49 protein-coding genes, 1 pseudogene and 1 riboswitch (1 of these 51 cut by a window edge) are annotated in these 56915 nt (G+C 63.1%); of the genes and pseudogenes, 24 read left to right on the plus strand and 26 right to left on the minus strand.

The genetic code is table 11. The annotated features are described in order from the left end of the window. Nucleotides 1–145 precede the first annotated feature (145 nt). Together ACTJKE_RS00905 and ACTJKE_RS00910 are read right to left on the minus strand one after the other, a co-directional pair. Nucleotides 146–793, minus strand: a complete 648-nt coding sequence (locus ACTJKE_RS00905) for a ribonuclease HII (protein ID WP_057250811.1) — start codon at nt 791–793, stop codon at nt 146–148. Nucleotides 794–1040: 247 nt separating this feature from the next. Beyond that, complete coding sequence (locus ACTJKE_RS00910; RefSeq protein ID WP_057250809.1) at nt 1041–2198, minus strand: PA0069 family radical SAM protein; 1158 nt, start codon at nt 2196–2198, stop codon at nt 1041–1043. Between the two features lie 187 nt (nt 2199–2385). Here ACTJKE_RS00910 and ACTJKE_RS00915 point away from each other — a divergent pair, with 187 nt between their 5' ends. Continuing rightward, nucleotides 2386–2922 carry a hypothetical protein gene (locus ACTJKE_RS00915; protein ID WP_058320419.1) on the plus strand — a complete coding sequence of 179 codons (537 nt, stop codon included), beginning with the start codon at nt 2386–2388 and terminating at the stop codon, nt 2920–2922. Between the two features lie 291 nt (nt 2923–3213). Here the strand turns inward: ACTJKE_RS00915 and moaB are convergent, their stop codons facing one another. The 4 genes from moaB to ACTJKE_RS00935 all read right to left on the minus strand — a co-directional run bounded on the left by moaB (nt 3214) and on the right by ACTJKE_RS00935 (nt 7700). Continuing rightward, entirely contained in the window at nt 3214–3756 is a 543-nt protein-coding gene (gene moaB, locus ACTJKE_RS00920; protein WP_057250805.1) for a molybdenum cofactor biosynthesis protein B, read from the minus strand. A gap of 1 nt (nt 3757) precedes the next feature. Beyond that, nucleotides 3758–4672: a 4-(cytidine 5'-diphospho)-2-C-methyl-D-erythritol kinase gene (locus tag ACTJKE_RS00925; protein WP_440659867.1), complete on the minus strand. Its 915-nt coding sequence runs from the start codon at nt 4670–4672 to the stop codon at nt 3758–3760. Nucleotides 4673–4679: 7 nt separating this feature from the next. Continuing rightward, nucleotides 4680–6521, minus strand: a complete 1842-nt coding sequence (locus ACTJKE_RS00930; protein WP_057250800.1) for a tetratricopeptide repeat protein — start codon at nt 6519–6521, stop codon at nt 4680–4682. Nucleotides 6522–6683: 162 nt separating this feature from the next. After that, nucleotides 6684–7700 (minus strand): polyprenyl synthetase family protein, encoded by a 1017-nt coding sequence (locus tag ACTJKE_RS00935; RefSeq protein WP_058320418.1) that lies wholly within the window; start codon nt 7698–7700, stop codon nt 6684–6686. Nucleotides 7701–7807: 107 nt separating this feature from the next. On the opposite strand from ACTJKE_RS00935, the gene ACTJKE_RS00940 reads away from it, so the two are divergent. The 6 genes from ACTJKE_RS00940 to ACTJKE_RS00965 all read left to right on the plus strand — a co-directional run bounded on the left by ACTJKE_RS00940 (nt 7808) and on the right by ACTJKE_RS00965 (nt 11783). After that, nucleotides 7808–8029: a putative signal transducing protein gene (locus ACTJKE_RS00940; RefSeq protein WP_057250796.1), complete on the plus strand. Its 222-nt coding sequence runs from the start codon at nt 7808–7810 to the stop codon at nt 8027–8029. Beyond that, on the plus strand, nt 8026–8814 hold the full coding sequence (locus ACTJKE_RS00945; protein ID WP_057250794.1) for a tRNA1(Val) (adenine(37)-N6)-methyltransferase: 789 nt from the start codon (nt 8026–8028) through the stop codon (nt 8812–8814). Before ACTJKE_RS00940 ends, ACTJKE_RS00945 begins: the two co-directional genes overlap by 4 nt. 147 nt (nt 8815–8961) lie before the next feature. Continuing rightward, a complete protein-coding gene (locus tag ACTJKE_RS00950; protein WP_057250793.1) occupies nt 8962–9828 on the plus strand; it encodes a S49 family peptidase in 867 nt (288 codons plus the stop codon). A 131-nt stretch (nt 9829–9959) separates the two neighbouring features. Beyond that, the gene (locus tag ACTJKE_RS00955) at nt 9960–10151 is read left to right on the plus strand and encodes a hypothetical protein (protein ID WP_113131948.1); all 192 of its coding nucleotides are present in this window, start codon (nt 9960–9962) and stop codon (nt 10149–10151) included. Nucleotides 10152–10278: 127 nt separating this feature from the next. Further along, the gene (locus ACTJKE_RS00960; protein WP_058320416.1) at nt 10279–11235 is read left to right on the plus strand and encodes a glycine--tRNA ligase subunit alpha; all 957 of its coding nucleotides are present in this window, start codon (nt 10279–10281) and stop codon (nt 11233–11235) included. After that, nucleotides 11232–11783 (plus strand): AAA family ATPase, encoded by a 552-nt coding sequence (locus ACTJKE_RS00965; protein WP_440659864.1) that lies wholly within the window; start codon nt 11232–11234, stop codon nt 11781–11783. Before ACTJKE_RS00960 ends, ACTJKE_RS00965 begins: the two co-directional genes overlap by 4 nt. On the opposite strand, the gene ACTJKE_RS00970 is transcribed toward ACTJKE_RS00965, so the two are convergent. Beyond that, on the minus strand, nt 11784–11981 hold the full coding sequence (locus ACTJKE_RS00970) for a hypothetical protein (RefSeq protein WP_440659862.1): 198 nt from the start codon (nt 11979–11981) through the stop codon (nt 11784–11786). Between the two features lie 252 nt (nt 11982–12233). On the opposite strand from ACTJKE_RS00970, the gene ACTJKE_RS00975 reads away from it, so the two are divergent. The 6 genes from ACTJKE_RS00975 to ACTJKE_RS01000 all read left to right on the plus strand — a co-directional run bounded on the left by ACTJKE_RS00975 (nt 12234) and on the right by ACTJKE_RS01000 (nt 19613). After that, on the plus strand, nt 12234–12782 hold the full coding sequence (locus ACTJKE_RS00975; protein ID WP_440691042.1) for a LemA family protein: 549 nt from the start codon (nt 12234–12236) through the stop codon (nt 12780–12782). Between the two features lie 86 nt (nt 12783–12868). Continuing rightward, nucleotides 12869–14140, plus strand: coding sequence for a 3-phosphoshikimate 1-carboxyvinyltransferase (locus tag ACTJKE_RS00980; protein WP_057250780.1), 1272 nt, complete (start codon nt 12869–12871; stop codon nt 14138–14140). A 123-nt stretch (nt 14141–14263) separates the two neighbouring features. Continuing rightward, the gene (locus tag ACTJKE_RS00985; protein WP_440691107.1) at nt 14264–16204 is read left to right on the plus strand and encodes a DUF2207 domain-containing protein; all 1941 of its coding nucleotides are present in this window, start codon (nt 14264–14266) and stop codon (nt 16202–16204) included. 111 nt (nt 16205–16315) lie between these two features. After that, nucleotides 16316–18481: a glycine--tRNA ligase subunit beta gene (gene glyS / locus ACTJKE_RS00990; RefSeq protein WP_440659859.1), complete on the plus strand. Its 2166-nt coding sequence runs from the start codon at nt 16316–16318 to the stop codon at nt 18479–18481. A 120-nt stretch (nt 18482–18601) separates the two neighbouring features. After that, nucleotides 18602–18982 (plus strand): cupin domain-containing protein, encoded by a 381-nt coding sequence (locus tag ACTJKE_RS00995; protein WP_440659857.1) that lies wholly within the window; start codon nt 18602–18604, stop codon nt 18980–18982. Between the two features lie 127 nt (nt 18983–19109). Next, nucleotides 19110–19613, plus strand: a complete 504-nt coding sequence (locus ACTJKE_RS01000; RefSeq protein WP_440659855.1) for a DUF523 domain-containing protein — start codon at nt 19110–19112, stop codon at nt 19611–19613. A 115-nt stretch (nt 19614–19728) separates the two neighbouring features. Here ACTJKE_RS01000 and ACTJKE_RS01005 read toward each other — a convergent pair whose 3' ends face one another. The 5 genes from ACTJKE_RS01005 to ACTJKE_RS01025 form a co-directional block, all read right to left on the minus strand. Next, nucleotides 19729–20256 carry a plant virulence effector HPE1-like domain-containing protein gene (locus ACTJKE_RS01005; protein WP_440659854.1) on the minus strand — a complete coding sequence of 176 codons (528 nt, stop codon included), beginning with the start codon at nt 20254–20256 and terminating at the stop codon, nt 19729–19731. Nucleotides 20257–20363: 107 nt separating this feature from the next. Next, nucleotides 20364–21635, minus strand: a complete 1272-nt coding sequence (gene purD / locus ACTJKE_RS01010; protein ID WP_440659852.1) for a phosphoribosylamine--glycine ligase — start codon at nt 21633–21635, stop codon at nt 20364–20366. 106 nt (nt 21636–21741) lie between these two features. After that, entirely contained in the window at nt 21742–24111 is a 2370-nt protein-coding gene (locus ACTJKE_RS01015) for a putative bifunctional diguanylate cyclase/phosphodiesterase (protein WP_440691044.1), read from the minus strand. After that, nucleotides 24108–25148, minus strand: coding sequence for a polyamine ABC transporter substrate-binding protein (locus tag ACTJKE_RS01020; protein WP_112996383.1), 1041 nt, complete (start codon nt 25146–25148; stop codon nt 24108–24110). Before ACTJKE_RS01020 ends, ACTJKE_RS01015 begins: the two co-directional genes overlap by 4 nt. 172 nt (nt 25149–25320) lie before the next feature. Continuing rightward, nucleotides 25321–26517, minus strand: a complete 1197-nt coding sequence (locus tag ACTJKE_RS01025) for an MFS transporter (protein WP_112996382.1) — start codon at nt 26515–26517, stop codon at nt 25321–25323. A gap of 109 nt (nt 26518–26626) precedes the next feature. On the opposite strand from ACTJKE_RS01025, the gene ACTJKE_RS01030 reads away from it, so the two are divergent. From ACTJKE_RS01030 to ubiA, 3 genes are all read left to right on the plus strand, one after another. Then, nucleotides 26627–27442 (plus strand): AraC family transcriptional regulator, encoded by an 816-nt coding sequence (locus ACTJKE_RS01030; protein ID WP_440659849.1) that lies wholly within the window; start codon nt 26627–26629, stop codon nt 27440–27442. 180 nt (nt 27443–27622) lie between these two features. Next, nucleotides 27623–28429 carry a MipA/OmpV family protein gene (locus ACTJKE_RS01035; RefSeq protein WP_440659847.1) on the plus strand — a complete coding sequence of 269 codons (807 nt, stop codon included), beginning with the start codon at nt 27623–27625 and terminating at the stop codon, nt 28427–28429. A 69-nt stretch (nt 28430–28498) separates the two neighbouring features. Beyond that, nucleotides 28499–29458 (plus strand): 4-hydroxybenzoate octaprenyltransferase, encoded by a 960-nt coding sequence (gene ubiA, locus ACTJKE_RS01040; protein ID WP_057250759.1) that lies wholly within the window; start codon nt 28499–28501, stop codon nt 29456–29458. A 513-nt stretch (nt 29459–29971) separates the two neighbouring features. On the opposite strand, the gene ACTJKE_RS01045 is transcribed toward ubiA, so the two are convergent. Beyond that, a complete protein-coding gene (locus ACTJKE_RS01045) occupies nt 29972–30538 on the minus strand; it encodes a DUF6101 family protein (protein ID WP_057250756.1) in 567 nt (188 codons plus the stop codon). A 334-nt stretch (nt 30539–30872) separates the two neighbouring features. On the opposite strand from ACTJKE_RS01045, the gene ACTJKE_RS01050 reads away from it, so the two are divergent. Beyond that, a complete protein-coding gene (locus tag ACTJKE_RS01050) occupies nt 30873–33347 on the plus strand; it encodes a DUF1217 domain-containing protein (protein ID WP_058325467.1) in 2475 nt (824 codons plus the stop codon). 70 nt (nt 33348–33417) lie between these two features. On the opposite strand, the gene ACTJKE_RS01055 is transcribed toward ACTJKE_RS01050, so the two are convergent. The 3 genes from ACTJKE_RS01055 to ACTJKE_RS01065 all read right to left on the minus strand — a co-directional run bounded on the left by ACTJKE_RS01055 (nt 33418) and on the right by ACTJKE_RS01065 (nt 36649). Continuing rightward, nucleotides 33418–34851: an FAD-binding oxidoreductase gene (locus tag ACTJKE_RS01055; protein ID WP_440659846.1), complete on the minus strand. Its 1434-nt coding sequence runs from the start codon at nt 34849–34851 to the stop codon at nt 33418–33420. Nucleotides 34852–34995: 144 nt separating this feature from the next. Then, a complete protein-coding gene (locus ACTJKE_RS01060; RefSeq protein WP_440691046.1) occupies nt 34996–35970 on the minus strand; it encodes an L-threonylcarbamoyladenylate synthase in 975 nt (324 codons plus the stop codon). A gap of 79 nt (nt 35971–36049) precedes the next feature. Then, nucleotides 36050–36649 carry a DUF6656 family protein gene (locus ACTJKE_RS01065; protein ID WP_057251094.1) on the minus strand — a complete coding sequence of 200 codons (600 nt, stop codon included), beginning with the start codon at nt 36647–36649 and terminating at the stop codon, nt 36050–36052. 313 nt (nt 36650–36962) lie between these two features. Beyond that, nucleotides 36963–37171, plus strand: a riboswitch (cobalamin riboswitch). A 104-nt stretch (nt 37172–37275) separates the two neighbouring features. Here ACTJKE_RS01065 and ACTJKE_RS01070 point away from each other — a divergent pair. Together ACTJKE_RS01070 and ACTJKE_RS01075 are read left to right on the plus strand one after the other, a co-directional pair. Then, the gene (locus ACTJKE_RS01070; RefSeq protein WP_057250748.1) at nt 37276–38520 is read left to right on the plus strand and encodes an aromatic ring-hydroxylating oxygenase subunit alpha; all 1245 of its coding nucleotides are present in this window, start codon (nt 37276–37278) and stop codon (nt 38518–38520) included. Between the two features lies 1 nt (nt 38521). Next, nucleotides 38522–39616 carry a hybrid-cluster NAD(P)-dependent oxidoreductase gene (locus ACTJKE_RS01075; protein WP_057250745.1) on the plus strand — a complete coding sequence of 365 codons (1095 nt, stop codon included), beginning with the start codon at nt 38522–38524 and terminating at the stop codon, nt 39614–39616. Nucleotides 39617–39761: 145 nt separating this feature from the next. Here the strand turns inward: ACTJKE_RS01075 and ACTJKE_RS01080 are convergent. After that, nucleotides 39762–40772: pseudogene (locus tag ACTJKE_RS01080) on the minus strand (glycoside hydrolase family 25 protein); the annotation flags it as partial. Between the two features lie 407 nt (nt 40773–41179). On the opposite strand from ACTJKE_RS01080, the gene ACTJKE_RS01085 reads away from it, so the two are divergent. Continuing rightward, nucleotides 41180–41632, plus strand: a complete 453-nt coding sequence (locus ACTJKE_RS01085; protein WP_110878063.1) for a BA14K family protein — start codon at nt 41180–41182, stop codon at nt 41630–41632. Between the two features lie 48 nt (nt 41633–41680). Here the strand turns inward: ACTJKE_RS01085 and ACTJKE_RS01090 are convergent, their stop codons facing one another. After that, nucleotides 41681–42670 carry a transporter gene (locus tag ACTJKE_RS01090; RefSeq protein ID WP_110878064.1) on the minus strand — a complete coding sequence of 330 codons (990 nt, stop codon included), beginning with the start codon at nt 42668–42670 and terminating at the stop codon, nt 41681–41683. 187 nt (nt 42671–42857) lie between these two features. Here ACTJKE_RS01090 and ACTJKE_RS01095 point away from each other — a divergent pair, with 187 nt between their 5' ends. From ACTJKE_RS01095 to mcpU, 3 genes are all read left to right on the plus strand, one after another. Next, entirely contained in the window at nt 42858–44639 is a 1782-nt protein-coding gene (locus ACTJKE_RS01095) for an acyl-CoA dehydrogenase (protein WP_057250739.1), read from the plus strand. Between the two features lie 11 nt (nt 44640–44650). Next, nucleotides 44651–45403 carry a crotonase/enoyl-CoA hydratase family protein gene (locus ACTJKE_RS01100; RefSeq protein ID WP_057250737.1) on the plus strand — a complete coding sequence of 251 codons (753 nt, stop codon included), beginning with the start codon at nt 44651–44653 and terminating at the stop codon, nt 45401–45403. 360 nt (nt 45404–45763) lie between these two features. Further along, complete coding sequence (gene mcpU, locus ACTJKE_RS01105; RefSeq protein WP_440659843.1) at nt 45764–47851, plus strand: methyl-accepting chemotaxis protein McpU; 2088 nt, start codon at nt 45764–45766, stop codon at nt 47849–47851. A gap of 169 nt (nt 47852–48020) precedes the next feature. Here mcpU and ACTJKE_RS01110 read toward each other — a convergent pair whose 3' ends face one another. The 7 genes from ACTJKE_RS01110 to ACTJKE_RS01140 all read right to left on the minus strand — a co-directional run bounded on the left by ACTJKE_RS01110 (nt 48021) and on the right by ACTJKE_RS01140 (nt 55720). Next, a complete protein-coding gene (locus tag ACTJKE_RS01110; RefSeq protein WP_440691048.1) occupies nt 48021–49271 on the minus strand; it encodes a class I SAM-dependent RNA methyltransferase in 1251 nt (416 codons plus the stop codon). Next, a complete protein-coding gene (locus ACTJKE_RS01115) occupies nt 49268–50038 on the minus strand; it encodes a TlyA family RNA methyltransferase (protein WP_440691050.1) in 771 nt (256 codons plus the stop codon). Before ACTJKE_RS01115 ends, ACTJKE_RS01110 begins: the two co-directional genes overlap by 4 nt. A gap of 283 nt (nt 50039–50321) precedes the next feature. After that, nucleotides 50322–52235: a 1-deoxy-D-xylulose-5-phosphate synthase gene (gene dxs / locus ACTJKE_RS01120; protein WP_057250732.1), complete on the minus strand. Its 1914-nt coding sequence runs from the start codon at nt 52233–52235 to the stop codon at nt 50322–50324. A gap of 244 nt (nt 52236–52479) precedes the next feature. Beyond that, a complete protein-coding gene (locus ACTJKE_RS01125; RefSeq protein WP_057250730.1) occupies nt 52480–53403 on the minus strand; it encodes a pirin family protein in 924 nt (307 codons plus the stop codon). 98 nt (nt 53404–53501) lie between these two features. Then, nucleotides 53502–53753: an exodeoxyribonuclease VII small subunit gene (locus tag ACTJKE_RS01130; RefSeq protein ID WP_057250728.1), complete on the minus strand. Its 252-nt coding sequence runs from the start codon at nt 53751–53753 to the stop codon at nt 53502–53504. A gap of 2 nt (nt 53754–53755) precedes the next feature. Further along, a complete protein-coding gene (locus ACTJKE_RS01135; protein ID WP_058325476.1) occupies nt 53756–54685 on the minus strand; it encodes a histone deacetylase family protein in 930 nt (309 codons plus the stop codon). A gap of 63 nt (nt 54686–54748) precedes the next feature. Beyond that, the gene (locus tag ACTJKE_RS01140) at nt 54749–55720 is read right to left on the minus strand and encodes a zinc-dependent alcohol dehydrogenase family protein (RefSeq protein WP_440659842.1); all 972 of its coding nucleotides are present in this window, start codon (nt 55718–55720) and stop codon (nt 54749–54751) included. Between the two features lie 16 nt (nt 55721–55736). Here ACTJKE_RS01140 and ACTJKE_RS01145 point away from each other — a divergent pair, with 16 nt between their 5' ends. Then, nucleotides 55737–56138 carry an acyl-CoA thioesterase gene (locus ACTJKE_RS01145; protein ID WP_440691052.1) on the plus strand — a complete coding sequence of 134 codons (402 nt, stop codon included), beginning with the start codon at nt 55737–55739 and terminating at the stop codon, nt 56136–56138. Nucleotides 56139–56194: 56 nt separating this feature from the next. Here the strand turns inward: ACTJKE_RS01145 and ACTJKE_RS01150 are convergent, their stop codons facing one another. Continuing rightward, on the minus strand, nt 56195–56915 hold the 3' portion of the coding sequence (locus ACTJKE_RS01150) for a thiolase family protein (protein ID WP_440659897.1). Its footprint extends 461 nt past the window's final position; 721 of the gene's 1182 nt are visible here — the last part of the coding sequence; the start codon falls outside the window, past its right edge; it ends in the stop codon at nt 56195–56197.

Below are 56915 nucleotides of genomic sequence, written 5' to 3' on the forward strand. Positions count from 1 at the left end.
CGAGGCGCCGGTGACGCCGATAAAACTTTACGCGCGCATATTCATCGGCGCGTGGCCCTATGGGCACGCGCTGTTGTGTCAGACAAGATTTCTTCTGCAAGCTGGCGAGCTAGAATCGGCGCTCCCAAGAACCGTTCAGCCGCCATTAATCCTGCCGCAGGGGCCGGAAGCTCATGCGGTGCAGGGCGCAGGGACCTTGCGTTTCTATGGCGCGCCGGTGGGTTACGGTCGCGTAGCCGGCATGGAGCGCGAAGCCGTAGCCGGGATGCGCGAGGTCGGCGCGAGCCATCATGCGATCGCGCGTAACCTTGGCGACGATCGAAGCGGCGGCAATCGATAGCGACCGTGCGTCGCCCTTTACGACTGCCTTGGCATGGCATGAAAGCCCGGGCGGCACGTCGCGGCCGTCGACGAGTACGAAGCGTACGGTCGAGGGAAGACCCGCCACTGCGCGTCGCATCGCCTCCAGGCTTGCCTTGCGGATATCCGTGGCATCAATCGTGCCGGCCGAGGCCGAGGCGATCGATACCTCCGATGTCGCGAGGATTTCGTCGAACAGCTTCTCGCGCGCCTGCGCGCTGAGCTTCTTGCTGTCATCGAGGCCCTCGGGAATGGCGTCGGGATTGAGAATGACCGCAGCCGCTACGACCGGTCCTGCGAGCGGGCCGCGACCAGCTTCATCGGCGCCGGCGACCGGCCAGAATCCATCACCTCTTGCCGAGAGTTCAAAACTGAAATCGGGTGCTTCGATGATATCGGGAAAAAGGGGAGAATCGGACGACCTGCGAGACATAAGTCTAATTCGCATGATCGACCGATTCTCTTCAAGCCCCCAGGTCCGAGTGCGGCGGCGGACGGGGGGATGGCCGATGCCCCAGGCGGGGGCGGGGCACCGGAACTGTTTTGCGACCTTCTAGCGTTCACACCGGGTTGCCTGAGGGGCGGTAACGAAAACTCCCCCATTGCCCCCGGGCATCCTCGGTGCCTATCGCTGGCCACAAACCCGGAACAGCCATCACGCAGGCCATTCCGGAAAACCTTCAAAGAAGCGAGAGCTGCACCCCCGTTCCGAGCGGCGGCACGAACAGATCGTCGCGAAGCTGGCGGCGTGTCGGGTTGAAGCCGAGGCGCTTGGTGGCGAGATCGAAGCGGCGGCCGATCTGCCAGGCATAGGGGCCGGCGCCTTTCATGCGCTTGCCGAACTCGGCGTCATAGTCCTTGCCGCCACGCATGGAGCGGACGAGCGACATGACGTGGCGGTAGCGGTCCGGATAGTTGCGCAGAAGCCAGTCACGAAACAGCGGGCTGACTTCGAGCGGCAAGCGCAACAGCACATAGCTCGCCTCCGTCGCACCGGCCGTCCTTGCCGCTTCGAGAACCCGCTCGATCTCATGGTCGTTGAGCGCCGGGATGATCGGAGAGACGAGAACCCCGGCGGGGATGCCGGCCTCGGCAATGGCACGCATCGCCTCCAACCGCTTGGGCGGCGTTGCGGCGCGGGGCTCCATTGTCCTCGCCAGCTTGCGCTCGAGCGTGGTGACTGAAATGCCGACCCGCGCCAGTCCCTTCTCGGCCATTGGCGCGAGGATGTCGATGTCACGGGTGACCATCGCCGATTTGGTGACGATCATGACCGGGTGGTTGGCGTCCCTCAGCACTTCGAGGATCTGGCGCATGATGCGCCATTCCTTTTCGATCGGCTGATAGGGATCGGTGTTGGTGCCGATGGCGATTGGCCTGACCTTGTAATCCGGTCGCGCCAGTTCGCGCTCCAGGAGCCGCGCGGCATCCGGCTTGGCGAAGAGCTTCGCCTCGAAATCCAGACCCGCCGACAGGCCCATGAAGGCGTGTGTGGGGCGGGCGAAACAATAGATGCAGCCGTGCTCGCATCCGCGATAGGGGTTGATCGAACGGTCAAAGGAGATATCGGGAGATTCATTTCGGGTGATCACCGTCCGCGGCTTCTCGACCTGGACTTCGGTCTTGAAGGGGGGCAGATCTTCCAGGCTTTCCCAGCCGTCGTCGAAGCTTTCCCGCGCCTGCGGCTCGAAGCGGCCGGACGTGTTGAGCCCGGCGCCGCGTCCGCGGCGGCGGTCGATATCGATCCGCAAGCCTGTTGCGCTCATCATCGCTTCGGCGACATCTGCCGTATTGGCGGGCGCAAGCGCACCCTGCCTGATCTGAGACAGCTCGTTCATTGGAATCTCCCCGGAATCAGATCTTTGATCCCGTTTTGTTCTGATTATTTTCCTATCGCGAATACGAGAACAATTCAAGAACAAAAAGCGGGAGCAGTACGTTTGGAGTTTCGTGCTCCCCGGTTTGGTTTTCAGCCAAGCCAGCAGTGCATGTAGCAATTGTGAGTGTGATGCGGTAGGACGGGCTATGCTGACGATCATCATGGAAACGCGGGACAACGAAGCCGAGCTGGTGCAGACGCTGTCGGTGCTCGTCGCCGGCGCCGTGGAGGGCCTCGTCAGTGATGTGATTGTCCTCGATCACGGCTCCAAGGACGGCTCGTCGCGTGTGGCGGAAGCGGCCGGCTGCCGCTTTCACGTCGATTGGAATCTCGGCGACGTCGTGCGTTCGGCGCGCGGCGAATGGCTGATGCTGCTCGAACCCGGTGCCCGTCCGATCGGCCGGTGGATCGACGAGCTTGCCGAATACGTCTCGCTCAACAGGGCGCCCGCGCGCTTCTCCGATTCCAGAATGCACCGCAAACCGTTCTTCCGCCGCCTGATCCGGCGAAGAAAGCCGCTGGAAACGGGTTTCCTGGTGAACAAACATGATGCGCTCGCAGCGGCCGATGGCAATCGATGCCTCGGCGACATGACGAATGTCCGGGCGGTCCGCAAACTCTCGACGGAGCTCGTTCCGGCCTGGGTCGTCACCGAAAGCAAGCCGACGCCGGGACGCTCCTGACCACCGTGCACTAAAAAGGTGCCAGTCCCAGGGGACGGCACCTCAAGGTGGCTCTCAAATGACCTTGTCTGGTAAATTTCTTGCCGGGCAGCATTCTGGCTGCACGTCGTATCCCCTTGTTCTCCCCGCCCGGGGATATCGGCGGGGAGGCGTCTTTGCAGCCTGAAGAGAAACGTGCGGCGTCCGATCTTCGGTGGGCTGATGATCGGACGCTAAAGGCACGAAAAATGGCTGTCAGTTCCAAAGGTAACAGACGGGCCGAAAGTGCGATGGGACGTGGAGGATCCGGGCTTAACCGCGTTTGAGGTGCTCGTCGAGCCGGGGCATGATCTCGACGAAATTGCAGGGCATGTGCCGGTAATCGAGCTGCTGCTTCAATATGCCGTCCCACGCATCGCGGCAGGCGCCGGGTGAGCCGGGCAGAACGAAAATGAAGGTGGCGTTGGCAACGCCGCCAGTTGCGCGTGACTGGATCGTCGAGGTGCCGATCTTCTCGTAGGAGATCCGATGGAAAACCTCGGAGAAGCCGTCCATGCGCTTTTCGAACAGCGGCTCCAGCGCCTCCGGCGTCACGTCCCGGCCGGTGAAGCCCGTGCCACCGGTCGTGATCACCACGTCGATCGTCGGTTCGAGCGTCCAGGCCTTCACCTGGTCGTAAATCTGCGCCCGATCGTCCGGCACGATCGCGCGCGCTTCCAGGCGATGACCTGCGTCGCGCACCCGCGCCTCCAGCGTGTCGCCCGATTTGTCGTCGGCGAGCGTGCGGGTGTCGGACACCGTGAGGACAGCAATTCCGACGGGAACGAAGGGGCGTTTTTCGTCGATGCCAGCCATTCTACTTGCCTCTTCCTATCGTGTTGCAGGCGAGAACGTACCAGCCGGGCTGCGCCTCCGAAAGAGTACGCGCTGTCGCAGCCGCACGCTCACCGTTGTCGAAAATGCCGAAGCAAGTGGCGCCTGAGCCCGACATCCGAACCAGCAGGGCCCCGGCCTCCATCAGCGACTGGCAGACGTCGCCGATGACGGGCTGCAGCTGCTGCGCCGGCGGCTGCAGATCGTTGCGCATCGTTGCCATTGCCGCCAGCCACGCGTCGAGCGTTCCCGAAGCCTGAGGCAAAACGAGCGGCGCATTGGTCTTGTTCGGGAGCGTCCGGAACACCACCGGCGTCGAAACGGCAACGAGCGGATTGACCAGTACGAGGGGCAGGGATGGAAGGTCGGCAAGCGGCGTGATGTCCTCACCGATGCCTTTCGCCACGAGAGGAATGCCGGCGAGGCACATCGGTACGTCGGCGCCGAGCGCCAATGCCATTGCATCGAGGCGGGAGGGTTCGATCGCGGCGTGCCAAAGTTGGAGAAGCCCAAGAAGCGTCGCCGCCGCGTCGGCGGAGCCGCCGCCGATGCCAGAGGCGAGGGGCAAATTCTTTTCGAGATGCAGATGAACAGGGCCGGTAGCGGCGAGGTTGCGGGACCGCAGTTCCTCACGCAGGACGTCTCGCGCCTTTAGGACCAGATTGCCGCCCTGGGCGCTGGCATCCATGGGCAGTTCTGCGGCAAAGGGCCCCGATACGGTAAAGAGGTCGGCGTCTGCCGATGCAAAGCCGATCCTGTCGCCGCGATCGGCAAAGGTGACGAGGCTTTCGAGAAGGTGGTGGCCGTCGGCCCGCTGGCCGACGACGTGGAGCGCCAGATTGATCTTTGCGGGCGCCGCGCGCGTCAGCGTGAAGCCCGCGATGCCGTCATCAATCATGGATCGATCAGGACTTCTTGTCCGGCGCCGGCGCTTCCGCTTCCGGGGTCACCTTCTTCGGCGCGGTTTCCTTGGCATCGGCGGAGGCCGGAACCTCTTCCTTCAGCGGCGGCAGGCCGTTTTCGATCTTCGCCTTGATCTTCGGGATCTCGGCTTCCTCGGGCTTCAGCTCAAGCGTCTGCGTCCATTGGAACACCGCTTCGAGCTTGCGGCCGACGCGCCAGTATGCGTCACCGAGGTGATCGTTGATCGTCGGGTCGCCGGCCATCAGTTCAGCCGCTTTTTCCAGTTCCACCACCGCATCGTCGAAGCGGTTCATGCGGAAATAGGCCCAGCCGAGCGAATCGACGATGTAGCCGTCGTCGGGCTTCAGTTCGACCGCCTTGCGGATCATCTCGAGGCCTTCGTCGAGATTGATGTTCATGTCGACCCAGGAATAGCCGAGATAGTTCAAAACCTGCGGCTGGTCCGGGTTGAGTTCCAGCGCTTTCTTGAAGCTCGGTTCGGCCTTGTCCCAAAGCTTCTGGCGCTCGTAGGCAATGCCGCGCTGGAAGAACACGGTCCAGTCGCTGCGCTTCGGCACCGGTCCGATCTGTTCGACGGCCTGGTCGTAGAGCGTGCCCATCTCCTTGTAGTCCTTGGCGTCGGAGAGCACGCTGCCATAGGCGAGATAGTTGCGGATGTTCTTCGGATCGACGTCGATCAGCGCTTTCAGGTGCTTCTTCGCTTCGTCGACTTTCCCGATGCTGGCCAGGCTCAGGCCGAGTTGCAGTTCAGAGACGCGCCGCATCGGCGAGGTCTCCGGGATAGCCTTGTAAAGCTCGATCGCCTCGTTCGGCTTCTTCAGGTTTTCGGCGATGCCGCCGAGCATCACGAGGATGTCGGCGCTGTCGGGGTCGAGCCGGCGGGCGGTCTGCAGATAGAGCGAAACGATATCCTCGGCGCCGTCGCGATTGAGCGCAGCACCAATCGAGAAGAGCACGGCCGCAGCACCCTGGCTGGCATTCTTGACCTGCTGTTCCTGCGGAACACCGTTCTCTATGTCGGTCCTCAGCGCCTGCAGCGGCGTGTAGTTGTTGACCATGTTCTCGCCGACGGCGACGGTATCGAGCGCCTTCTGCTTGTTGCCTTCGCGCGCCTCGAAACGAGCGAGCGCTTCGACCGCCCGCATGAAGGTGTCAGGCGCAGCACTTCCGCCTTCCCGATCCAGAATGGCATCGTTGAGCCTGGTCCGTGCGGTCTGCTTGTCGCCCGCGGCAACCGCGATCGCGCCTGCATGATAGTTCTTGAACACGCGGAACCAGTCGGGGCCCTCCAGGCCGTTGATCTGTGCCAGCGCTTCCTTCGGCTTGCCCTGGCCGAACTTCGCCCAGGCGGAAAGCAGGCCGTTCATCAGCCGGTCGAGATCGTTGGGGCCTTGGTAGTTGAGGAGCTTCTGCGCATTGCGATACTCGCGCTTGCGGATCGCTTCGATCGCGCGGATCACGGTGGTGATGCGCTCGACGGCCGGGTCTGACTTCAGCTGCTCGGCAATCTTGGCGCCTTCATCGAACTGGCCGGCCATCAGCAGGGTGATCATCAGCCGCTGCTTGACGTCGTTGTTGTTTGGTTCGAACTGCAGCGCGATCTTGTAGAGCTCGGTGGCGGACGCGAAGTCGCGGTCCGTATCGGCGGTACGGGCAGCGAGGAAGGCGCCGGCGAAAGTATTCACCGTCTTGATGTCAAAGGGTTCGCTTTCCTCGACAGCGGCGACCTTGTCTTCCGCGAAGGCCTGGTGGCTGCCGCTGACTGCGGCGAGAGCCAGCAGTGCTGCGCCGCTAAGGAGGCGGAGGATCGTCATTTGCCGCATGTCAAACCTTTCGTGCCGATTGCTCGGTCTTGCGCACCACTGAGGGTTGTTTCCGGAGTCAGCCACATATAGCCCAGCGCAACTCTTGAGGAACAGAATGGCTTTTTTGGCGCAATGCGGCAAGAAAATCCTGTCGGTCGTCCCGGTAGGGTTGAGGTCCCGTCAGCTTACCCGGTCGATGCAGAAGTCGATCACTTCCGTGAGCGCCGACTTCCAGGGGGACGCCGGCAGCGGTGCCAGCGCATCGCGGGCAATCGTGCCGTAGTGCTGGGCGCGCGCGATGGTGTCGCTCAAGCCGCCGTAGCGCTTGATCAGGCCGAGCGCCTTTTCGAGGTTCTGATCGCTGCTGTCGCCGCCTTCGATCGCCTCGCGCCAGAAGGCCCGGTCTTCTGCCGTTCCGCGGCGGTAGGACAGGATCACCGGAAGCGTGATCTTTCCTTCGCGGAAGTCGTCGCCGACATTCTTGCCGAGGTCGCTCGACGAGCCGCCATAGTCGAGCACGTCGTCGACGAGCTGGAAGGCGAGGCCAAGGTTCATGCCGTAGGATTTCAGCGCATTGCGGTCGGATTTGCTCGTCTGGGCGACGATCGGTCCAACTTCGGCGGCAGCGGCAAAGAGTGCCGCGGTCTTCGCGCGAATGACCTGGAGATAATCGTCCTCGGTCGTTTCCATGTTCTTGGCGACGGAAAGCTGGAGAACTTCGCCTTCGGCGATGACGGAAGCAGCCGTCGAGAGCACGTCGAGCGCGTCGAGCGAGCCGACATCGACCATCATGCGGAAGGCCTGGCCGAGCAGGAAGTCGCCGACAAGAACACTCGCCTGGTTGCCCCAGATCGTGCGCGCGGTGGACTTGCCGCGGCGAAGGTCGCTTTCGTCGACGACATCGTCGTGCAGCAGCGTCGCCGTATGCATGAATTCGACGCTGGTGGCGAGCTTGACGTGGGCGTCGCCCTCATAGCCGAACATCGAGGCGGAGGCGAGCGTCAGCATCGGGCGCAGGCGCTTGCCGCCGGAAGAAATCAGGTGGTTGGCGACTTCGGGAATCATCTGAACGTCGGAACCGGCCTTCGACAGGATGAGCTGGTTGACGCGCTCCATGTCCGGCGCTGTCAGGTCGACGAGCGGCTTAACGGACGCCTGTTTGTTTTTGCTGTCTTCCAGCGGTATCACTACGCCCACACCGGGACTCCTGTTTTCATTGTCGCTTTCGACAATAGGAAGGGGTGTCCCGTGCGGCAAGAGGCGAATTGTCCCGCTTGCTGAAATAGGACAGGAAAAACCGCCGGATGAAGGAATTGATCCGTACCAACGATGCCGTCGTGCTCTCCTTTGCCGAGAGCCTGATGAAGGATGCCGGCATCGCAAGTCTCATCGCCGATCAGGGGATGAGCATTCTGGAAGGCTCGCTCGGCCTGCTGCCCCGCCGTTTTCTGGTCGCGGACGAGGACGCGGAAGCCGCGCGGCGGATATTGATCGACGCCGGGCTCGAGGCGGAGTTGCGGTCGTGAACTCGGACCCAGTGCTGGCGGCCGCAACCGAAACCGTCGATGCCTTCCATCGCGGCAAGTTCCATGTCGTTCAGCCGCTGGGGCAGGGACATCGCTCGGGCATGGACGCGATGCTGCTGGCATCGCTCGTTTCCTCGGATCATCCCTGCCGCATCGCCGATCTTGGCGCCGGTGCGGGCGCCGCCGGCATGGCCGTCGCTTCGCGGATCGCAGCTGCGGAGGTGGTGCTGGTGGAGCGCTCACCGATCATGGCGGAGTATGCCCGTCGCAGCCTGCTGCTGGCTGAGAATGCCCGCTTTGCTTCGCGGGTCTCGGTGCTGGAGGCCGATGTCTCGCTTGCCGGCAAGGCGCGTGTCGCGGCGGGTCTGGCGGATGACAGCTTCGACCACGTGATCATGAATCCGCCCTTCAACGACGCTTCCGATCGCAAGACGCCGGACAGCCTCAAGGCTGAGGCCCATGCGATGAGCGACGGGCTCTTCGAGGTCTGGGTGAAGACGGCTGGCGCGATCATGAAGCCGGGCGGGCAACTGTCGTTGATTGCCCGGCCGGAATCGATCGCCGAGATCATCGCCGCCTGCGGCCGCCGCTTCGGCGGCATCGAGATCACGGCGCTGCATCCGCGCGTCGGCGAAAACGCCGTGCGCATCCTGGTGACGGCGATCAAGCAGAGCCGCAAGCGGCTGGTGTTGCGCGCGCCACTCGTCATGCATGAGGAGGGGCATCGCTTCGCTGATCATGTCGACGATCTCAACAACGGTCGTGCCGCCTATCGCCGCCGCTGATTTACCGTATGCGGCATTGCGTTTGTCGTGGCAGTGCATACATGCCATGGATGGGCCAATACATTTGGCCATCGGAGCGGCATGAGGAAAGGTGCCATGCCGTTTTCCTCACGCTGCTCCAAAGCGATCCAGTAGGCAGGAGTTGAAATGAAGGCGTTCCTGAGACGGTTGTTGCCGAGGCGATTTCGCAGGGAAGGCGTGACGATCCCCGTTGTCCGGCTTCACGGTGCGATCATGGCTGGCGGCGGGCAATTCCGGCCGGCGCTCAACCTGGCAACGGCGGCACCGCTTCTGGAAAAGGCCTTTGCAATCAAGGAAGCGCCTGCGGTTACGATCTCCGTCAATTCGCCCGGCGGCTCCCCGGTGCAGTCGCGCCTGATCTATCAGCGTATCCGGGACCTCGCCCAGGAGAAGAAGAAGCGCGTCCTGATCTTCGTCGAGGACGTTGCAGCGTCCGGCGGCTACATGATCGCACTCGCCGGCGATGAGATCATCGCCGATCCGACCTCGATCGTCGGCTCGATCGGCGTCGTTTCCGGCGGTTTCGGCTTTCCGGAGCTGCTGAAGAAGATCGGCGTCGAACGACGCGTCTATACCGCCGGCGAAAACAAGGTGATGCTCGACCCGTTCCAGCCGGAAAAGGAGCAGGACATCGCGTTTCTGAAGAACCTGCAGCTCGACATCCATGATACCTTCATCCAGATGGTGAAGGCGCGTCGCGGACAGATGCTCGCCGATGATCCGGATATCTTCTCCGGCCTTTTCTGGACTGGCCGGCGCGGGCTGGAGCTGGGGCTAATCGACGGTCTTGGCGATCTGCGCGGCGAGGTGAAGAAGCGTTACGGCGACAAGGCGCGGCTAGAACTCATCCAGCCGGTGCGCAGCCTTTTCGGCCGACGGCAGACCGGCACGGCCGTTGCCGGCGCCCTTGTCGAGCCCTTGGCGGCGTCGGCGGCAGCGGGTCTTGCCGAAGCAATCGAGGAAAGGGCATTGTGGGCGCGGTTCGGGCTTTGAGCCCAAGCAATTCCAGCGAAATTGTAAGACGGTTTCGCACCCGGAATCGCGTAGAAACAATGAGATAGGGCGTTCACCGGCTCCTTTGATCGGAAACGCCCTAGCCCGCGCGCCATGGCCTTGGAGGAAAAATGCCGCAACTCATCCTGCTCCTGATCGCAGGTTTCATCTTCTGGCTCGGTTATCGCAAGTTCGTGGCCGACGCGCAGAAATTGACGCGCCAGCGTGAACAGACCCGCCGCGAGGAGCGGACCGGGGCGCAGGGCACGCTGGTCCAGGATCCGGAGACCGGTGAGTACAGGCTGAAACGCGACGACGAGTAGCGAGATCAAAGGGCGCGGAGGCTCCGGCGCGTCTAATTGGCGGGCCGGCGCTGTAGTTGCTTGACCCTTCTCATCAGGCGTGGCACCTGTCCGGCTCAATTTTTATGAAGAAATCCGGACGCGATCCATGACCACTCTGCCCGATCATATGAACCCGAAGCGCTCGTTTCAGGCCCTGATCCTGACTTTGCACAACTACTGGGCCGACAAGGGTTGCGCCGTCCTGCAGCCCTACGACATGGAAGTGGGCGCCGGTACCTTCCATCCGGCAACGACCCTGCGCGCGCTTGGTCCGCGCCCCTGGCGTGCCGCCTATGTGCAGCCGTCGCGTCGCCCGACCGACGGCCGCTACGGCGAAAACCCGAACCGCCTGCAGCACTACTATCAGTACCAGGTGCTCCTGAAGCCGAACCCGTCCAACCTGCAGGAGCTCTATCTCGGCTCGTTGGAGGCGATCGGCCTCGATCCGCTGCTGCACGATATCCGCTTTGTCGAGGACGACTGGGAAAGCCCGACGCTCGGCGCCTGGGGCCTCGGCTGGGAATGCTGGTGCGACGGCATGGAAGTGTCGCAGTTCACTTACTTTCAGCAGGTCTGCGGCATCGAATGCTCGCCGGTCTCCGGTGAACTGACCTACGGTCTCGAGCGCCTGGCCATGTATGTCCAGGGTGTCGACAACGTCTACGACCTGAATTTCAACGGCCGCGAAGGCGCCGAGAAGATCAGCTATGGCGACGTTTTCCTGCAGGCCGAACAGGAATATTCGCGCTACAATTTCGAATACGCCAACACCGCCATGCTGCATCAGCACTTCATCGATGCCGAAGCGGAGTGCCAGGCGTTGCTGGCGGCCGGCGCACCCGGCGATCACAGCAACAATCAGCTGCACAAATGCGTCTTCCCCGCCTATGACCAGTGCATCAAGGCGAGCCATGTCTTCAACCTGCTCGATGCCCGTGGCGTCATCTCGGTCACCGAACGCCAGAGCTACATCCTGCGCGTCCGTACGCTGGCCAAGGCCTGCGGCGAAGCCTTCCTGCTGACCGACGCTGGTGGCGCGAACTTCAACCGGGACGCGGCTTGACCACGCAACGGTCCGGCCTCGTCGTTCACATCAACGGCTGGCCCGGAACTGGCAAACTGACGATCGCGCGCCATCTGGCCGAAAGGCTGGGCGCGCGGCTTGCCGACAACCACACGCTGATCAATCCGGCCGAGGCGCTGTTTGCGCGCGGCACACCGCTCTATCGATCTCTGCGCGCGGCGATCCGTGAGAGTGTGTTGGACCATTTGGCGAGGGCGCCGGCAGAACAATTCGTCGTTTTTACCGATGCGCTCTCGGATGACGCCTCCGACACCCGCGCCTTCGAAGACTACGCCGAGCTTGCGCGCCTGCGCGGCGCCCGCTTCGTGGCGGTGGTCATCGATTGCGATGTCGAGGAAAATCTCAAGAGGCTGACACGGGCCGGGCGGTCAAAGCAAAACAAGCTGACCGATCCCGCGATCCTTTTGGACCTTAGGGCCAAACACAGATTGCTGCGGGGCAATGGTCACGCGGTAGTCGAGATCGATGTAACGACGCTTGGCGCCAATGAGGCCGCCGAGCATATCGCTGGCCGTATCCTTGCTTGATCAAACAACTTTGACGATGGCGGCGGCCTTGCTCGCCTGGTCCAGCGTGGGGTAGGCGCCGGTGTAGATCTGACCCGCATAGGTCTGTAAGGCGCGACGAACACCGACCGGCTTTTCCTCTGCGATGGACACGTTCGCATAGGCAACGAAAAGCGCCGTGAAGGCGATTGCGTTGATGAGGGGTGCGAACGTTTTCATGACCTTAGCTTCGTTTTCCAGGAGTTGCTCTCTGGATTGGAATATGGCTGAAGGTCAGCAATGCTGCCGTTCCCGCAGGAACAGGGATTGGACGCCGCACGCGAACACTGTGTTCACGAGGGGTATGCGCAATGCCTCCGTTCGCAGCGACAGTTGGGGAGGAATGCGTTTCTCCGCGCAATTGCGGTAGAAAGGCCTTTGCAGCTTGAAAGCCGGTGCTAATCTCGGCCGGGCAATTTTGGAGGGCACCCTATGATCGGTCTGGCAATCGCCGTCGTCGTGATCCTGTATCTGGTTTTCGTCTATAACGGTCTCGTCAAGGCGCGGCAGATCGCCGAGGAGGCCTGGTCCGGCATCGATGTGCAGTTGAAGCGTCGTGCCGATCTCATCCCCAACCTGATCGAAACCGTGAAGGGCTACGCGGCGCACGAGAAGTCGACGCTGGAAGAGGTGATCGCCACGCGCAACCGGGCGCAAGCCGTGCCATCAGGCGATGTCGAGGGGCGGGCTCAGGCCGAAGGCGCGCTGTCCCAAGCGCTCGGCAAGCTGTTCGCGCTTGCCGAAGCCTATCCGGATCTGAAGGCCAACGAGAATTTCGCCGAACTGCAGCGCTCACTGGAGACGATCGAGGGCGAGATCCAGATGTCGCGCCGCTATTACAACGGCGCTGCCCGCGATCTCAACGTCAAGGTCGAGAGCTTCCCGTCGAACCTGATCGCCAACGCCTTCCGTTTCGTCAAAGCCGGCTATTTCGAGATCACCAACGAAGCCGATCGCGCGGTGCCGCAGGTCAAGTTCTGAGCTTTTCCCATCCGCGGTTCCGATCGCCACGAACATCCCGGCCGCGGGCTCCCGCCGCAGCTCATTCGCATCAAGAGACCTATTCGATGACCACCGATACCATGAAGAAGCTGACCATCCTGCCGACCGACCATCCGCTTCGCGGCCATGTGCGCCCGCCGGGCTCGAAGTCGATCACCAACCGCGCGCTTTTGCTGGCCGGCCTTGCGAAAGGCACGAGCCGATTGACGGGTGCCTTGAAGAGCGACGACACCCGCTACATGGCGGATGCACTCAGGGCGATGGGTGTCGAGGTCAGCGAGCCGGATGAAACCACATTCGTCGTGACCAGCACGGGCAAGCTGCTCCCGCCGGCTGCACCGCTGTTCCTCGGCAATGCCGGAACGGCGACGCGCTTCCTGACGGCGGCGGCCGCTCTCGTCGATGGCACAGTCGTCGTCGACGGCGACCAGCATATGCGCAAGCGCCCGATCAAGCCGCTGGTCGAAGCACTCGGCGCCCTCGGCGTCGAGGTTACCTCCGAGACCGGCTGCCCGCCGGTCACCGTCAAGGGCACCGGCGGCTTTCCGGCCGGCCGCGTCGTCATCGATGCCGGCCTTTCCAGCCAGTATGTCTCTGCCTTGCTGATGGCGGCTCCGGGCGCCAAGGGGCCTGTCAGCATCGAGCTTGCCGGCGACGAGATCGGCGCGCGTGGTTACATCGACCTGACGGTTGCCGCCATGCGCGCCTTCGGGGCCGAAGTCGAGCAGGTGAGCCCGTCCGTCTGGCAGGTCGCCCCGACCGGCTATCGTGCGGCGGACTATGTCATCGAGCCTGACGCGTCGGCTGCAACCTATCTCTGGGCGGCGGAAGTGCTGACCGGCGGCGCCATCGATCTCGGCGTCCCGGCAACAGCCTTCTCCCAGCCAGATGCGCGCGCTCATGCAGTGATCTCAAGCTTCCCGAACCTGCCTGCTGTCATCGACGGTTCGCAGATGCAAGACGCGATCCCGACGATTGCGGTGCTCGCCGCCTTCAACAACACGCCGGTACGCTTCGTCGGTCTCGCCAATCTGCGCGTCAAGGAATGCGACCGCGTGCGCGCGCTGTCGCTGGGCCTGACAGCGATCCGGCCGGGTCTTGCGCATGAGGAAGGCGACGACCTCATCGTCTCGTCCGACCCGGGTCTTGCCGGCCAGACCCTGCCGGCATCGATCGACACCTTTGCCGATCATCGCATCGCCATGAGCTTCGCGCTTGCCGGCCTGAAGATCCGCGGCATCACCATCGAGGACCCTGGCTGCGTCGCCAAGACCTATCCGGCCTATTGGGACGCGCTCGCATCCCTCGGCGTCGAATTCACCGGCGACCGGCCGTGATCGAGAGCGGATGAGGAAAAGTGTATGCGGTTTTCCGCCCGCATCCCGCTCTAACTTATCAAATCGCCGCGCCTTGACCCCCAACCGGAACTTGACCCTCAACCGGAAGAAAGCTTGATCCGCATGGCCCGTCTCGCTGCCGCATTCGCCATTCTGGTTCTTTTGCTGGCGACGGCGGGCATCGGGCGGGCGGAGGAGGTCTTCTCCGCCTATCGCTCCGTCATCGACCTCGCCAAGGACGGCACGATGACCGTGACGGAGACGATCACGGCGACGGTCGAGGGCAACAAGATCCGCCGCGGCATCTATCGCGACCTGCCTTTGACCTTCACCGATGCGAAGGGCAAGCGCAGCAAGGTCGACTTCGAGCTGCTATCGGTCGAGCGCGATGGCGAGGAGGAGCCCTACCGCACGGAGTCGATCAGCGGCGGCGTCCGCATCTACACCGGTTCTGCCGAGGTGTTTCTGGACCCGGGTGAGCATACCTTCCAGTTCACCTACGAGACCGGCCGGCAGATCCGTTTCTTCGACGATCACGACGAACTCTACTGGAACGTGACCGGCACGGAGTGGGACTTCCCGATCGACGAGGCGAGCGCCACGGTGACCCTGCCGGAAGGCGTTAGGGTGGAAGCACTCGATTTCTTCACCGGCGGCTACGGCGCGACCGGCAAGGACGCCCGAGGCTCGCGGGACGGCAGCGAGATCTTTTTCGCCACCACCCGCCGTCTCGATCCGCGCGAAGGGCTGACGATCGCCATCAAGATGCCGAAGGGCAGCATCATCAGGCCGTCCTCCAGCCAGGAGAACGCCTGGTGGCTGCGTGACCACCTCGCGCTTGTCATCGCCGGTGCCGGGCTCGTCCTCGTCCTCATCTATTACAGCCAGGCCTGGCTGCGGGTCGGGCGTGACCCGGACCGCGGCGTCATGGTGCCGCGCTGGGATCCGCCGGAAGGCATCTCGCCGGCGCTGGTCAACTACATCGACAACAAGGGTTTTTCCGGCGAAGGCTGGACCGCACTGTCGGCGGCAGCACTCAACCTCGCGGTCAAGGGCCACGTGGTTCTCGAAGATCTCAAGAACGCCATCGTCATCGCCGCCACCGGCAAGGGAAGCAACGAAAAACTGCCGACCGGCGAAGCGGCCGTCATGAACGCGGTCAATGCGGCCGGCGGCACGCTCACGATCGATCGCGCTCATGGCACACGAGTGCAGGCGACCGGTGCGGATTTTCGCAATGCCATGGAGCGCGAGCATCGCGGCAAGTACTACCTGGCAAACAGCGGCTACATCGTCGCCGGGGTCGTCCTGTCGGTCCTGGCGGTCGCGGCGGTCTTCCTCTTCGGCGATCTCAGCGAAGACAGCCTGCCGCTGGTAATCGTTCCCGTCTTCATCGCCTTCTTCGTGTCGATCCTCGCCGTCTCATTCGGCAAGTCGCTGCGCCGTGAGAAGAGCCTGATGAGCCGGATCATGTCGATCGTGGTGGTCGCCTTCATCGGCTTCGTGGCCTTCACGATCTTCTCGGCGATCCTCGCAGCCGTCTTCTACTCGGCAGCCGAAACCGATGAGTTGCCGCTGTTGTTCGTGATCGGCGCCATCGTCCTCGTCAACGTGTTGTTCTTCTTCCTGATGGGTGCGCCGACGCCGCTCGGCACGCGGATGATGGATGGTATCGACGGGCTTAGGCAGTACATGACGCTCGCCGAAAAGGACCGGATGAACATGCAGGGCGCGCCTGAAATGTCGCCCCGGCATTTCGAGACGCTTCTGCCCTATGCGGTAGCGCTCGGCGTCGAGAAACCGTGGACAGAGACCTTCGATCGATGGCTGCTCGCCGCCGCGGCGGGAGCGGCGGCGGCGGTCGCCTATCAACCGAGCTGGTATCACGGCGACGGCTTCGGCTCGAGCACCTTCGGCGACCGTCTCGGCGGATTTGCCGGTTCGATGGCCGACACGATAACCTCGTCCCTGCCACCCCCGCCCAAATCGTCATCGTCAGGCTTTTCGACCGGCGGCGGCTTCTCCGGTGGCGGTGGCGGCGGTGGCGGCGGTGGCGGCTGGTGAAACCGGCCCCAAACGCAGGCATCCCGCCAAATTCATCGACGGGCTTGGTGACATTCTTGCCAGAGATTGCTAAGTCCGCCGCAACCGTCAGGAACAGAAAAAGTCGCTCCCATGCCCGATCTTCTTATCGAACTCCGCTCCGAGGAAATTCCTGCCCGCCTGCAGCGCAAGGCGGCCGGCGACCTCAAGAAGCTGCTGACCGATGCCCTGGTCGAGGCGGGCCTGACCTATGAGGGTGCGCGCGAATACTGGACGCCGCGCCGGCTGACGCTCGATATCCGTGGCCTCAACGCCCGCTCCGCCGATATTCGCGAAGAGCGCAAGGGCCCTCGCACCGACGCCAACGAGAAGGCGATCGAAGGCTTCCTGCGTGGCGCCGGTCTCTCCTCGATCAGCGAGGCGCATGTCCACAGCGATCCGAAGAAGGGCGATTTCTATGTCGCTCACATCGTCAAGCCGGGCCGTCCGGCCGAAGAGATCATCGCCGAGGCGATGCCCGGCATCATCCGCAATTTCCCCTGGCCGAAGCCGATGCGCTCCGGCGCGGCGTCGGCAAAGCCCGGTGCGCTTCGCTGGGTCCGCCCGCTGCAGTCGATCGTCTGCACCTTCGGCTCGGAAACCGAGGAAACCCATGTGATCCCGTTTGAAGTCGACGGCATCGTCGCCTCGAACGTTACCTATGGGCACCGTTTCCACGCGCCTGAGGCGATTACGGTTCGGCGCTTTGCCGACTACGCTGAGAAGCTCGAAAAGGCGAAGGTCGTTCTCGATGGCGAGCGCCGCAAGGAAATGATCCTTGCCGATGCGCGTAACGTCGCTTTCGCCAACGGGCTGGAACTCGTCGAGGACGAGGGTCTCCTGGAAGAGGTCTCCGGCCTCGTCGAATGGCCGCAGGTGCTGATGGGCAGCTTCGAGGATGCCTATCTCGAAATTCCCTCGGAAATCATCCGTCTGACCATCAAGACCAACCAGAAGTGCTTCGTCACCCGCGCACCTAGCGCCGAAACGCTCTCCAACAAGTTCATCCTCGTTTCGAACATCGAGGCGAAGGACGGCGGTAAAGAGATCGTGCACGGCAACGGCAAGGTCGTGCGCGCCCGCCTTTCGGACGCCGCCCATTTCTGGCACCGCGACCAGGGCAACCTGCCGGATCTCGAAACGCTGGAAGCGTCCGCGGAAAAGTTCGCTCTCGATCTCAAGAAGCCGCTCGACCAGCGCATGGCCAAGCTCGACGCGCTGAACGTCACCTTCCACGCCATGCTCGGCACGCAGGGCGAACGCGTCGCCCGCATCCGGGCGCTTGCTGCTGAACTCGCCAAGGTGATCGGCGCGGATCAGAAGCTCGTCGACCGCGCCGTGGTGCTCGCCAAGGCGGACCTGCGCACCGAAGCGGTCGGTGAATTCCCCGAGCTTCAGGGCATCATGGGTCACAAATACGCGCTGCTTCAAGGCGAAGAGCAGTCGGTCGCCGATGCGCTCGAGGATCACTACAAGCCTCAGGGCCCGTCCGATCGCGTGCCGACCGATCCGGTGGCGGTGACCGTCGCGCTTGCCGACAAGCTCGACACGCTCGTCGGCTTCTGGGCGATCGACGAAAAGCCGACCGGCTCGAAGGATCCCTATGCGCTTCGCCGCGCGGCACTCGGCGTTATCCGCCTGATCCTGGAAGGCAAGGCGCGCCTGGCGTTGCTCCCGGCCTTCGAAGCCGCGCTCGTTGCTCTCCGAGCACAGAAGCCGGCGCTTGCAGGCGACGTTTCCGCCGATCTGCTCTCCTTCTTCCATGACCGGCTCAAGGTCTATCTGCGCGATCTCGGCGCCCGTCACGACCTGATTGACGCGGTGCTGACGTCGGATTCGGACGACCTCCTGATGATTGCCCGCCGCGTCGAGGCGCTAACGGCCTTTATCACCGACGAGGAAGGCCGCAACCTCTTGGCCGGCACCAAGCGTGCGACCCAGATTCTCGCGGCCGAAGAGAAGAAGGGAACGACCGTCGCCGACGCCGTCGATGCCGGCCTCTTCCGTCTCGATGCCGAAAAGGCGCTGCACCAGGCCGTCGAAACCGGCTCGGGCGAAGCGCGCAACGCGATCGCCAAGGAAGACTTCCGTTCGGCGATGGAAGCGCTGGCAAGGCTGCGCGAACCGGTCGATCAGTTCTTCAACGACGTGCTGGTCAATGATGACGATGCCGCGATCCGTGCGAACCGCCTGGCGCTGCTTGGCCTGATCCGTTCAGCAACCGGCACTGTCGCGGACTTCTCCAAGATCGCAGGCTAAGGCGAAGCGGTCGGCTGCCGGCTCGCCGGAAGCATCCGCTGTTGCTCCCGCACAAACGTTCAAGCAGGTCGCCGTGAGGCGACCTATATCCTGTCTCCATCACACAGATGGAGGCAGCCGATGGATACCGCGACGAAGACCTACAAGCCGATCAATTTCACCGAAAAACTCTCGCTCTTCAGCGATCAGTGGCAGCCGCGCGTCATTGCCGAACTCAATGATTATCAGTTCAAGATCGTGCGTATCGAGGGCGACTTCATCTGGCATGATCACAAGGACACCGACGAGGCCTTCATCGTGCTTGAAGGTACACTGCGCATCGATTTCCACGACGGGTCGGTGACGCTCGGTCCGGGCGAAATGTACGTCGTGCCGAAGGGCGTCGAGCACAAGCCATATGCGGAGCGCGAGGTGAAGATGCTGCTGATCGAGCCGCGCGGCACCCTCAACACCGGCCATGAGGGCGGCGAACGCACGGCGGAAAACGATCGCTGGATCTGACGCGCGTGGCTGCCCACTGCATGTCTCCTTAAATCGACCTCGATTTGAGGACGAAGACATGCAGCGCGGCGCTGTAGGGTCGGGATCGCGCTTGATGACCATCACCGGCCTCGGAGTAGGAAGTCGTATGCCCGCAAAGATCCTCGTCAGCGCCTGTCTCATGGGCCATGCCGTCCGCTATGACGGTCAGTCGAAACCGCTCATTCATCCGGCGGTCGATCGCTGGCGGGCCGAAGGCCGTCTCGTGACCATCTGTCCGGAAATGTCTGCCGGCATGCCGGTGCCGCGCCCGCCAGCGGAAATTGCTTCAGGCGCCGTCGGCAAGGATGTGCTCGAAGGCGAGGCGAGAGTGGTGGAGATCAACGGCCGCGATGTGACCGAAGACTTCGTGCGGGCCGCCGAAAACGCGCTTTCGCTGGCGAAGGAAACCGGCTGTCGTTTTGCGCTGCTGATCGATGGCAGCCCGTCCTGCGGATCCGGCTTCGTCTATGACGGCAGCTTTTCCGGCGCTCGCCATCCGGGCGAGGGTGTGGCGGCAGCATTGCTCGCCGGCAATGGCATCGAAGTCTATTCGGACAGGCAGATCGAGGCGCTGGTCGCGCGGATCGAAGGATTGGAAGGCCCACAATAAAAGATTGCGCCCCTGCTTCTCTCAGGGGCGCAATCTCTCGCTGTGCAGCGAAACGCCCGTCAGCCTTGCATGCAGGGGACAGCTGAGCGGGGCAGGGAACTTTCCCGATAGGAGATCAGTCTAGCCGAAGTTCGAGGGTGGACGGATCAAATTGCTGTGAGCCGTCTTCGGTCGGCGGTGCAACTGAGCCGCCCATGGAGGCGCCGATCGGCGTGACCGCGGCGGTCTTTGCGGTCTGGTCGATCGCGATCATCTTCGCGTCATCCGACACCGGGTTCTGGTCGTCCGCATTCGTCGAGACGACGACTGTCGGGGAGGCATCGCTGTCGGCGGAAGCCGCCTTGATGATCTCCGGCGAAGGCTTGCTGACGAAGACAACCGGGGAGCCACCGAGCCAGGCTTCGGTGCGCACCATCTTCATCTCGCCGTTGATTTTCTTGAGCTCGACCGTTTCGTCGCCTGCAGCGATCGTGGGCACGACATAGGTCACCTTCTTCTTCGACTGCAGCGGCGGACATTCGGCGCAGGAGACGGTGGCAACACTGGCGTTGTCGGTCGTGCCCGACGCGAGCGCCTCGATCGACGACGCCTCTGCGTTGCCGGCGGCAAGCCCGAGGACGGTGGTGATCAGCAACAGGCGCATACGCTTTCTCCCGCAATTGTTAGCGGCGAGAATATGCGCACTCCCTTACTTTCTCGTCAGGAGAATTGGTAAAAATAGAATGATCCGGAAATGAGTTCCGCTCCGGATCACGCTTTCTCGCGTGCAACGGCGCGCCAGCCGATATCGTGCCTGTAGAAGCCATTTTCCCAGGAAACGGCCGAGACCGCCGCATAGGCTCTGTCCTTGGCCGTGCCTGCACTTGCGCCCGTTGCGGTGATGTTGAGCACGCGGCCACCGGTCGCGACCAAGGCCCCGTCCTTCATCGCTGTGCCAGCGTGGAACACCTTGGTGGTGGCCGAGGCCGCGGGAAGGGCGGCGATCGGCGTGTTCTTGGCGTAGCTGCTCGGATAACCCTTGGAAGCCATGACCACGGTCAGGGCCGTCTCCTCGCGCCAATCGGCCACCATGCCGGCGAGCGTGCCGGTCGCCGCGGCATAGAGCAGCGGCAGCAGATCGCTCTTCATCCGCATCATCAGCACCTGGCATTCCGGGTCGCCGAAGCGGACATTGTATTCGATTAGCTCCGGGCCCTTGGCGGTGATCATCAGGCCGGCAAAGAAGACGCCGGAAAAGGGATGGCCGCTTTCCGCCATGCCGCGCATCGTCGGCTCGATGATCTCCTTCATCGTGCGCTCGATCATCTCGGCCGTCATGACCGGAGCGGGCGAGTAGGCGCCCATGCCGCCGGTATTCGGCCCGGTATCGCCGTCGCCGACGCGCTTGTGATCCTGCGCGGAGGCAAGCGCCAGCGCGGTCTTGCCGTCGCACAGGCAGAAGAAGCTTGCTTCCTCACCATCGAGATAGGCCTCGACCACCACTTCGGCGCCGGCAGCACCAAAGGCGCCGGCAAAACAATCGTCGACGGCAGCGAGCGCCTCATCGAGCGCCATGGCGACGGTGACACCCTTGCCGGCTGCCAGGCCATCGGCCTTGATCACGATGGGCGCGCCCTGGGCGCGCACATAGGCCTTGGCGCTTTCGGCATCGGTGAAGCGGCCATAGGCGCCGGTCGGAATGTCATAGCGGGCGCAAAGATCCTTGGTGAAGCCCTTGGAGCCTTCGAGCTGGGCGGCGGCGGCAGACGGGCCGAAGACGGCGATGCCGGCTGCGCGCAGGACGTCGGCGAGACCGGCGACCAACGGGCCCTCAGGACCGACCACGACGAAATCGATCGCTTCCTTGCGGCAAAAATCGGCGACGGCCGCATGATCGTCCGTGTCGAGCGCGACGATGACGGCTTCTTCGGCGATGCCGGGATTGCCCGGTGCCGCATAGAGCTTCGTCAGTTTGGGAGACTGCGCAATCTTCCATGCAAGGGCGTGCTCGCGCCCACCCGATCCGATGAGAAGAACCTTCATTGCAGCCCCCGATATCCCGAAATTGCTGCGCTGCGGTTAGGACGGCAGGGCGGCAAGGTCAAGGGAAAATGGGAGTCCAGGCAGCGATTCCCGCAATCGCCACCCTTCAGGCGATGGCCTGCCGAGTTTGTACGTCATCCAGCCCTTCGTCGTGCGCGTAGCGGGCGGTGCGCGTCAGCGCCCAGATGCCGAGATCTTCAATCGGCAGCGGCTTGCTGATGAGATAGCCCTGGAACAGATCGCAACCGGCTGCAGTCAGCATCGAGAGCTTCTCTGGCGTGTCGATGCCTTCGCCGACGACGGCGACGTCCTTGGCGTGGCAGAGCGCGATGAGCGCCTTGAGCACCGGCAGCGACTGCGACGCGGTGAGGTTCGAGACCAGCGCCCGGTCGAGCTTGATAGTATCGGCCGTGTATTCGATGATCTGCTGCACGGACGTGTAGCCGGCGCCGAAATCGTCGATCGAAAGGCGGAAGCCATTCTGGCGCAGGGCGTCGATGTTGCGGCGAAGCTGGTCGCTGAACTTGACGGCGAAGGTTTCGGTGAGCTCGATCTCGATCGAACGCGCCTCCAGCCCATGTCGCTCCAGGCAGTCAGAGAAATGGTCGGCAATCGCCTTGGAGTGCAGTTCGGCCGAGGAGATGTTGATTGCCAGCACCGTTTCCGGGCCGAACAGCGCCTTGAGCTGCCGGCAATCGGACATCGCCTTGTTGATCACCCACCAGTCGATCTTGGTGAAGAGACCGGAGCTTTCGGCGATCGGCACGAATTCATCCGGGGTAACATTGCCGAGGACCGGCGAGTACCAGCGCAGCAGCGCTTCGCAGCCTGTGACGCGGCCTTCGGTGTCGACCATCGGCATGTAGACGAGATGGAACTGTTCGTCCGGATCGAGCGCGCGCAGCTCGTCCTGGATCTGGCGCAGCCGCGTGCGCTTATCGTGAAGCGCGCGCGAGAAACGGGCCGAACGGTTCTTGCCGCTGGTCTTCGCCTGATACATCGCGGCATCGGCATTCGAAATCAGCTCGGCAAGGTTGGTCGCATCGTCCGGGCAGATCGCCGCGCCGATGCTTGCGGTCACCGGGTAGCGCTTGTCGGAGACTTCGAAGCCGTCCTCGAACAATCCCAGAATGGCGGCCGAGATTTCCCGGACCGTTCCGTCGCCGGGTCGCGATCGCACGAAAACGGCGAATTCGTCGCCGGAGAGGCGGGCAAGAATGGCCGGCTTCTGGCCGCGCCGCTCGGTAATGGCATCGACACGCTCGCCGATGCGGACGGCCAGCGTCTTCAGGAGCTCGTCGCCGATCTCGTGGCCGTGCTTGTCATTGACGAACTTGAAGTTGTCGATGTCGATAAACAGCAGGCTGCACTTCTCGCCGGCGGCGATTGCCTCGCGCACGGCGCCGGCGGCAAGTGCGTTGAAATGGCCGCGGTTGCTGATGCCGGTCAGGGTGTCGGTCCAGGAACTGCGTTGCACGAGTTTCAGCGATTGCACCGACTGCCGATGCAATTCGCGGATATTTTCCGTCAGCCGCCCGATCTCGCCTTTCTCCTCCATGTCGCGGATCTCGTCGCGCGCGCCCACCATCACCGCCATCACGTTGGCGTCGAGGCTTGCGATCGGGTCGGTAATGAAGCGGCGGATCAGCATGATGATCAGCCAGATCGAGAACAGGCTCATCGCCACGGCGCCGAGCGCCAGCAGGATCTTCTGCCTGGCCAACAGCGCATCGAAATGTTTGCTCGAAACCGTGAGCGTCGCATAGAGCGAGGGCCCGAGATGAACGCTTGCCGAAAGGTCTTCGGTAATCGCCAGCGGCCAGGGCTGGAGCACGATGTCGGAGCCGTATTCCTTCTTCAGCGCCTGCTGCATGTCGAGGAAGCGGTCCGGCTGGATCGCGACCTGGACGAGCAGAGCGCTCGATTTCTTGCTCGGCAGCGGCCGGGTGAAGGCGACCGGATCGAGGAAGAAGGAATAAACGATGCGTGGTCTTTGTCCCGCTTCGTAAAGATAGGTCCAGTCGGCGAGCGTGTCTTCGCGGATCAAGCGGCGGGCGAGGTTGAGCTGGGCCTCGTCGATCTGGGCGAAGGGGTCCCAGCTGTTTTCGAAATAGTAGTCCGTCTTCAGATCGGAAGTCAGCAGCGCCAGCGACACGTAGCCCGTCGGGTCGTCCAGGAGTGATTTGATGCTTTCCTGCAGCCTGACACCAAGCGCATTGGCGCGGTAGTTCTCATCCGTTTCGGACACATACTGGCGCAGCGAGTTGCCGTTCAAGAGCGCATTGAGGAAGCCCTTGCTGCGGCCGATCTCGTTCTGGAACACGGCGGCCGCATGTTCCAGGCGCTGCGACAGTTTGGCGTGTTCGAGCGCGCGGATGGAGCGGCTCTGCGTGACGTGGACCGAGACTGCCGCCAGTAGGTAGCCAGCGAGAACGACGGGGAAGATCAGGATGAGCGCGCGTTTGCCGAGATTCACTGGAAGTTCGCCAATGTGCTGATGATGCGCCGGCGCAATTGCACCGACTCTGTGGACAGTTCCTGTTGATACTGGCTCTTGGCCAGGATGTCGGGTGAGGGGTAGATGGCGGGGTCGGCGCGGACTTCTTCCGGCAGGAGCGCATAGGCTGCCCGGCTTGCCGTCGGCATGTTGAGCGCCAGCGCGTTCGCGGCAGCACTGCCGGGCGAGCCGAGATAGTCGAGGAGAGCGAGCGCGCGGTCCTTGTTCGGGGATTTGGCGACGACCGACATGCAATCGAGCCAGGAAAGCGTGCCTTCCTTGGGAACGGCGTAGCGCCAGACGCCGGGCGTACCTGCCTTGTCGTTCAGCACGTGCTGGTCGCCGCTGTAGCCCAGCGCCATGTAGATGTCCTTGCTGACCGTCGGGTTCTGGATCGAGCTGATGATATATTCGTAGGTGAGCACCGAGGGCGCCTGTTCCTTCATCAGGCCGAAGGCGGCCTTCAAGGTGGCGCTGTCGTTGGTGTTGATCGATTGGCCGAGCAGCATCAGCGGCGCGACGAAGGCCTCGTTGTGGTCGTCGTACATGGCGACATGCTTGGAGAGTGCCGGGGTTGGGCGCATGAGATCCTGCCAGGAGGCCGGCGCCTCCGGAACGACGTCCGATCGGTAGAGGATGCCCATCGTGCCCCAAAGATAGGGCAGGCCTCGGCCCGAGCAGCGCTTGCGCCAGCTTTCGTCATAGTCCCGGAGCGAGGCGACGTTGGTCTCGTCGAGCTTTTCGAGCACGCCCTTGCGGCCGAAAAGGGCGGCGCTGTTTTCGCCGGTTACCACCAGATCGACGCGGCTGTTCGGATCGGCCAGCACCTCGTCGCGGGTGTCGCCGCTATCGTAATAGACCTGGTGCACCGCGACGCCTGTTATCGACGTCCAGCGATCAAGGATCTTCTGGTCGATATAGGATTCCCAGATCAGCAGGTTCAGGGTCTCGGCCGATGCCGCCGTTGCAAATAGCAACGTCGCCAGAAAGGCCGGAATCGCCGTTCGCCCCTGCATTCTATACCCCTGCCCAAGCCCGTCAGACGACCGTAGCGCGCAAAAATTGATGAATGATTACGTGGGGCTGCGACGGGGATGGGGTGTCGAGTGCTGCTTGTGGCGCAAGACGAAAACCGGGCGTCGCATGGCGGCGCCCGGTGAAAACGGAAGCGATTTCGGCGCGAAGAGCCTATCGCGTGGGGATCTTCGGCAGCAGGATCGTGAGGATGCCAAGCAGCGGCAAATAGGAGCAGATGGTGTAGACGAACTCGATGCCCTGCCGGTCGGCAAAGATGCCGAGCACGGCCGCGCCCATGCCGCCGAAGCCGAAGGCGAAACCGAAGAAGACGCCGGCGATCAGCCCCACGCGACCCGGCACCAGCTCCTGGGCGAAGACGACGATTGCCGAGAAGGCCGAGGAGAAGATCAGGCCGATGATGATCGACAGGACCCCGGTCCAGAAGAGGTTCGCATAGGGCAACAGCAAGGCGAAGGGGATGACGCCGAGGATCGAGAACCAAATGACGAAGCGGGCGCCGTAACGGTCACCGATCGGCCCGCCGAGGAAGGTTCCGGCCGCGGCCGCGCCGAGGAACAGGAACAGCATGAGCTGCGCCTGCTGCACGTCGATGCCGAACTTCTCGATGACGAAGAAGGTGAAGTAGCTGGAGATGCTCGCCATGTAGACGTTCTTGGTGGCGGTCAGGAGCACGAGCACGGCGACCGCCCACATGACCCGCCCCTTCGGCAGCGGAAGGGCACGGCTCGGTGCCGGCCGGCTCATCGTGGTGCGGCGATGGCGCACATACCAGGTGCTGACCCAGGAGAGCACGAAGAAGCCGATGATCGCGACGATCGAGAACCAGCTGAGGCTTCCCTGGCCGAAGGGAATGACGATGAAGGCGGCAAGCAGCGGACCCATGGCGCTGCCGGCATTGCCACCCACCTGGAAGAGCGATTGCGCCAATCCGTGGCGACCGCCGGAGGCGAGGCGGGCGATGCGCGACGATTCCGGATGGAAGATCGCCGAGCCGATGCCGATCAGGCTCGCGGCCACCAGCAGGACCCAGAAATCATGCGCATTCGCGAGCAGGATCAGGCCGCTGCAGGTCGAAAGCATGGCGAGCGGCAGCGAATAGGGCAGCGCCCAGCGGTCGGTGATGATGCCGACGGCCGGCTGCAGCATCGACGCCGTCAGCTGGAAGGTAAAGGTCAAGAGGCCGATCTGCACGAAATCGAGCGAATAGTTCGCCTTGAGCAGCGGATAGAGCGCGGTCAGCAGCGACTGCATGATGTCGTTCAGCATATGGCAGAAGCTGACAGCCAGGATGACGGAGAAGGCCGTCTTTTCCGGCGAGATCCCGGAAGTTGAGGTCACGGTAGACATGGGTGATTCCTTGCCGTCTCGAAGGTTGTATGCGGCAAGGGCTATCTGTACTGAGGTTGCGATTGGCCTGCTTTTGTGATCTGGTCGATTTCTTTTGTGAGTGGGCCAAATGCCGATCCGCCGATATCCCTTGCCGCAGCTTCCCGATGACGATCACTTCCGGAACCTCGATTGGGTCGAGACGGGAAACGCCCCGGTGCTGGCGCTCGGACGAGACTATAGCGCCGGTCTTCTGGTTCCCTTCCACAGCCATACGCGCACGCAGCTCTGGTGGGCGCGCGGCGGCGTCGTGCTGATGCGCACCGAGCGCGGGCGGTGGATGGTTCCGCCCGGCCATGCCCTGCTGATCCCGGCCGGTATGGAGCACTCGGCCGAGATGATCAGTGACGTGCGCATGCACTCGATCTACTTCGCGCCGGAACTGCTGCGCGCCGAACGGCCGATGGTCATGGAAATCAATCCGCTCGCCGGCAGCCTTGTCGATACGCTCGTCAGCATCGAGAACGAGACGATGTCGGAGCGGCGCGAACAACTGGTCACGGATCTGCTTCTGGAAGAAATCGGCCGACTGCAGGAACGCCCGCTCGGCCTGCCGTTTCCGCGCGACGAGAAGCTCGCGGCGCTGTGCCGACAGTTCCTGCAGGCGCCATCGGCGGCAGCGAGCATCGACCAGTGGGCGGATCGCATGCGCCTCAGCCGGCGATCATTCACGCGGTTCTTCCGCAAGGAGACGGGCGTTAGCTTTGTCACCTGGCGCCAACAGGCCTGTATCTTCGCTTCCTTGCCGCTCCTTGCCGATGGCGAGCCAATCACCAATGTGGCCCTTGATGCCGGCTATGAGAATGTCGCGGCCTTCACCACCATGTTTCGCCGCATGCTCGGCAGCCCGCCGAGCGTCTATCTCAAGACCTATCTTGGCCAGTGACCGGGGTTCGCCAACCGGGTATGGCAAAGGAAGGTTGAATTGACCTGGTTAACGGAATCGTAGGAACAAGCCGCAATAAGTCGCCCTCGTGTCGTTCCTGCCCACCTCCCTCCCTCCCTCCCTCGGCGCAGCGGCACGGTCAAACTTCGCCCCGGCGAATGATTCTTCCGGAGTTGTTTCTTGCGTATCCGTTCTCTCGTCCTCCTTTCTGGAACCCTTTTGCTGTCGGCCAACGCCGCCTCTGCCGGTGACGGCCAGTATTTCTGGTCCGGTGACTGGTATCTGAAGGTCGGTGCCACCGGCTTCCTCGGCCCGAAGTATGAAGGCGCCTCGAAGCGCATGTTCCAGGCCGCGCCCCTGATCTCGCTCGGCAAGGCCGGCAGCTCGGTCCGCTTCTCCTCGCGCAACGACAACATGTCCTATGCGCTGGTCGACCAAGGAAGTTTCCGTGCCGGTCTCGTCGGCAAGCTGATCTTCGAGCGCGACGCCGGCACGTCCAGCGACCTGAGGGGCCTCGATCCGATCAAGTTCGGCGGTGAAGTCGGCGGCTTTGCGGAGGTTTATCCGACGGACTGGCTGCGGGTGCGCGCCGAAGTTCGCCAGGGCATTCGCAGCCACCACGGTATCGTCGCCGACGTTGCGGCCGACGCCTTCACCGATGTCAGCAGCAATGTCCGCATCTCCGGCGGTCCACGCCTGACCGCTGCGACCAGCGACTACTACGGCGCCTATTATGGCGTGAACGACCGCGAGTCTGCCGCATCCGGCCTCGCCACGTATTATCCGCATGGCGGCGTCGGATCCGCCGGCGTCGGCGCCGCGATCACCTGGCAGGCAACGGAGAAGCTTGAGACGAGTGCCTATGCCGAGTATCGGCGCCTGCTTGGCCCTGCCGCCGATTCCAGCCTCGTTCAAGAGCGTGGCAGCCGCAACCAGGTCCTGGTCGGTCTGTCGGCGACCTACCGCTTCGACTTCACTCTTCCCTGACGTTCGCTGGTTGGGCGCCGCGGCGATCTCGCCGCTTGACCGGCCGGACCTGCGGCGTCAAACAGGGGAATGAACACGTTTTCCGCCGATTCCGGCCGCGTCCACGACGCGCCGTCCAACAATTGGGTTTATCGCGTCCTGCCGCGCGCGCTCTGGCCCTATGCGCAGCTTGCCCGTTGGGACCGTCCGATCGGCTGGCAATTGCTGCTGTTGCCCTGCCTCTGGTCCGTGGCGCTGGCGACGGGCGCAGCGGCGGGCACCGAAGAATTCTCGTTCGGCCGCTTCCTGTATCATTGCTTCCTGTTCACCGCCGGCGCGATTGCCATGCGCGGCGCCGGGTGCACCTACAACGACATCGTCGACCACGACATCGATATGGAGGTTGCGCGCACCCGCTCGCGGCCGCTTCCGTCGGGGCGCGTTTCGCGTCTTCAGGCGAAAGTGTTCATGGTGCTGCAGGCGCTCGTCGGCCTTGTCGTGTTGCTGCAGTTCAACACGTTCTCGATCGTGCTCGGCATCCTGTCGCTGGCGATCGTCGCGATCTACCCCTTTGCTAAGCGGTTTACCGATTGGCCGCAATTCTTCCTGGGCCTCGCCTTCTCCTGGGGCGCGCTGATGGGTTGGGCAGCCGCGTTCGGCACGCTGTCGCTGGCAGCCGTGCTGCTCTACGGTGCGGCCATTGCCTGGACGATCGGCTATGACACGATCTACGCCTACCAGGACAGAGAGGACGACGAGCTGATCGGCGTGCGTTCGACGGCAAGGCGGTTCGGCGAAAATCCGCGACCGTGGCTGATCGGCCTTTATGGCATCGCGACGCTGCTGTTGCTGCTGTCCTTCGTGGCTGCCGGTGCCGGCACCATTGCCTATATCGGACTTCTGATTGCCGCGGCGATGCTGACCTATCAGATCCTGGTGTTGAACATCCACGATCCGGCACAGTGCCTGGCGCTGTTCAAGTTCAATGGGGTCGTGGGCCTGATCATCTTTGTCGGCCTGGTGCTGGCGTTTCTTGTTCGCCTGATATGAAAAGATCCTCCGTCGCGGCGGAGGATCCTCTTCATGCATTCGGTCCGTCCCGCTTCTGCATGTTTCCTTAAATCCTAGCCGGTTTAAGGGTAAAAACATGCAGCCCTGAAAGTGCTACAGCGACCTTTGCGCGTCTGAAAAGACGCGCGGCGCTGTAGTGGCGGGCCGCAGAAGCTTCAGGCCCAGCTGATCTCGCGGGCGGCCTTGCGCTCCTTCGCCTCGTGACGCGCACGGAAGCTGGACAGGATGACAGCAACGGCGGCGACGATATGCTTGCGCATCAGGTTTCTCCTTCTTTCGTGATCTTGGCTATGAACCCGATATGGCACGAAGAAGGCGGCGGAGCTGTTTCCGTGGGAACATCTCGAGCAATCCCAGAAAACCTGTGAAATGGCTTGCCGTCCGCAACGGCATCCCAAAATCGGCAGCCCCAAAATCGCCAGCGCGGAGATCAAACGACAACAGCCGGCCGCAGGGAACGGCCGGCTGTCGCGCTGGAGGTGCTGCTGCGGATTAGCTGCGGGCGATGATCTCGCGCCCGTCGATCTTCATGTGAACGCCAAGCGTGCCGGTGGAACGGCGCACGAGGAAACGCGGCCGGCGCTCGGCGAAGAAGGAGTGGCGGCGCCGCGGCTTGACCGGCGCGGTGCGCACGTCGCCGAGATGCTCTTCGAGGGGCCTTGCGACGCCATCCGCTTCGACCATCAGCATGGGAATGCGATAGGCCTCCGCCCAGGCGCGCCAGTCGGCCGCGATGTCGGACAGGTCGTGTGCGACGAGCAGCGGAACGCAGAGGTCCGGGTCGTCGTGATGAAGTTCCAGCGTCACTGTAACGTCTCCGTCGCCGTGATCGATCGCGCGAGCCGCGACCCCTTTGAATGCCCGCGCCGGCAGTGCGATCGAAAGCGGCAGGCCGCTCGATGGTAGCACCTTGCGCAGAACTGCGCCACGCTCGTCCAGGCTGATCGTGACATTACCCGTGTGACCGCGCAAGGCGTAGCTTGCCTGCTGTGGAAAGCGCTTCGGATCAAGACGGAGCGTGTTTTCGACCCATGCGGGTTGAGAGAGTGTGTTGCGCATTTCAATCGCCCTTGTTTTTCCTTGAGAGCCGTTTCCGGTCTTCTCGTCGGGACTTTTTCGTCCTCTATGGGCTGAGAATAGGCGCCCCCCTTTCCGAACGGCTTAAGAATCGCGGTTAAGAAAACTTTGCGTTTTTCGATGGTTAGCAAAAGCCGACCGCTCAGGGTTTCTGTTTCGTCAACGGGTCGGACGGTCTTGTTCCGATCGGACGCAACAAGCGGCCTGTCGGCGGCCGGCCAAAAGCCACACACAAGCCAGTGCTGCAATCATGACGCGTCAGAATTCTGTTTCGGGGTTGGTTCGGCCGCCCCATGGGTAACCGACGGGGCCAGGCATGGTATCGACCTATCTCGACTATAGTCGCATCACGCGTGATTTGCGCAGCAGCCTCAATCGTGTTGCCCAGCAGCCGCAGATCGCGCGCGAGGCCCAACATTACCGGGAAAACATCGACCGCGTGAAAACCGTCGACGCGTTCCTCGACGACTACCGGCTCTACTCCTACGCGATGAAGGCGCATGGCCTGGAGGACATGACCTATGCCAAGGCCTTCATGCGCAAGGTTCTGGAAAGTGACCTGAAGGACGATAACAGTTTTGCCAACCGTCTCACGGATGAACGCTACCGCAATTTTGCGCAGGCCTTCAACTTCAGTTCGGCAACCGCGGTGGCTCAAACCAGCGCACAGCAGGATGCGCTGATCGGCCTCTACAACGACCGCATCAACGATCTCGATACAGTCATGCGGCAAGAGATGGCCTATTTTGGCGCGGCCATGGATCTGGTCACCGATGTCGACCAGTTCCTGGGCAACGAAAAGCTGCGCTCCTTTGCCTTCACCGTGTTCGGACTGAACCCGAAGACCTTTTCGTACACGGAAGTTCGCAATGCGTTGACCAGCGATCCCGCGACCTTGACCGCCAACCAGACGGCAGCCAAGACGCGGTTGACCGAAGCGAGCAAGCAGCTGACGGATCTCGGCGCGCGCGACACCGCTCTCGCCCAGATCGTCAGCCTGACAGCCCAACTGGCCGCGGCGCCCGATGCCGACAAGCCTGCCATCCAGACGAAGATCGATGAGCAGAACGCAATCGTCACCGACCTCGATGCACGGCTGCCGCCGCGCGACCAGGCGCCGGCGCTGAAGACGCAGCTCTCCCTGGAGGTGAACACGCTTGCCAGGCAGATCAGCAGTCTCGATATCTATATCCAGCTCGCCTCGACATTCAATTTCAATGCCGACGGCAGCGTGCCTGCCGGTGAGAAGGCGATCAGCGACGAAAAGAAGGCGCTGCTCAACGAGGCCTATGTCTTCCTGCGGCCCGGCGTCACACCGTCGGGCGCTGCACGATTGACCGGCGCCGGGGCGCTGCTCAACAAGGAATACTACGAACAGAAGATCGGCAGCATTACCAAGGTCTCGGACCTGATCGCCGATAACCGCCTGCTCAACTACATCATCACCGCCTTCGGCTTGCCGTCCGCGACGACGATGCCCTCTACGGTCGAAAACATCCTCACCAGCGACATCAACGACCCGGAGAGCTACGTCAACAAATATGGCGGCGAATACAACGCCGCCTACAAGAAGATGCTTGCCGCCTTCAACTTCCAGACTGACGGTACGCTGCCAGCCGGCAAGACCGCGCAGGATGCGGACCAGATGAAGACGACGTCCGACGGCTACATGGTGCGCTACAACGACAAGAGTGATGCCGAGGACGAAGCGCTGGTCAAACGCTTCAAACTCCTGATCGGCACGATGAAATCGGTCGACGAGTTGCTCGCCAACAATGACATGAAGAAATTCATGCTGCGCGCCTTCGGCCTCGATAATGAGGATCTGAGCAGCCGAACGCTGAAGCGGATTCTGACCAGCGACCTCAACGATCCCAGAAGCTATGCCAACACGCTGCGCGATGAGCGCTACGTCAAGCTGGTAAAGGCATTCAACTTCAATCCGGACGGCACGCTCGGCGCACCAAAGTTGGCGCAGAGCGAAGCCGACATCATGAATACGGCCAAGGCCTATGTGATCGCCAAGTCCCGGTTCGGCACGGATGAAGAGAAGAAGGTCGCCAAGGTCAAGGCGCAGGAGGAAGCCAAGTACTACACGGCCGAGATCGAGAAGATCGAGACGCTCGACGCCTTCCTGGCGAACCGGCGGCTGGTCGATTTCGTGCTCGTCGGGTCCGGCATCGATCCGGGAACGGTCAAGACCGAATACCTCAAGGACATGTTCACGTCCAACCTGGACGATCCCAAGAGCTTCATCAATACCGATCCGAACGGGCTGAAGTACCGCGGGATCGTCGCCTCCTTCAACTTCGACACAGACGGCAAGATCGTCCGGGGCGAGGCCGGCCAGATCCAGACCCGGCGCGGATTGATCACCACGGTCGACCTCTATCTCAATCAGTCGCTCGAGGAGTCCGAAGGCGCCGACAACGGCGGCGTTCGCCTGGCGCTCTATTTCAAGCGCAAGGCCCCGGAGATCAACACGGCTTACGACATCCTGGCCGAGACCGCCCTGTTCCAGGTTATCAAGACGGCCTACAGCATGCCGGAGGGGCTGCAGAACGCCAAGATCGAGGCGCAGGCCGCCTATATCGAGCGCGTCGTCAACATCAAGGATCTGCAGGATCCCGGGAAGCTCGAGAAGCTCCTGCAGCGGTTCACGGCACTTTATGACGTCGAAAACAACACGGACGTATCACCGGGGCTGGCGATCCTCAGCGGTAGCGGCGGAGGCGGCGTCAGCGCCGAGACGCTCCTGTCTCTCTCGCAGTTGCGCGCAGGCGGTCGCTGAGTCAGGTTGCGTAAAGTGCAGCGAGCCCTTTGCGGCAGGTGCTTAAGCCTGCCGCAGAAGACTGCCCGCTTCACCGGTCGGCGCGCAGCACCTTGTCAGGGTTCATGATGCCCGCCGGATCGAAGGCGTGCTTGATCCGTTGCATCAGCTCGATCTCGATCGGTGCGCGGATTTCTGCGAGCTCGTCGCGCTTCAGCTGGCCTATGCCGTGTTCGGCCGAGATCGAGCCGTTATATCTCAGAACGATACCGTGCACGATCGCGTTGATCTCGCGCCAGCGATCGAGGAAGGCCTGCTTGTCGGCGCCGACCGGCTGCGAAATGTTGTAGTGGATGTTGCCGTCGCCCATGTGGCCGAAAGAGCAGATGCGCGCGCCTGGGATCGCCTTCATGACGGCGGCGTCCGCCTCCTTCATAAACGCAGGAATGCTGGAAACGGGCACTGAGACGTCGTGCTTGATCGAGCCGCCCTCGGGTTTCTGCGCCGGCGACATGCTTTCGCGCACATGCCACAGCGCCTTGCCTTGCGTCTCGTTGGCGGCGATCACGGCGTTTTCGACGAGACCGGCGGCAAAGCCCTGTTCCAGGAGGTCGTTGACCATGCGCTCGGCGCTTTCGGCCGAATCCGAGGTCGAGATGTCGATCAGCGCGTACCAAGGATGGACGGTGTCCATCGGGTCGCGAACGCCGGGAATATGTTTCGTCGTGAATTCGACGCCGAGGCGCGGCATCAGCTCGAAGCCGGTCAGCGCCGGCCCGCAAAGGCTGGCGGCCTTTTCGAAGAGAGCGAGCGCATGCTCCACACTGCCGACACCGGCGAAGGCTACCTGATGTCCAAGCGGTTTCGGGAATAGCTTGAGCACCGCGCCGGTGATGACGCCGAGCGTGCCCTCGGCGCCGATGAAGAGGTCGCGCAGGTCGTAGCCGGTATTGTCCTTCTTCAGCCGGCGCAGCCCGTCCCAAATTTCGCCGGTTGGCAACACGACCTCGAGGCCGAGGCAGAGCTGGCGCATGTTGCCATAGGCGAGCACCGCCGTGCCGCCGGCATTGGTGGAGAGATTGCCGCCGATACGCGCGGAGCCTTCCGATCCGAGCGACAGCGGGAACAGGCGATTGTGATCGTCCGCTGCCTTCTGGATGTCGGCGAGAATGCATCCGGCGTCCGCGACGATCACGTTGCCGACCGGATCCACGTCGCGAATCCGGTTCAGCCGTTCGAGCGAAAGCACGATGTCCGCTTTGCCTTCCCGCGGGATCTGTCCGGCCACGTGGCCGGTGTTGCCGCCCTGCGGTACGATCGCGGTGCGGGTCGCGCTGGCGAGTTTCATGATGCGAGAGACTTCGTCGACCGAACCGGGGCGAAGCACCATCGGCGTCGTGCCGCGAAAGAGCCCGCGGGATTCGACGAGATAGCGCGCCTTGTCCGCTTCGGCGGTGAGCGCATTGGCGCTGCCGACGATCTCGACGAAGGAGGCGATGAGTTCAGGAGAGGGAAGGGTCGTCATGAGTCTGCCTTCGCACTGCGCTTGAGCGCGCTATCGGATCGGTCGATCTGAAGACACGATCCTCGGTTCCTATCGGCTGCGATCATAACCGCAATCGCGGCCGTCCGGTGAGGGCGGGGTGCGGAGGAGAAGCCGCACGCGATCTCACCCTCGCGGCGCCGCCGCACGCTGCAGCCGGTCGATGATCGCTTCTCCCAATCCTTCCGAAGGGATCGGCCCGAAGGCGATCGTCGCAGCGCCACTGGCGTCGGCCCGCTTCATGTAGTCGAAGAGATTGGCTGCCGCTTCGTGAAGATTTCCGGTCGGGCTGAGATCGAGAACGATGGCCGCCTGTTCCTCGCCGGCGATCCGGCCGCCGCCGAAGCGGATCAAGGCCTCGCCCGCACGCACATCGGCAACATCGAGCCTGACGGCCGCGCCGGGCGCGTAGTGGGAGGCCAGCATGCCCGGCGCCTCGATCGTTGCTCCCGCCGTTTCCGGTCGGATCACCGGACGATCGAGCAGGCGCTCGATTTCTGCGGCATCGAGGCCGCCGGGGCGGAGCAGCCGGATCTCGTCGCCATCGACCTTGATGATCGTGGACTCCAAGCCGATTTCGGCCGGGCCTGCGTCGAGGATCAGTTTCAGCTTTTCGCCGAGATCCGCATCGACATGGACCGCACTGGTCGGGCTGATCTTGCCCGAGGTGTTGGCGCTGGGCGCTGCGAGCGGCCGCCCGAAGCGGGCGATCACCCGGCGCGAAAAGCCGTCGGGCATGCGGATGCCAAGCGTGTCGAGGCCGGCCGAGGCCAGCGCATGCACGCTGCTATCGGGCCGCTGCGGCAAGATCAGCGTCAGGGGTCCGGGCCAGAAGGTTTCCGCCAGGCGTCGGGAAATCGGGTCGAAGCGCACATGGGCCTCGGCCATCGCCATGTCGGAGACATGCGAGATCAGCGGATTGAAGCGCGGCCGGCCCTTCATCTCGTAGATGCGGCTGATCGCATCGGGATTGGTGGCGTCGGCGGCAAGGCCATAGACGGTTTCGGTGGGAATGGCGACCGGTTCGCCTTCGGCAAGAACGGCGCAGGCGCGTTCGATCGCGCGGTCCGGTTCCCTGCCTGTGTCGATGATCTCTGCCATGCCGTTTCCTTTCCGACGCTTCCTTAACGGACGTGCCGGGAAAACAGAACGATTTTTTTGGGGGCGTTCGGTTGCTGCCTCAGAGACTGCGGATGATGCGGCGCAGCGCGGAGTCCCGGGCACCCAGCATCAGCACGTTCTTGAGAGCAACCTTGGGGTCGTCCGTGCGGAAGAGGAGCCCGTTGTCGCGGACGTTGCGGTTGATGACCATCTGTCCGTCTTCGGCGTTCGGCTCGATCGCGACCGCGAAATACATGCGGGAATAGCCGCTCTGGATACGGTCGAAGAAATGCGTCTCATCACCAAGGTCGCTGAAGAAATTGGCGAAGTAGAACGACCAGGTGATGTCCTTGGAAGGCGTGACCGCCGTCCGCGCCGCCGTCACATGGCAATAGCCGAGATGCGGCTTGCCGACGAGCGTGCGGTGAAAAATCAGCTTGGGAAACTGGATCGAGGCATGAAAGCCGTTGATCCGCTTGTGCGTCGTGTCACCGGCGGTCGCGAGCTTCTTGCCGGTCCTGTCCGCGACTTCTTCGTAGCTCAGATACCGTCGCTCGCTCGGCAGCCATTGCCGGCGGTTGATCCTGCCGGTGCGCAGAAACTCGGTGTGAACGGCCGTCTTCGGCATGACCGCCGGCGGCTTCTCGGCCGCAGCGTCGTAATATCTGAACTTTGCCATGATCGTCAGTGTGCCATCTGCCTGCCGGACATCTTCGTCCGCCGGCAAGCCTAGTGGCTTATGGTTAATGAAGGATTTCCTTTCGTTCGCGGAAGATGCCCCTGCACATTCATGGGAATGTCGCAAACGGGCGAAGCCTTCCTGTGTCTGCGTCATGTCAGTCACAAAAGACGGCATCTGCCAAATTTTTGATCTATCTATATGTTTATAAAGTGAAAAATTCTCGATTCCGTTTCCAGAAGGCGGTTTCGATCGTGTCGTCATTCTGGAATTGAATGTCGCTATCCGGCGCCTGCCGAGGCGCCTTCCGCGCTTACATATCCTTACTCAAGGTGTCGTCTTCCAAAGGGGAAGGCGGAGAATTGGGAAGCCGGTCAAATCCCGGCGCTGCCCCCGCAACGGTGGTGGAGCGAAAGCCTCGGCAAAAGGCCACTGGACGGTTTTCCGTCCGGGAAGGCGCCGGGCTGGTCCTTCGAAGGACGGCTCCTGAGCCCGGAAACCAGCCTTGACAGACATAACCGTAACGGGTTGCGGCGGGCAGCCGGATCGGAGCCTAAGACGCATGGGTGCGCGCCCGTGCGGGTTCCTGTCCTGCCTCTCCGAAACATGGCGCATGAGGACAGGACATGGATACCAAGACCGATATGCTTCGCAAGCTGAAGGGCCGGCGTGACGGCTACAGCCTCGATCGGGCCTTCTACATCGACCCCGACTATTACCGGCAGGACCTGGAAAACATCTGGTATCGGGATTGGCTGTTCATCGGCCACGATTGCGAAATCCCGCGGGCCGGCAACTATTTCACCGTCCAGGTCGGCGACTATCCGGTCGTCATCACCCGCGATCGCCAGGGCACGATCCGCGCGCTCCACAACTCCTGCCGCCACCGCGGCTCCCGCGTCTGCACGCAGCACAAGGGCTCTTCGGCGAAGCTCGTCTGTCCCTATCATCAATGGACCTATGAGCTCGACGGCTCGCTGCTCTTTGCGCGCCAGATGGGCGAGGACTTCGACAAGGCTGCCCACAGCCTGAAGCAGATCCATTGCGAAACGGTCGGCGGCTACATCTTCATCAACCTGTCGGAGACGCCGGCGGATTTCGCCGCCTTCCGCGAGCTGGCATTCCCCTACCTCGCGCCGCACCGGCTGGGAGAGACCAAGGTCGCCTTCGAAAGCACCATCATCGAAAAGGGCAACTGGAAGCTCGTTTGGGAGAACAACCGCGAGTGCTACCACTGCGCCGCCAATCACCCCGAACTCTGCCGGACCTATCCGGAAGCGCCGACCGCGACCGGGGTGCAGGGCGCCAAGGACGATCCGGTGATTGCCGCCCATTGGGCGAAGTGCGAGGCCGAGGGCCTGCCGAGCGAGTTCCGGATGTCGCCGACCGGCCAGTTCCGCGCCGCGCGCATGCCGCTGGTCGATAATGCCGAAAGCTACACCATGTCGGGTGCGCCCGCCGTAAAAAGGGCGCTGTCGGCCGATGTCAGGCAGAAGCAGATCGGCACGCTCCTGATGTTCCACTACCCGACGACCTGGAACCACGTGCTTTCGGATCACGCCATCACCTTCCGCGTGTTGCCGCTGGGGCCGGAACTCACGCAGGTGACAACGAAGTGGCTGGTCCACAAGGACGCGGTCGAAGGTGTCGACTACACGCTCGAGGATCTGACTCATGTCTGGACCGAGACCAACGACCAGGATCGCCAGATCGTCGAGGAAAATGCCTTCGGCATCCGCTCGCCGGCCTATGAGCCCGGTCCGTATTCGCCGGAGCACGAGGGTGGCGTGATGCAGTTCGTCGAATGGTACTGCAAGTTCATGGAGCAGCGCCTGCAGGGCGATGCGGCTCCGCTCTCAAAGGTCGCCTGACATGCAGATGGCGTCCTCCTTCCATCATTTCGACGAACTGCATGTCTGGATCGACCGGCAGCAGATGCTCGAATGCACATCGGCGGTTGTCGAAACCGCCGATGTCATGACCTTCACCTTCCGTGCGGAGAAGCCCGCCTGGTTTCGTTATCTGCCCGGCCAGTTCGTCACCCTCGAATTGCCGGTCGCCGACGAACCGGTCATGCGCACCTACACCCTGTCGTCGACGCCATCGCGACCGCTGTCGATTGCCGTCACGGTGAAGGCGCAGGCCGACAGCGTCGGCACCCGCTGGATGTTCGATCACCTGAAGCCGGGCATGAAGCTCCGGGCTTTTGGACCGCTCGGAGATTTCAGCTTCGTCCGTCATCCCGGCGAAAAGTACCTGTTTATCTCCGCCGGATCCGGCATCACCCCGATGATGTCGATGACGCGCTGGATGGCCGACTGCGTGCCGGAGACCGATGTCACCTTCATCTCCTGCGCGCGCCGGCCGGACGACCTTCTGTTTCGCTCGGAGCTCGAGGTTCTGGCGACACAGATGTCCGGGCTGAACCTCGGCTTCATCGTCGAGGGGCACGAGGCGCGTCACGGCTGGCATGGCCTGCGCGGCCGCATCGACGGTGCCAAGCTACCGTTGCTCGCTCCCGACTTCCAGGAGCGCACGGTGTTCTGCTGCGGTCCGGAACCGTTCATGCGCGGTGTGCGCGAGATGCTGAAGGCAGCCGGCTTCGACATGGCCCGCTATCACGAGGAGAGCTTCCAGCCGGCGGCAGCACCTGCCGCGGAAGAGATCGCCGTGCGCGCCGGTGCCGGCGATGATGGTGAGGTTCAGGCGGCCAAGGTCGCCTTCACCATGAGCGGCAAGGAGGTCGAGGCGAAACCCGGCCAAACGATCCTGCAGACGGCACGCGCCAACGGTGTGAGGATCGGCGCTGCCTGTGAGGGCGGTATCTGCGGCACCTGCCGGGTGATGAAGGTCGCGGGCGAGGTCGAGATGAACCACAATGGCGGTATTCTCGATGACGAGATCGACGAGGGTTACATCCTCGCCTGCTGCTCGCGGCCGCTGGGAGATGTCCAGATCGAAGCCTGAAGGATCAGGGCGTGTTGCAGGGCGCAGGCTTGATTGCAACGCGCCGTAGATTGTCGGCATTGGCAACCGCGCCGATACAACCGCCCTGTGCCGCGTCATCGGCGGCGACCGCCACCTGTAGGGCGCGCTCGTGGCGAGCGAAGTCGATCGAGCCCGTCACCAGCCTGTCGACGCCGCTGCCGGCGCCGCTCGTGGCACCGGCACGGCTGACGAGCAGCGGCTCGCCAAGCGTTGCGGAGGCCCGTGCGACCGCGTGCATGCCCGTCCCCTGCTCGGCTTGAGCAACGAGGGTGAGCGGCAATGGCTTTTCAGGCAGCAAGGCACCCTGCGCCCAAATCGCTTTCAGCGCCAGCGGCGACTTTGCAGCGACATTCACGTCGATATCGTCGAGCGTCCCTGGCACGCGGTAGGGGCAACGCCGTTTGCCGCAATTGATGCCGGACGAGAACTGCCACAACGCATAGCTTTCCCAATTGCCCATCGGGAAGACCTGGCGGATATCCGGCTTGTAGCGCGCGTACCAGAGCGGCAGGCGCGACAGCAGCCGGTGCTTGGCGCGGTGCGCGGCGATATATTTGGCCGTGATGTGGTTGGTATAGAGGATCGGATAACGTCCGGTGCGGGTCTTGACGTGGCCGGCGAAAATCGCGGCATCCTCTAGCGACATGTATTTCTCCGCATCGATGCCCTCGAGATCGAGGACCATCAACTCGTCGTCGCGCGGCTCGGCGTAATCGAGGAAATGGTTCGCCTGGTCGACGGGATTGCCGGGACGGGCGAGATGGTAGGCACCCCACAGCAGCCCGTGTGTGCGGGCGATCATGCGCCGGGTCTGGTAGAGCTCACGGCTGACGGCGTATTTGCGCCACATGGTCTTGCAGTGGTTGAAGGTGTCGCCGTTGTGGTCGCCGGTGCAGGAGAAGCTCTCGGGCAGGCCATCGGAGGCCTTGGCGATGAAGCCGGAGATGCGCTTGTCCGCAAGCATCGTTTCCCAGTCGATGCTGTTCATCTCATAGGCATCGACGATGATGGCGTTGGACTTGGTCTTCCAGGGTTCCAGTTCACCGGCGCGTGCGATCGCCGCCGCGAAAGCCAGACCTAGAAAGGTCGCGAGGCGCAGAATCATCCCTGTGGTGGAGATATACCGCTTTGCCATTCTCTGAGATTGCCGACAGTATCGTTAATGTATCGTAAATCCCAGCCCCCGAGGCGGACTGTGCTGGAGCGGCGCGCGAAAGTATACCGACCTCCGGCTGTATATGAGCAATGCCTTGCATAATATTGGTGTGTCGCGTGATGCCTTCGACGCCGACAGGCGGATGAACGAATGCGCCGAAGCCGTCACTGCTGCCGATCTGCAGCTATTGATCCGCAGCAGCCGCGATGTCTGAAGATGGAACAAAACCGGTGACTTATGCGTTGCTGGCTGGTTTCGGTTTTCCCGGCTGAGGGTCATCCCCGGTTTTGCAGCGAACCGGGTGAAATCACGCAGAGGCTGAAGTTCCCGTGGTCGCCCGATTTTTTGGCACCCTGCGGAGCGTGGATTCGGTTATGGAGGTTTTGATGAAGACTTTGCTGAAGACCGGGAAGAGCCGGTGGTTTTCTGCGATTATTGCCGCGGCAGTTCTGATGACGTCCGCGGCCCCGTCGCAGGCGTTCATGCCGACGCCGCCTCGCGTCGAGCGGCAGAACGAGGCGACGAACGTTCAGTATCGCAGGCCGGGGTATGAACGCCGCGGCAACTATTACTACTACAATGGCTACCGCGGTTATAACTACCGCCGTCCGGGATACCGTTACTATAACGGTTGGTGGTACCCGATGGCCGCCTTCGGCACCGGCGTGATCATCGGCGGGGCAATCGCCCAGCCGCCGCGCTACGAGCGTCCGGCTCCCGTCTACGGCAGCCGCCATGTGCAATGGTGCGCCAACCGGTACCGGTCCTACAGGGCCTATGACAATAGTTATCAGCCCTATGGCGGCCCGCGCCAGCAGTGCTATTCGCCCTATAGCTAAGGGGTGAGCAGGGCCGGGGGCTTTCGCTGCCGGCCTTTTCTCTGACATTCAAAGAATGCCGATCCGCCTGAGGATCCACCAGGCAAAGGCCATGGAAAGTGCGATGAACAGCGCCGCATAGAGCGTGCCGGTGCCGTCGGCGAAGGGGAGCGCCCCGGTGTTCATGCCGAAGAAACCGGTCACGAGCGTCGGCGGCAGCAGGAATGCGGTCATCAGCGACAGGATGTAGAGGTGGCGGTTGGTTTCCGAGGAGATCTTGCTGTCGATTTCTTCGTGCAGCAGTCGTGCCCGTTCCTGCAAAGCGAAGACGTCGCGGTCGACCGCCTCGAGCCGGTCGGAAAGCCGCTCGGCAACGTCGATGAAACCGGGGGGCACCTCGTCTTCATCCGAGGCGGCCGCCCGCCTCAGCAAAGCCAGGATCGTGCGCAGATGCCGATGAAGCCGCACCACGGTGCGGCGGAGCGGCGCAAGGCCTGGCTGCTGGCGATGTCCGGCCGCGCCATAGACATGATCCTCGATGACGTTCAGTTCCTCGGTCAATTCCAGAACCAGCGAGATCAATGTGCGCTGGAACTCGATCACGATCATCTCGAAGAGGTCGATCGGGCGGGCACATTTCGTGCTCTTCTCCACGGCCGCCTTGACGCGGTCGATGCTGCGCAACGGATGCAGACGGGTGGTGATGATGATCCGGTCGCTGACGGCGAAATGCAGCCAGCCGATCGTCTTGGTCACGGCATCGAAGGTGCGCTCGAAGTCGACGAGCGTGCCGTGTACGATATCATCCGAAACCGTAATCGCGGCCTGCGTGTCGTGGCTGGTCAGCGCGGTGACCGCGAGTGGCGGAAGGTTGCCGATCCGCTCGATGAGGGCCGGCGTGCGTGCATCGGAGAGCGCTAGATGAACCCAGACCCATCCTTCGCCTGTCAGCAGGCTGTCGACCGAAGCGTCGGTGGCGATGCGCTGGCAGCGGCTTTCGCCTGGCAGGAAACGATAGGCCCAGACGATGCCGGGTATTTCGGGGGAAATCAGGTTCATCTGAACGCCTTGGCAAAAGCCTTATGCCTTGGCTTCTATGCGCCGTTGATGACAGTTTTGTTACAGTCGAAGCGGCGCGACGTCGTGGCAGAGTGCGGCAATTGACGTTGACGTTTACGTAAAAATCAATAGTGTTCGGCGCAACGAGGATGCGCCCTGCGCGACCTGGCTATCTGGGAGGATCATCATGTACAAGGCACCCGTCGACGAGATCGCGTTTACGCTGAAACACGTGGCAGGCATGGGCGACGCGCTGCAATCGGGTGCGCTCGGCGACCTCGGCGAAGATCTGGTCGATGCCATCCTGTCGGAAGCGGGCCGATTCGCGACGGAGGAGGTGGCGCCCCTCGGCGACGTCGGCGACCGTCAGGGCTCGCGTCTGGTCGAAGGAAAGGTCGAGACGCCGGATGGCTGGCGTGACCTCTATCACAATTGGATCGCTGGCGGCTGGAACGGGTTGACGGCTCCAGAAGAATTCGGCGGCCAGAACCTGCCGCACATGCTGCATGTCGCCGCCATGGAGATGTGGAACGCCGGCTCCATGGCCTTCGCGCTTGGTCCGACACTCACCATGGGCGCCGTCGAGGCGCTGGAAAAGCACGGCTCGGAAGCGCTGAAAGCCACCTATCTGCCGAAGATGGTTTCCGGCGAATGGACCGGCACGATGAACCTGACGGAGCCGCATGCCGGCTCCGATCTCGGCGTGCTGAAGACCCGCGCCGAGCGCCGCGACGACGGCACCTACCGCATCTTCGGCCAGAAGATCTTCATCACCTGGGGCGAACACGACTTCACCGACAACATCGTCCATCTGGTGCTCGCCCGGCTTCCCGACGCGCCGGCGGGGACGAGGGGTATTTCGCTCTTCCTGGTGCCGAAGTTCCTGGTCAAGGATGACGGTTCGCTCGGCGAACGCAACGACCTCTTCTGCCATTCGCTCGAACACAAGCTCGGCATCCACGGTTCGCCGACCTGCACGATGATCTACGGCGACGGCAAGTTCGGCGCAGAGAAGGGCGCGATCGGCTATCTGATCGGCGAGGAAAACCGCGGTCTCGCTTGCATGTTCACCATGATGAACAATGCGCGTCTCGCCGTCGGCATGCAGGGCGTCGCCATCGCAGACGCCGCCACCCAGAAGGCGATCGCCTTTGCCAAGGAACGCACCCAGGGCAAAGCGCCCGGCTGGACGGGGCAGGGCATGAGCCCGATCATCGAGCATCCCGATGTCGCCCGCACGCTTCTGACGATGAAGGCGCTGACGCAAGGGTCGCGCGCGATCTCCTATGCCTGTGCCCACGCCGTCGACATGGCGCATGCGGCTGAAGGCGAAAAAGCAAAATACTGGCAGGAGCGCTCCAGCCTGCTGACGCCGATTGCCAAGTCCTTCTCGACCGACGCCGGCGTCGACGTAGCCTCGATGGGCATCCAGGTGCATGGCGGCATGGGCTTTATCGAGGAAACCGGTGCCGCCCGCTACCTGCGGGACGCCCGCATCGCCCCGATCTACGAGGGCACCAACGGCATCCAGGCGATCGATCTCGTCACCCGCAAGCTGCCGCTCTCCGACGGCGCGCATGTGCGCGGCTTCATCGGCGAACTGCGCGAGATCGCGCAGGCCGTGCGCGCCTCGAACCGGAATGGTTTCGGCGAGACGGCGGCGCGCCTTGATGCGGCACTGGATGATCTTTCGGCTGCGACGGAGTGGCTGATCGCGGCCGTCGCCGGCGGCAAGCTCGCCGAAGCGCTCGCTGGCGCGACGGCCTATCAGCGCCTGTTCGGCCTGACGCTGAGCGGCGCCTATCTGGCGAAGGGCGGTCTGGCCGAAGTGGCTGACGGCAAGGAAGACCAGCGCATCGCACTCTGCCGCTTCACCGCCGAAAACCTCCTGGCGGAAACGACCGCCCTGAAGGATCGTGTCGTCAACGGCGCCGACAGCCTGGCCGTCGCCCGCGCCGTTCTGGCTTGAGAGGAATTGTCATGACCGACCACGTGCTCATCGAGCGGCCGGAAGCCTATCCCGGCGTCCAGGTGATCCGCTTCAACCGGCCGGAAAAGAAGAACGCCATCACCCGCGACATGTACGCGAAGATGACCAATGCGCTGACGGTTGCCTCAAGCGATCCGGCCGTGCGCGCCACCGCCTTCCTGGGCACCGATGGTTGTTTCTCCGCCGGCAACGACATGGCCGATTTTCTCGCCTTCGCCATGGGTGGCTCCATGGGCATGGAGGTGATCGAGTTCCTGAAGGCGCTGGCGACCGCAACCAAACCCATCGTCTCGGGCGTCGATGGCCTGGCGATCGGCATCGGCACGACGATCCATCTGCATTGCGACCTGACGATCTCCTCTGAACGTTCGCTGTTCAAGACGCCCTTCGTCGATCTGGCGCTGGTGCCGGAAGCCGCGTCGAGCCTGATAGCGCCGCGCATCATGGGCCATCAGCGGGCTTTCGCCTTGCTTGCGGCGGGCGAGCCGCTCGATGCCAAAGGTGCGTTGGACGCAGGGCTGATCTGGAAGATCGTCGGCCAGGACGCGGTGGAAGAAGAAACGCTGGCACTCGCCGCCCGTCTCGCCAAAAAGCCGCCGGAAGCGCTTCGCATCGCCCGCGACCTCGTCCGTGGCGACCGCAGCGACGTTCTGGCGCGCATCGACGAGGAAGCCAAGCATTTCGCGGCGCAGTTGAAGAGCGCCGAAGCGCGTGCAGCCTTCGAGGCCTTCATGCGCCGCTAAGCAGTCTCCAGGCTTTTGCGAGTGGGAGAACGGGTGCCGCAGTGCACCCGTTTTTGCTTTCGGGGGCGGTGTTCTAGCCGCCGCACGGTAAAGATCGTGATGCCGTCGGCATCGCGAACTTGCATAGATCAATTTTAATTTGTTCTTAAATAGCGATCGCTAGCGTGGGGCGCGATAGGCCTATCCTCACTTCGAGAGGCCCCAGCCGCATGAAGCATGGCTGGCTCCGCCTTCTGGCATGTTCAACGTTTTCCCGCAGGCGTCTGCGCTCCGTCCCTCCGGCGGACGAAGGATGCTGCGCGAAGATCATCGAGAGCTCATGTCCGGCGGGAGCCGCCGGCACCCCATTGGGAGCCCATCTTGTCCAAGCGATCGAACCTCATGACGCGGATCCTGGTTGCCGCGTCCTGTGTCGTCGTCGGCGCCTTTGCCGGCTTTTCCGTTTACATCGACACGCTGCAGCGTGGCACCACGACCAAGGCCGTCGAGGAGAACATTGCCTCATCCGGCACGCAGGCCGCCCAGAGCGTCGCCAAGTGGCTGAACGGCCGCGTCACGCTGACTGCGATGGTGGCCGATGCCACCGGCAACGTCGCGGACGATAGCGCCATCCAGCCGATCCTGAAGAACGACGTTCTGACCAGCGAGTTCATGTCGACCTATGTCGGCAATGAAAGCGGGAAGTTCATCACCTGGCCGGACAATCCGATGCCGGCCGGCTACGATCCGCGCCAGCGCCCCTGGTACCAGCAGGCCGTCAAGGCCGACGCCCGCGTCTTGACCGAGCCCTATGTCGACGCCTCCAGTGGCGCGCTGATCATCAGCGCCGCCGTCCCGGTCAAGCGTGATGGCAAGCTCTATGGCGTTGCGGCCAGCGACTTTTCGCTCGATACGCTGGTGGCAATGATCAAGGGCGTCGATGTCGGCGGTGAAGGCTTCGCCTTCCTCGCCAGCAAGGACGGCCAGATCCTCGTGCATCCGGATGCCAAGCTCGTCACAAAGTCGCTCACCGACGCCTTCCCGATCGACACGCCGACGATCGGCTCCGGCATCATGAACACCGAGCTCGGCGGCAAGCCGATGCTGGTGAGCTTCGTTCCGGTCCAGGGTCTGCCGTCGGTCGAATGGTATGTCGGCTTCGTCATTGATGCCGACGCCGCCTACTCGGCGATCGACCAGTTCCGCATCGCCGCCACCATCGCCACCATCCTGGCCGTCGGCGTGATGCTGGTCTTCCTTGCGACCTTCCTCAACCGTCTGGTCATCCGTCCGGTGACGGAGATGACCGGCGCGATGGAGAAGCTCGCTTCGGGCAACCACAACGTCGAAATTCCCGGCGAAGAGCGTACCGACCAGATCGGCTCGATGGCCGCGGCCGTCGCCATCTTCAAGGCGAATGCCGTCGAGCGTGCCCGTCTCGAAAGCGAAGCGGATGCGAACCGTTCGCTGTCGGAACGTGAGCGTCTGGAGCGCGAGGCGCAGAAGGTGCGGGATGCAGCTGAGATCCAGCAGGCCGTCGATGGTCTGGCGTCCGGCCTCGGCCGCCTGGCCGAAGGCGATCTCGCTTACCGGATCGACAACCCGTTCGCCGATCGCCTTGACCGTCTAAGGGCCGACTTCAACAACTCGGTCGCCAAGCTGCACGACACGCTCCGCGCTGTCGGCGCCAACGCCCGAGGCATCGATGCCGGTGCAACGGAAATCCGCTCGGCCGCCGACGATCTTGCCCGCCGCACCGAGCAGCAGGCAGCCTCGGTCGAAGAGACTGCTGCTGCTCTGGAAGAGATCACCACGACCGTCAAGGATTCCGCCCGCCGGGCCGAGGAAGTCGGCGCTCTCGTTGCCCGCACCCGTGCCGGCGCCGAGAAATCAGGCGAAGTCGTTGCGAACGCTGTCGAGGCGATGCACGCGATCGAGAAGTCTTCGGGCGAAATCTCCAACATCATCGGCGTCATCGACGACATCGCCTTCCAGACGAACCTGCTGGCGCTGAACGCCGGCGTCGAAGCGGCCCGTGCCGGCGAGGCCGGCAAGGGTTTCGCCGTCGTCGCCCAGGAAGTGCGCGAACTCGCCCAGCGTTCGGCCAATGCCGCCAAGGAGATCAAGGCGCTGATCACCACCTCGGGCAACCAGGTGCGCAACGGCGTGACGCTCGTCGGCGATACCGGCAAGGCGTTGGAGATGATCGTCGCCGAAGTCCAGGAGATCAACAAGCACGTGAGCGCGATCGTCACGGCGACGCGCGAGCAGTCGACGGGTCTTCAGGAGATCAACACGGCCGTCAACACCATGGACCAGGGCACCCAGCAGAACGCGGCGATGGTGGAAGAGCAGACGGCGGCAAGCCATGGTCTCGCCTCCGAAGCCGCTTCGCTCAATGCGCTGCTCGCCCAGTTCAACCTCGGCGAAGTGCCGACGGTAAGTGGTGGCCGTCGTCGCGCGGCTTGAGCGGAGCTCAGCGTGGCCATCGGCAGAACGCTGCAATAACAAAGCGATAAGACCACTGTCGTGAATCGGTGTCGCAAGTGCTTCAAGCCTGACATGACAAAGGCCCGGGAAACCGGGCCCTTGTCATTGGGGTGTTCTTGACGCCGTCCGCCGACTTCTCGGCCTTGTCTTATTTCTCCAGTGTCGCCACCGCCTCGACATGAGACGACCAGAGGAACTGGTCGATCGGCGTCACCGAGGTGATGCGGTAGCCGGCGGCGGTCAGGATCGAGAGGTCGCGGGCCAGCGTGACCGGATTGCAGGAAACGGCCACGATCTTCTTGACGCCGGAGCGGGCGATCTCTTGGCATTGCGCCTCGGCGCCGGCCCGCGGCGGGTCGAAGACGATCGCGTCAAAGACCTTCAACTCCTGCGCCATGACCGGGCGGCGGAAGAGGTCGCGCTTTTCGATCGTCACGGGCTTCAGCCCTTGCGTGTTGCGCGCGGCGAAATCGAGCGCCTTGAGCGCCTTGTCCTCGCCCTCGACCGCATGAACGCGCGCCTTGCGGGCGATGCGCAGTGCGAAGGTGCCGCAGCCGGCAAAGAGATCGGCGACGCGCTTGGCCTTGCCGAGATGGTCGAGCACCAGCTTCGCCATCGCTTCCTCGGCTTGCGCCGTCGCCTGGGTGAAGCTGCCTGGGGGCGGTGAAACGGAAACGCCGCCGAAATCGATCACCGGTCTCACCGGCTCGACGATGATTTCGCCATTGAGGCTGACGCGGGCGATGCCACGCTCGCCAAGCACCGCTTCGACCGTGCGGCGGCGCTCGCGGTCGTCGAGCTTCTTGATGCCATCGACAGCGAGGTCGAGGCCGGAGAGCGTTTCGAGCACGGTGATACGGAAAGGCTCGGCATTGACGGCCATCGCCGTGCCGATTCTGGCGATGGTTGCGAGCTTCGAGACGATGCCCGGGCTCGCGATCGGACATTCGGAGATCGCGACGATGTGGTGGCTTTCGGCCTGGTTGAAACCGAGAAGCAGATCCTTCTCGGTCTTGCGGGCAGTGAAGACCGCGCGCCGGCGCTGGCCCGGCTGGGCGGTAATGAGGGGGGCCACCTCGGGCTTCAGGCCTTTCGACTTCAAGGCAGCGATGACGAGATCGCGCTTGAAGCCGTGATAGAGCCTGTCCGACGCATGCTGCAGCGTGCAGCCGCCGCAGGTGCCGTTGACACCATCGGGCCCGAAATGCCGACAGTGCGGCTCGATGCGCTCGGGTGACGGTTCCCTCAGCGAGATCAGCGTGCCGTGCGACTTGTTGACCGCGAGCGCCACACTTTCGCCGGGCAGCGTGAAGGGCGCATAGATCGGCCCGTCAGGGCCTTCTGCAATACCGTCGCCCTGGGCGCCGAGCCGGTTGATGGTGACGGTCTCGGTGCTCATGGCTTCTTGCCCGCCAGCAGGAATTCGACATTGCCGTCGCCGCCGGCAATGGGCGAGGGGATGAGGCCGAGGCTCTGCCAGCCCATGTCCTCCACAAGCCAACGTTCCAGTTCGGCAGCAACGGCCGGAGCGCTGTCGGGCTCCTTGAGCAGCCCCGCCTTGCTGATTGCATCGCGGCCGGCCTCGAATTGCGGCTTCACCAGCAGGATGCAGTGCGCGCCGGGAAGCGCCATCTCGAGCGCCGGGGGGAGGGCGAGCTTCAGCGAGATGAACGAGACGTCCGAGACGACGAAGGTGACTTCTCGGTTGTCGACGTCGTCCTCAGTCATCGCGCGGGCGTTGAGGCCCTCGATGCTGGTGACACGCGGGTCACCTTCGATGCGCGGATGGATCTGGCCGTGACCGACGTCGATGGCAACCACGTGCTCTGCCCCGCGCTTCAACAGCACTTCGGTGAAGCCGCCGGTCGAGGCACCGATATCGAGACAGCTTTCGCCCGAGGGATCGAGCGCGAAATGATCGAGTGCCGCGACAAGTTTCAGCGCCGCGCGGGAGACATAGTCCTGCGCCGGGTCATCAATGGTGATCGTCACGCTTTCGGCGAACATCAATGACGGCTTGGTCACTGTGCGGCCATCGACCTTGACGGTGCCGCGCTGGATCGCGTCTCGGGCGCGGGCGCGGCTGGCGACCAGTCCCGTGTTGAGCAGCAACTGATCCAGGCGCACCCTGTTTCTGTGTTCTTCATTCTGGCGTTCTTCTGACATGTGCTTCTCATGGCGACTTGCCGCCCCAATGGCAAGCCCCTCGCGCTCGGAGCGATGACCCGCTTTGGGCTTAACAGCTAGGAAACCCAAGAAATCGGGGAATACTTACCGTCCGCCGCCTGCGCCACGCTACACCAGTTGCCTCCGCCGAGTGGTTCAACCCCGCAGATCTTTGTCTCGTGGGAGCACAGCGATGGCGCAGACGGGAACTCCGACGGTATCCACAAAAAGCAAAACCCCGACCAGAGCCGGGGTTTTGCTTTTAAACGGGGCGCCGTTCGTGTCAGCCGGCAGCGCCGATGCCGATATCCTGCTTCTGGCCGAGCGCCTTGAAAACAGTAGAGACGATGCCGGCACGGTCGAGACCGGCGGCGGCATACATCGCTTCGGGCTTGGCCTGCTCCATCCAGATGTCGGGCATGACCATCGGGCGGACCTTGAGGCCGCCGTCGAGCAGGCCGTCTTCAGCGAGAAACTGCAGCACATGGCTGGCGAAGCCGCCGACGGCGCCTTCCTCGATGGTGATCAGCACCTCATGGTTACGGGCCAGCTGGCGGATGAGGTCATGGTCAAGCGGCTTGGCGAAGCGGGCGTCGGCAACGGTCGTCGAAAGGCCGGCGGCATCGAGGTCTTCTGCGGCCAGCAGACAGTCGGCAAGGCGCGTGCCGAAGGAGAGCAGCGCCACCTTCGATCCCTGCTTGACGACGCGGCCCTTGCCGATCTCGAGGATCTGGCCGCGCTCCGGCATTTCGACGCCGACGCCCTCGCCGCGCGGGTAGCGGAACGAAATCGGTCCGGCATCATAGGCGGCGGCAGTGCGCACCATGTGTTTCAATTCCGCCTCGTCGGCGGCGGCCATCACGACGAAGCCGGGGAGTGTGGCGAGATAGGTCGTGTCGAAGGAGCCTGCATGGGTCGGACCGTCGGCGCCGACGAAGCCGGCGCGGTCGATCGGGAAGCGCACGGGCAGCCCCTGGATCGCCACATCGTGCACCACCTGGTCGTAGCCACGCTGGAGGAAGGTGGAGTAAAGCGCTGCAAAGGGCTTGTAGCCTTCGGAAGCAAGACCGGCGGCAAAGGTTACGGCGTGCTGCTCGGCAATGCCGACGTCGAAGCAGCGCGACGGATGGACCTTGGCGAATTTGTCGAGACCGGTGCCGGACGGCATTGCGGCGGTGACGGCGACGATCTTGTCGTCGAAACCGGCTTCCTGCGTCAGCGCATCGGCAAAGACCGAGGTATAGGCCGGGGCATTCGGCTTGGCCTTCGCCTGGGCGCCGGTGATGACGTCGAACTTGTTGACCCCGTGATACTTGTCGGCCGCGGCTTCCGCCGGCGGATAGCCCTTGCCCTTCTGCGTCACCACATGGATCAGCACCGGACCCTTGGCATTGTCGCGCACATTGCGCAGCACCGGCAGGAGATGGTCGAAGGAGTGCCCATCGATCGGGCCGATATGGTAGAAGCCCATCTCTTCGAAGAGCGTGCCGCCGGTGACGTAGCCGCGGGCATGCTCGACAGCGCGGGTGATCGCCCGGTCGACGGTCTTGCCGAGATAGGCGGTCAGCTTCTTACCAACCTCGCGGATGCCCATATAGGTGCGGCCCGAGGCAAGGCGTGCCAGATAGGCGCTCATCGCGCCGGTCGGCGGCGCAATCGACATGTCGTTGTCGTTGAGGATGACGATCAGTCGGGCATCGAGCGCGCCGGCATTGTTGAGCGCCTCATAGGCCATGCCGGCCGAAAGCGCGCCGTCGCCGATGACGGCGATGACGTTGCGGTTCTTGCCGTCGAGATCGGCGGCGACCGCCATGCCGAGGCCGGCAGAAATCGAGGTCGAGGAGTGGGCGGCGCCGAAGGGGTCGTACTCGCTCTCGGCACGGCGGGTGAAGCCGGAAAGGCCGCCTTCCTGGCGCAGCGTCCGGATGCGGTCGCGACGGCCGGTCAGGATCTTGTGCGGATAGCACTGGTGGCCGACGTCGAAGATCAGCCGGTCATCCGGCGTGTTGAAGACCTTGTGGATGGCAATCGTCAGTTCGACAACGCCGAGGCCGGCGCCGAGATGGCCGCCGGTGCGCGACACCGCGTCGATCATTTCCGCTCGGACCTCACCGGCAAGCTGCGGCAGATCCTTGTCGTCGATCTTCTTCAGATCGTCGGGGAAAGTCACCTTGTCGAGCAAGGGAGTAGCCGGCATCGGATTGGTTGGCAGTTGTGTCACGCTGCATGCCTCATGCGCGCCGTGGGGTCAGGCGCGCGATAGTTGGTGGTACCGTCGAAGCGGCTCTTTAGACGCAATCGTTGCTGAATGCAAAATTAGGCGTTCCTGCGTCGTCAACCAAGAGACTAGCGCATGATTCTGTGAATCGAAATCGATTCAAGCGCCATGAGGCAATGTTGCGCGGTTTTATGCGCTTATGCCGTTCTACTTGCGGTCGAGATCAGCTTTCGGGCAGCGGAACAAATTCTTCCTCGTCGCCGGGCACGATGTCGAAGCGGCCGGTGCGCCACTCTTCCTTGGCCTTCTCGATGCGCTCCTTGGAGGAGGAGACGAAGTTCCACCAGATGTGGCGGGCGGAGCCAAGTGCTGCACCGCCGAAGAGCATGACGTGACAGCCCTCAGGCCCGGCGGTCACCGTGATCTCGTCGCCCGGACGGAAGACGAGCAGTTGGTTGTCGGCAAAGTGGTCGCCGGCGATGATCGCCTCTCCGGAGAGAATATAGAGCGCGCGTTCTTCCCACTGTGCGGCAAAGGGGGCGCTTTTGCCCGGAGCGATGTTGAGGTCGACATAGATGGTGTCGGTGAAGACCGAGACGGGCGACTTCGCGCCTTCGAAATTGCCGAGGACCACCCGCGCCTTGATGCCGTCATCGCTCATATGCGGCAGCATGCGCTCCTCGGTGTGGCTGAAAATCGGGTCGATTTCTTCCTTGTGGTCGGGTAGTGCCAGCCAAGTTTGCAAGCCGGAGATCGAGCGGGCGTGGCCGCGCTGGTTTTCGGGCGAGCGCTCGGAATGCACGATGCCGCGGCCGGCGGTCATCAGGTTCACGTCGCCGGGGCGGATCACCATCTCGGTGCCGAGGCTGTCGCGATGCTTGATCTCGCCGTCGAAGAGATAGGTGACGGTCGAAAGCCCGATATGCGGATGCGGGCGCACGTCGATCGCCTCGCCGGCGCGCAGCAGCGCCGGGCCCATGCGGTCGAAGAAGATGAAGGGACCGACCAGGCGCCGCTTCGCCGACGGCAGGGCGCGGCGAACCTGCAGCCCGCCGATATCGCTGGTGCGCGGAACGATCAGATGTTCGATGGCGTCACAGGCGGGTTTGTCGCCGGCGAGCGGATCGGGGCCTGGAAAGAAAGACATGGCGCGTGCTCCCGTTTCTTGCTGTCATATCAATAACTAGCGCCTGCGCGCTGAGGCGGCTAGGGACCAATCCGATACGAAGCGTTTCCGCGGAGCAATCAATCGGCGTCGAGCGGCTCCACGCCCTGCGGTTTGCCGGCCCGGTCGAGGCGGATCTTTTCGATGCGGTCTTCGGCAGCCTTCAGCAGCGCCTCGCAATGCTTCTTCAGCGCTTCGCCACGCTCGTAAATCTCGATCGACTTGTCGAGGGCGACGTCGCCGCGCTCCAGCGCCGAGACGATCCGCTCCAGTTCCTCTACGGCCTGCTCGAAGGAGAGCGCGGAAACGTCCGGTTGCGTGGTGTTGTTCATGGTTACCCTCTCATCAGTCTTGAGATGTGCAGGCCGGCCGATTCGGCCAGGCCCTGAAGGTCATAGCCGCCTTCGAGCAGGCTGACCATGCGGTTGCCGGCGCTGCGGTCGGCGATCTCGTGCAGGCGTCCCGTCGCCCAGTCGAAATCCTCGGCGACGAGGTTGATCTGCGCCAGCGGATCGCGGTGATGGGCATCGAAGCCGGCGGAAATCAGGATGAAGTCCGGCCGGAAATTGGTGAGCGCCGCAAGCACGCGGCTGCGGAACGCCTCGCGGAATTGCTCGCTGCCCATGTTCGGCGACAGCGGCGCATTGACGATGTTGCCCTTGATGCCCGTCTCGTCCTTGGCGCCGGTGCCGGGGTAAAGCGGCATCTGGTGCGTCGAGCAGAAGAGCACCGACGGATCGTTCCAGAAAATGTCCTGCGTGCCGTTGCCGTGGTGCACGTCCCAGTCGACGATCGCGACGCGCTCGGCACCATGGGCCTTCTGGGCGTACCGGGCGGCAATCGCCACCGTGTTGAACAGGCAGAAGCCCATCGCCTTGTTCTTTTCGGCGTGGTGTCCCGGCGGGCGCGCCGCGATGAAGGCGTTGTCGGCCTCGCCGGAAAAGACCGCGTCGACCGCCGCAGTCGCGCCGCCGATTCCGGTCAAGGCGGCTTCGAGGCTCAAGGGGCTGGCATAGGTGTCCGCCTCGAAATGGTTGAGGCCTTCCTCCGGGATGGCGCGCTTGACGTTACGCAGGTGTTCTTCCGGGTGAACGAGCAGAACGAGATCTTCGCTCGCCTTCTTCGCCTCGATCCGTTTGAGATCGGCGAAGTTCGGATGTTCGAGCGCAAGGTTCAGCGCCTTCAGCCGGTCCGGCCGTTCGGGATGCCCCTCCGGAACCTCGTGTTCCAGAAAGACCGGATTTTCATAGAGGAACGTGGTCATGTCGCGAAACCTAGTGCTGTCACCCTGCAAGGTCCATGGCGAGGCAGTCGAAAGGCGGAATTTTCAACAGCGCGGATCGAGCAGCAGTTTGCCGTCGCGGCCCGCATCTGCCTGATGCGCAAGCGCCGCGCCGAGCTGGCTCAATGGATAGATCTCCGCGATCCGGCTGGAAAAGAGACCGGTGCGCAGGCCGTCGAAACTTCTCGCAAAAGCCGCTTCAATCGCCGGTCGCCCGGCCGAATGTACCCATGTGCGCAGCCACAGGAACGAGAAGCGGATATCCGGCCGCGACTGGATCACTGCCTGAGATACCGGCACGCCGCTCAGCGCCCCGTACTGGATGAAGGCGCCGCCGGGTTCGAGGGTGCGAAGAATGAGATCGCCGGCAAACGGACCGCCGACGGCGTCGATGATCGCGTCGAGCCGGAGTTCGGGTATGCGGCTCTCGTCGCCAAGAACGACGTGGCCGGGAACCTCGCTTGCAAGCCGCTCGGCGCTGCGTTGTCTGCGAACGATGCCAATGGCCTTCGCCCCTTCGCCGGCAAGCAGCTTCATCAGCATGCCGCCGATCGCGGACCCTGCCGCCGTGACGCCGATGCGGCGCCGGTCGAGCGCGCCGAAATGCGCGCGCAGCGCCTCGACCAGTTGCAGTGCGGTCAGCGGATTGACGTAGCAGGTGGCCGCATCGGTCTCACGGATGTCGTCGGGCAGTGTGAAACACCATTCGGCCGGTCGCAGCAGATACTCCTGCCAGAGGCCGCTGGCGCCGATCGGTACCACGCGGTCGCCGGGTTTCAGCGAAGTCACGCCGCCGCCGACGCGCGTCACCGTACCGAAGCCCTCGAAGCCCGGAACGAAGGGCAGGGTGGTGCGGGCGCTGTAGGCGCCGGTCACCGGGATGAGATCGGACGGGTTGATGGCGGCAAGCGACAGCGCTACTTCGACGTCGCCCGATCCCGGTGCGACGCGTTCCCGATCGACGACCGCAATCACTTGCCGGGGGTCGCCGAACTGTCTAACGAGGGTGGAGCGCATCGTCGGGGAGCCTCGCATGGACGGCAGGGAGCTGGAGAACGTTACGGAAATCCGTATTCCGTTTCGCGATATAGACATGCACGGCCATATGCACAATGCCGCCTATTATGCCCATGCGGAAGCAGCCCTTTCCAGTCTCTGGCGCCACCGCCCGCATGTGGTGAACGAGCCGAGCTATCTCGTGCGCCGCTCGGCCTGCGTCTATCACCGCGGCCTGCGCTACGACGAACCGGCCCGCTTCACTGTCAACGTAACAAAGATCGGCGGCAGCTCGATCAGCTTCGCCGTCAAGGTCGAGGCGCGCGGCCGACTTGTGGCGGAAGTGGAGGTCGTCTGGGTGGCGGTCGATCCGCAACGCCACACCCCACTGCCGCTGCCGACCGCGACACGGGAATGGCTGGCGGCCTATACGGTCTGAACCAAAGCAATTGCAGGAAAAGTGCGAAGCGGTTTTCCGTCCGCAATTGCGCGCGCTCAAACCGCGCGAAACAGGGCGACGATGCCCATGCCGCCGCCAACGCCCATCATCGCCAGTCCTTCGGTGCCGGCGGGCGCGGTCAACATTTGCGAGAAAAGCCGGACCGTAAGGATTGCCCCTGATGCGCCATAGGGATGGCCGAGCGCGATGGCGCCGCCATCGAGATTGACCCTTTCCTTGGCAATTTCGAGCTGGTCGAGGCTACCAAGCACCTGTGAAGCGAAGGCCTCGTTGAATTCGATGAAATCGACCTTGGCCGGATCGAGCGCGGGTTGCCGCACTTTCAGCTTCTGCATCGCCGGCACGGGGCCGAGGCCGAGAAGGTTGGGGTGGACGCCGGCCGTCGCCGCATCGACGAATTCGAGCGCGAAGGGAACGCGAAGTCGCTGGGCCTCGGCAAGGCTGGTCACCAGCACCACGGCCGCGCCATCATTGATCGGGCAGGCATTGCCGGCGGTCACCGTGCCACCCTCGACGAAGACCGGCTTCAGCCGCTGCAGTGTTTCCATCGACGCGTTCGGACGCGGGCACTCATCGCGAGACACAAAACCCGCCGCCGTCTCGATCGGCACGATCTCGCGGACGAAACGGCCGGCAAGCTCGGCTTCAACGGCGCGGCGATGGCTTTGAAGCGCAAAGGCATCCTGCCGTTCGCGAGAGATCCTACAGGCGGTCGCGACGTTTTCGGCGGCGACGCCCATGTCCGGATCGCCGATC

The organism is Ensifer sp. 22521 (assembly GCF_052044795.1).
Lineage (GTDB): Bacteria > Pseudomonadota > Alphaproteobacteria > Rhizobiales > Rhizobiaceae > Ensifer.

Excerpts from the sequence above, each read along its gene's own strand:
- ACTJKE_RS00905 (WP_057250811.1), bottom strand. The coding sequence starts at position 793 with ATGTCTCGCAGGTCGTCCGATTCTCCCCTTTTTCCCGATATCATCGAA.
- ACTJKE_RS00910 (WP_057250809.1), bottom strand. The coding sequence starts at position 2,198 with ATGAACGAGCTGTCTCAGATCAGGCAGGGTGCGCTTGCGCCCGCCAAT.
- ACTJKE_RS00915 (WP_058320419.1), top strand. The coding sequence starts at position 2,386 with ATGCTGACGATCATCATGGAAACGCGGGACAACGAAGCCGAGCTGGTG.
- moaB (WP_057250805.1), bottom strand. The coding sequence starts at position 3,756 with ATGGCTGGCATCGACGAAAAACGCCCCTTCGTTCCCGTCGGAATTGCT.
- ACTJKE_RS00925 (WP_440659867.1), bottom strand. The coding sequence starts at position 4,672 with ATGATTGATGACGGCATCGCGGGCTTCACGCTGACGCGCGCGGCGCCC.
- ACTJKE_RS00930 (WP_057250800.1), bottom strand. The coding sequence starts at position 6,521 with ATGCGGCAAATGACGATCCTCCGCCTCCTTAGCGGCGCAGCACTGCTG.
- ACTJKE_RS00940 (WP_057250796.1), top strand. The coding sequence starts at position 7,808 with ATGAAGGAATTGATCCGTACCAACGATGCCGTCGTGCTCTCCTTTGCC.
- ACTJKE_RS00950 (WP_057250793.1), top strand. The coding sequence starts at position 8,962 with ATGAAGGCGTTCCTGAGACGGTTGTTGCCGAGGCGATTTCGCAGGGAA.
- ACTJKE_RS00955 (WP_113131948.1), top strand. The coding sequence starts at position 9,960 with ATGCCGCAACTCATCCTGCTCCTGATCGCAGGTTTCATCTTCTGGCTC.
- ACTJKE_RS00960 (WP_058320416.1), top strand. The coding sequence starts at position 10,279 with ATGACCACTCTGCCCGATCATATGAACCCGAAGCGCTCGTTTCAGGCC.
- ACTJKE_RS00970 (WP_440659862.1), bottom strand. The coding sequence starts at position 11,981 with ATGAAAACGTTCGCACCCCTCATCAACGCAATCGCCTTCACGGCGCTT.
- ACTJKE_RS00975 (WP_440691042.1), top strand. The coding sequence starts at position 12,234 with ATGATCGGTCTGGCAATCGCCGTCGTCGTGATCCTGTATCTGGTTTTC.
- ACTJKE_RS00980 (WP_057250780.1), top strand. The coding sequence starts at position 12,869 with ATGACCACCGATACCATGAAGAAGCTGACCATCCTGCCGACCGACCAT.
- ACTJKE_RS00985 (WP_440691107.1), top strand. The coding sequence starts at position 14,264 with ATGGCCCGTCTCGCTGCCGCATTCGCCATTCTGGTTCTTTTGCTGGCG.
- glyS (WP_440659859.1), top strand. The coding sequence starts at position 16,316 with ATGCCCGATCTTCTTATCGAACTCCGCTCCGAGGAAATTCCTGCCCGC.
- ACTJKE_RS00995 (WP_440659857.1), top strand. The coding sequence starts at position 18,602 with ATGGATACCGCGACGAAGACCTACAAGCCGATCAATTTCACCGAAAAA.
- ACTJKE_RS01000 (WP_440659855.1), top strand. The coding sequence starts at position 19,110 with ATGCCCGCAAAGATCCTCGTCAGCGCCTGTCTCATGGGCCATGCCGTC.
- ACTJKE_RS01005 (WP_440659854.1), bottom strand. The coding sequence starts at position 20,256 with ATGCGCCTGTTGCTGATCACCACCGTCCTCGGGCTTGCCGCCGGCAAC.
- purD (WP_440659852.1), bottom strand. The coding sequence starts at position 21,635 with ATGAAGGTTCTTCTCATCGGATCGGGTGGGCGCGAGCACGCCCTTGCA.
- ACTJKE_RS01020 (WP_112996383.1), bottom strand. The coding sequence starts at position 25,148 with ATGCAGGGGCGAACGGCGATTCCGGCCTTTCTGGCGACGTTGCTATTT.
- ACTJKE_RS01025 (WP_112996382.1), bottom strand. The coding sequence starts at position 26,517 with ATGTCTACCGTGACCTCAACTTCCGGGATCTCGCCGGAAAAGACGGCC.
- ACTJKE_RS01030 (WP_440659849.1), top strand. The coding sequence starts at position 26,627 with ATGCCGATCCGCCGATATCCCTTGCCGCAGCTTCCCGATGACGATCAC.
- ubiA (WP_057250759.1), top strand. The coding sequence starts at position 28,499 with ATGAACACGTTTTCCGCCGATTCCGGCCGCGTCCACGACGCGCCGTCC.
- ACTJKE_RS01045 (WP_057250756.1), bottom strand. The coding sequence starts at position 30,538 with ATGCGCAACACACTCTCTCAACCCGCATGGGTCGAAAACACGCTCCGT.
- ACTJKE_RS01050 (WP_058325467.1), top strand. The coding sequence starts at position 30,873 with ATGGTATCGACCTATCTCGACTATAGTCGCATCACGCGTGATTTGCGC.
- ACTJKE_RS01055 (WP_440659846.1), bottom strand. The coding sequence starts at position 34,851 with ATGACGACCCTTCCCTCTCCTGAACTCATCGCCTCCTTCGTCGAGATC.
- ACTJKE_RS01060 (WP_440691046.1), bottom strand. The coding sequence starts at position 35,970 with ATGGCAGAGATCATCGACACAGGCAGGGAACCGGACCGCGCGATCGAA.
- ACTJKE_RS01065 (WP_057251094.1), bottom strand. The coding sequence starts at position 36,649 with ATGGCAAAGTTCAGATATTACGACGCTGCGGCCGAGAAGCCGCCGGCG.
- ACTJKE_RS01070 (WP_057250748.1), top strand. The coding sequence starts at position 37,276 with ATGGATACCAAGACCGATATGCTTCGCAAGCTGAAGGGCCGGCGTGAC.
- ACTJKE_RS01075 (WP_057250745.1), top strand. The coding sequence starts at position 38,522 with ATGCAGATGGCGTCCTCCTTCCATCATTTCGACGAACTGCATGTCTGG.
- ACTJKE_RS01085 (WP_110878063.1), top strand. The coding sequence starts at position 41,180 with ATGAAGACTTTGCTGAAGACCGGGAAGAGCCGGTGGTTTTCTGCGATT.
- ACTJKE_RS01090 (WP_110878064.1), bottom strand. The coding sequence starts at position 42,670 with ATGAACCTGATTTCCCCCGAAATACCCGGCATCGTCTGGGCCTATCGT.
- ACTJKE_RS01095 (WP_057250739.1), top strand. The coding sequence starts at position 42,858 with ATGTACAAGGCACCCGTCGACGAGATCGCGTTTACGCTGAAACACGTG.
- ACTJKE_RS01100 (WP_057250737.1), top strand. The coding sequence starts at position 44,651 with ATGACCGACCACGTGCTCATCGAGCGGCCGGAAGCCTATCCCGGCGTC.
- ACTJKE_RS01110 (WP_440691048.1), bottom strand. The coding sequence starts at position 49,271 with ATGAGCACCGAGACCGTCACCATCAACCGGCTCGGCGCCCAGGGCGAC.
- ACTJKE_RS01115 (WP_440691050.1), bottom strand. The coding sequence starts at position 50,038 with ATGTCAGAAGAACGCCAGAATGAAGAACACAGAAACAGGGTGCGCCTG.
- dxs (WP_057250732.1), bottom strand. The coding sequence starts at position 52,235 with ATGCCGGCTACTCCCTTGCTCGACAAGGTGACTTTCCCCGACGATCTG.
- ACTJKE_RS01125 (WP_057250730.1), bottom strand. The coding sequence starts at position 53,403 with ATGTCTTTCTTTCCAGGCCCCGATCCGCTCGCCGGCGACAAACCCGCC.
- ACTJKE_RS01130 (WP_057250728.1), bottom strand. The coding sequence starts at position 53,753 with ATGAACAACACCACGCAACCGGACGTTTCCGCGCTCTCCTTCGAGCAG.
- ACTJKE_RS01135 (WP_058325476.1), bottom strand. The coding sequence starts at position 54,685 with ATGACCACGTTCCTCTATGAAAATCCGGTCTTTCTGGAACACGAGGTT.
- ACTJKE_RS01140 (WP_440659842.1), bottom strand. The coding sequence starts at position 55,720 with ATGCGCTCCACCCTCGTTAGACAGTTCGGCGACCCCCGGCAAGTGATT.
- ACTJKE_RS01145 (WP_440691052.1), top strand. The coding sequence starts at position 55,737 with ATGGACGGCAGGGAGCTGGAGAACGTTACGGAAATCCGTATTCCGTTT.